Annotated in this window: 73 protein-coding genes (2 of these 73 running past the window's edge); 58 read left to right on the forward strand and 15 right to left on the reverse strand. The window is 42.8% G+C overall.

Annotated elements, in window-relative coordinates; translation table 11 throughout:
* A protein-coding gene (locus PAENI_RS26725; protein WP_188114702.1) for a Ppx/GppA phosphatase family protein crosses the window boundary here: on the forward strand, positions 1-764 show its 3' portion. 766 nt of this gene lie to the left of the window's left edge; 764 of the gene's 1,530 nt are visible here — the last part of the coding sequence; its start codon lies beyond the left edge, outside the window; it ends in the stop codon at positions 762-764.
* Here the strand turns inward: PAENI_RS26725 and ppk1 are convergent.
* Positions 712-2,826 (reverse strand): polyphosphate kinase 1, encoded by a 2,115-nt coding sequence (ppk1, locus tag PAENI_RS26730; RefSeq protein ID WP_149647338.1) that lies wholly within the window; start codon positions 2,824-2,826, stop codon positions 712-714. The two genes, PAENI_RS26725 and ppk1, sit on opposite strands and share 53 nt — an antisense overlap.
* Before the next feature lie 397 nt (positions 2,827-3,223).
* Here ppk1 and PAENI_RS26735 point away from each other — a divergent pair, with 397 nt between their 5' ends.
* Positions 3,224-3,883: a 3D domain-containing protein gene (locus PAENI_RS26735; protein WP_149647339.1), complete on the forward strand. Its 660-nt coding sequence runs from the start codon at positions 3,224-3,226 to the stop codon at positions 3,881-3,883.
* Positions 3,884-4,015: 132 nt separating this feature from the next.
* Here PAENI_RS26735 and PAENI_RS26740 read toward each other — a convergent pair whose 3' ends face one another.
* Positions 4,016-4,897, reverse strand: a complete 882-nt coding sequence (locus tag PAENI_RS26740) for a polysaccharide deacetylase family protein (RefSeq protein ID WP_262495750.1) — start codon at positions 4,895-4,897, stop codon at positions 4,016-4,018.
* Positions 4,898-5,083: 186 nt separating this feature from the next.
* On the opposite strand from PAENI_RS26740, the gene PAENI_RS26745 reads away from it, so the two are divergent.
* The 8 genes from PAENI_RS26745 (at position 5,084) to PAENI_RS26780 (ending at position 11,423) form a co-directional block, all read left to right on the forward strand.
* Positions 5,084-6,118, forward strand: coding sequence for an NADH:flavin oxidoreductase/NADH oxidase (locus PAENI_RS26745; protein WP_149647340.1), 1,035 nt, complete (start codon positions 5,084-5,086; stop codon positions 6,116-6,118).
* A gap of 87 nt (positions 6,119-6,205) precedes the next feature.
* A complete protein-coding gene (locus tag PAENI_RS26750) occupies positions 6,206-6,910 on the forward strand; it encodes a dihydroorotate dehydrogenase electron transfer subunit (protein ID WP_149647341.1) in 705 nt (234 codons plus the stop codon).
* Positions 6,903-7,835 carry a dihydroorotate dehydrogenase gene (locus PAENI_RS26755; protein WP_076283571.1) on the forward strand — a complete coding sequence of 311 codons (933 nt, stop codon included), beginning with the start codon at positions 6,903-6,905 and terminating at the stop codon, positions 7,833-7,835. Before PAENI_RS26750 ends, PAENI_RS26755 begins: the two co-directional genes overlap by 8 nt.
* A 23-nt stretch (positions 7,836-7,858) precedes the next feature.
* Positions 7,859-8,197: a prenylated flavin chaperone LpdD gene (gene lpdD / locus PAENI_RS26760; protein ID WP_081382772.1), complete on the forward strand. Its 339-nt coding sequence runs from the start codon at positions 7,859-7,861 to the stop codon at positions 8,195-8,197.
* Positions 8,198-8,267: 70 nt separating this feature from the next.
* Complete coding sequence (locus PAENI_RS26765; RefSeq protein ID WP_042188756.1) at positions 8,268-8,936, forward strand: PspA/IM30 family protein; 669 nt, start codon at positions 8,268-8,270, stop codon at positions 8,934-8,936.
* 123 nt (positions 8,937-9,059) lie between these two features.
* Complete coding sequence (locus PAENI_RS26770; protein ID WP_094878196.1) at positions 9,060-9,464, forward strand: DUF350 domain-containing protein; 405 nt, start codon at positions 9,060-9,062, stop codon at positions 9,462-9,464.
* A gap of 14 nt (positions 9,465-9,478) precedes the next feature.
* Positions 9,479-9,985, forward strand: a complete 507-nt coding sequence (locus tag PAENI_RS26775) for a DUF4178 domain-containing protein (RefSeq protein ID WP_149647342.1) — start codon at positions 9,479-9,481, stop codon at positions 9,983-9,985.
* A 175-nt stretch (positions 9,986-10,160) separates the two neighbouring features.
* Positions 10,161-11,423 carry a molybdopterin molybdotransferase MoeA gene (locus PAENI_RS26780; protein ID WP_149647343.1) on the forward strand — a complete coding sequence of 421 codons (1,263 nt, stop codon included), beginning with the start codon at positions 10,161-10,163 and terminating at the stop codon, positions 11,421-11,423.
* 229 nt (positions 11,424-11,652) lie between these two features.
* On the opposite strand, the gene xerS is transcribed toward PAENI_RS26780, so the two are convergent.
* Complete coding sequence (xerS, locus tag PAENI_RS26785) at positions 11,653-12,735, reverse strand: tyrosine recombinase XerS (RefSeq protein WP_149647344.1); 1,083 nt, start codon at positions 12,733-12,735, stop codon at positions 11,653-11,655.
* Between the two features lie 164 nt (positions 12,736-12,899).
* On the opposite strand from xerS, the gene PAENI_RS26790 reads away from it, so the two are divergent.
* The 4 genes from PAENI_RS26790 to PAENI_RS26800 all read left to right on the forward strand — a co-directional run bounded on the left by PAENI_RS26790 (position 12,900) and on the right by PAENI_RS26800 (position 15,073).
* Entirely contained in the window at positions 12,900-13,445 is a 546-nt protein-coding gene (locus PAENI_RS26790; RefSeq protein WP_149647345.1) for a GNAT family N-acetyltransferase, read from the forward strand.
* Between the two features lie 184 nt (positions 13,446-13,629).
* Positions 13,630-13,731 (forward strand): sporulation protein YjcZ, encoded by a 102-nt coding sequence (locus PAENI_RS32335; protein WP_197069683.1) that lies wholly within the window; start codon positions 13,630-13,632, stop codon positions 13,729-13,731.
* 184 nt (positions 13,732-13,915) lie between these two features.
* Positions 13,916-14,560, forward strand: a complete 645-nt coding sequence (locus tag PAENI_RS26795; protein WP_223179011.1) for a TetR/AcrR family transcriptional regulator — start codon at positions 13,916-13,918, stop codon at positions 14,558-14,560.
* 33 nt (positions 14,561-14,593) lie between these two features.
* Positions 14,594-15,073, forward strand: coding sequence for a flavodoxin domain-containing protein (locus PAENI_RS26800; protein WP_149647346.1), 480 nt, complete (start codon positions 14,594-14,596; stop codon positions 15,071-15,073).
* A 287-nt stretch (positions 15,074-15,360) separates the two neighbouring features.
* Here the strand turns inward: PAENI_RS26800 and PAENI_RS26805 are convergent, their stop codons facing one another.
* Positions 15,361-16,296 (reverse strand): Gfo/Idh/MocA family protein, encoded by a 936-nt coding sequence (locus tag PAENI_RS26805; protein WP_149647347.1) that lies wholly within the window; start codon positions 16,294-16,296, stop codon positions 15,361-15,363.
* A 111-nt stretch (positions 16,297-16,407) separates the two neighbouring features.
* Between PAENI_RS26805 and PAENI_RS26810 the strand changes: the two genes are divergently transcribed.
* The gene (locus PAENI_RS26810) at positions 16,408-17,364 is read left to right on the forward strand and encodes a helix-turn-helix transcriptional regulator (RefSeq protein ID WP_149647348.1); all 957 of its coding nucleotides are present in this window, start codon (positions 16,408-16,410) and stop codon (positions 17,362-17,364) included.
* Between the two features lie 169 nt (positions 17,365-17,533).
* On the opposite strand, the gene PAENI_RS26815 is transcribed toward PAENI_RS26810, so the two are convergent.
* Positions 17,534-18,769, reverse strand: coding sequence for an MDR family MFS transporter (locus tag PAENI_RS26815; protein ID WP_149647349.1), 1,236 nt, complete (start codon positions 18,767-18,769; stop codon positions 17,534-17,536).
* A 143-nt stretch (positions 18,770-18,912) separates the two neighbouring features.
* Between PAENI_RS26815 and PAENI_RS26820 the strand changes: the two genes are divergently transcribed.
* From PAENI_RS26820 to PAENI_RS26835, 4 genes are all read left to right on the forward strand, one after another.
* Positions 18,913-20,688, forward strand: a complete 1,776-nt coding sequence (locus PAENI_RS26820) for an ABC transporter substrate-binding protein (protein ID WP_149647350.1) — start codon at positions 18,913-18,915, stop codon at positions 20,686-20,688.
* Positions 20,689-20,975: 287 nt separating this feature from the next.
* Positions 20,976-21,899 (forward strand): ketopantoate reductase family protein, encoded by a 924-nt coding sequence (locus PAENI_RS26825; RefSeq protein ID WP_149647351.1) that lies wholly within the window; start codon positions 20,976-20,978, stop codon positions 21,897-21,899.
* Between the two features lie 34 nt (positions 21,900-21,933).
* Positions 21,934-22,347, forward strand: coding sequence for a VOC family protein (locus PAENI_RS26830; protein WP_149647352.1), 414 nt, complete (start codon positions 21,934-21,936; stop codon positions 22,345-22,347).
* A 60-nt stretch (positions 22,348-22,407) separates the two neighbouring features.
* Positions 22,408-22,947, forward strand: a complete 540-nt coding sequence (locus tag PAENI_RS26835; RefSeq protein WP_149647353.1) for an N-acetyltransferase — start codon at positions 22,408-22,410, stop codon at positions 22,945-22,947.
* Positions 22,948-23,103: 156 nt separating this feature from the next.
* Here the strand turns inward: PAENI_RS26835 and PAENI_RS26840 are convergent, their stop codons facing one another.
* Positions 23,104-23,496 carry a hypothetical protein gene (locus tag PAENI_RS26840; protein WP_076283583.1) on the reverse strand — a complete coding sequence of 131 codons (393 nt, stop codon included), beginning with the start codon at positions 23,494-23,496 and terminating at the stop codon, positions 23,104-23,106.
* A 153-nt stretch (positions 23,497-23,649) separates the two neighbouring features.
* Between PAENI_RS26840 and PAENI_RS26845 the strand changes: the two genes are divergently transcribed.
* Entirely contained in the window at positions 23,650-24,588 is a 939-nt protein-coding gene (locus PAENI_RS26845; protein ID WP_316502959.1) for a GNAT family N-acetyltransferase, read from the forward strand.
* 130 nt (positions 24,589-24,718) lie between these two features.
* On the opposite strand, the gene PAENI_RS32050 is transcribed toward PAENI_RS26845, so the two are convergent.
* Positions 24,719-24,895, reverse strand: coding sequence for a hypothetical protein (locus PAENI_RS32050; protein WP_188114703.1), 177 nt, complete (start codon positions 24,893-24,895; stop codon positions 24,719-24,721).
* Positions 24,896-25,132: 237 nt separating this feature from the next.
* Complete coding sequence (locus PAENI_RS26850) at positions 25,133-25,591, reverse strand: Hsp20/alpha crystallin family protein (RefSeq protein WP_149647354.1); 459 nt, start codon at positions 25,589-25,591, stop codon at positions 25,133-25,135.
* Between the two features lie 115 nt (positions 25,592-25,706).
* On the opposite strand from PAENI_RS26850, the gene PAENI_RS26855 reads away from it, so the two are divergent.
* The 5 genes from PAENI_RS26855 to PAENI_RS26875 are packed head-to-tail and all read left to right on the forward strand — an operon-like array spanning position 25,707 to position 27,371.
* A complete protein-coding gene (locus tag PAENI_RS26855) occupies positions 25,707-25,931 on the forward strand; it encodes a spore germination protein (RefSeq protein ID WP_149647545.1) in 225 nt (74 codons plus the stop codon).
* A 12-nt stretch (positions 25,932-25,943) separates the two neighbouring features.
* Entirely contained in the window at positions 25,944-26,165 is a 222-nt protein-coding gene (locus PAENI_RS26860; RefSeq protein WP_149647355.1) for a spore germination protein GerPB, read from the forward strand.
* A gap of 48 nt (positions 26,166-26,213) precedes the next feature.
* Complete coding sequence (gerPC, locus tag PAENI_RS26865; RefSeq protein ID WP_149647356.1) at positions 26,214-26,834, forward strand: spore germination protein GerPC; 621 nt, start codon at positions 26,214-26,216, stop codon at positions 26,832-26,834.
* Positions 26,815-26,991: a spore gernimation protein GerPD gene (locus PAENI_RS26870; protein WP_149647357.1), complete on the forward strand. Its 177-nt coding sequence runs from the start codon at positions 26,815-26,817 to the stop codon at positions 26,989-26,991. The genes gerPC and PAENI_RS26870 overlap by 20 nt, the downstream gene beginning before the upstream one ends.
* 2 nt (positions 26,992-26,993) lie before the next feature.
* A complete protein-coding gene (locus tag PAENI_RS26875) occupies positions 26,994-27,371 on the forward strand; it encodes a spore germination protein GerPE (RefSeq protein ID WP_149647359.1) in 378 nt (125 codons plus the stop codon).
* Between the two features lie 239 nt (positions 27,372-27,610).
* On the opposite strand, the gene PAENI_RS26880 is transcribed toward PAENI_RS26875, so the two are convergent.
* Together PAENI_RS26880 and PAENI_RS26885 are read right to left on the reverse strand one after the other, a co-directional pair.
* On the reverse strand, positions 27,611-28,567 hold the full coding sequence (locus PAENI_RS26880) for an alpha/beta hydrolase (protein WP_149647360.1): 957 nt from the start codon (positions 28,565-28,567) through the stop codon (positions 27,611-27,613).
* A gap of 87 nt (positions 28,568-28,654) precedes the next feature.
* Positions 28,655-29,977, reverse strand: a complete 1,323-nt coding sequence (locus PAENI_RS26885) for an APC family permease (protein ID WP_149647361.1) — start codon at positions 29,975-29,977, stop codon at positions 28,655-28,657.
* Positions 29,978-30,104: 127 nt separating this feature from the next.
* Between PAENI_RS26885 and PAENI_RS26890 the strand changes: the two genes are divergently transcribed.
* Positions 30,105-31,001, forward strand: coding sequence for a LysR family transcriptional regulator (locus PAENI_RS26890; protein WP_149647362.1), 897 nt, complete (start codon positions 30,105-30,107; stop codon positions 30,999-31,001).
* 63 nt (positions 31,002-31,064) lie between these two features.
* Positions 31,065-31,970, forward strand: coding sequence for a tyrosine-type recombinase/integrase (locus tag PAENI_RS26895; protein WP_076283590.1), 906 nt, complete (start codon positions 31,065-31,067; stop codon positions 31,968-31,970).
* A 90-nt stretch (positions 31,971-32,060) separates the two neighbouring features.
* Here PAENI_RS26895 and PAENI_RS26900 read toward each other — a convergent pair whose 3' ends face one another.
* Positions 32,061-32,984, reverse strand: a complete 924-nt coding sequence (locus tag PAENI_RS26900) for an L-lactate dehydrogenase (RefSeq protein WP_042188714.1) — start codon at positions 32,982-32,984, stop codon at positions 32,061-32,063.
* Between the two features lie 172 nt (positions 32,985-33,156).
* Between PAENI_RS26900 and bcaP the strand changes: the two genes are divergently transcribed.
* The 6 genes from bcaP to gerQ all read left to right on the forward strand — a co-directional run bounded on the left by bcaP (position 33,157) and on the right by gerQ (position 38,098).
* A complete protein-coding gene (gene bcaP, locus PAENI_RS26905; RefSeq protein WP_149647363.1) occupies positions 33,157-34,539 on the forward strand; it encodes a branched-chain amino acid transporter BcaP in 1,383 nt (460 codons plus the stop codon).
* A 26-nt stretch (positions 34,540-34,565) separates the two neighbouring features.
* Positions 34,566-35,855, forward strand: a complete 1,290-nt coding sequence (locus PAENI_RS26910) for a WD40/YVTN/BNR-like repeat-containing protein (protein ID WP_149647364.1) — start codon at positions 34,566-34,568, stop codon at positions 35,853-35,855.
* A gap of 241 nt (positions 35,856-36,096) precedes the next feature.
* Positions 36,097-36,273 carry a hypothetical protein gene (locus PAENI_RS32055; RefSeq protein ID WP_179085723.1) on the forward strand — a complete coding sequence of 59 codons (177 nt, stop codon included), beginning with the start codon at positions 36,097-36,099 and terminating at the stop codon, positions 36,271-36,273.
* A 191-nt stretch (positions 36,274-36,464) separates the two neighbouring features.
* Entirely contained in the window at positions 36,465-36,857 is a 393-nt protein-coding gene (locus PAENI_RS26915; protein WP_188114724.1) for a DUF2500 domain-containing protein, read from the forward strand.
* 213 nt (positions 36,858-37,070) lie between these two features.
* The gene (locus PAENI_RS26920) at positions 37,071-37,502 is read left to right on the forward strand and encodes a cell wall hydrolase (RefSeq protein ID WP_076283592.1); all 432 of its coding nucleotides are present in this window, start codon (positions 37,071-37,073) and stop codon (positions 37,500-37,502) included.
* Positions 37,503-37,687: 185 nt separating this feature from the next.
* Entirely contained in the window at positions 37,688-38,098 is a 411-nt protein-coding gene (gene gerQ / locus PAENI_RS26925) for a spore coat protein GerQ (RefSeq protein ID WP_371916527.1), read from the forward strand.
* 241 nt (positions 38,099-38,339) lie between these two features.
* Here the strand turns inward: gerQ and PAENI_RS26930 are convergent, their stop codons facing one another.
* From PAENI_RS26930 to PAENI_RS26940, 3 genes are all read right to left on the reverse strand, one after another.
* Positions 38,340-39,578 carry a tyrosine-type recombinase/integrase gene (locus PAENI_RS26930; RefSeq protein WP_149647366.1) on the reverse strand — a complete coding sequence of 413 codons (1,239 nt, stop codon included), beginning with the start codon at positions 39,576-39,578 and terminating at the stop codon, positions 38,340-38,342.
* Between the two features lie 17 nt (positions 39,579-39,595).
* Positions 39,596-40,450: an ImmA/IrrE family metallo-endopeptidase gene (locus PAENI_RS26935; RefSeq protein ID WP_149647367.1), complete on the reverse strand. Its 855-nt coding sequence runs from the start codon at positions 40,448-40,450 to the stop codon at positions 39,596-39,598.
* A gap of 80 nt (positions 40,451-40,530) precedes the next feature.
* Positions 40,531-40,896: a helix-turn-helix domain-containing protein gene (locus PAENI_RS26940; RefSeq protein WP_076220787.1), complete on the reverse strand. Its 366-nt coding sequence runs from the start codon at positions 40,894-40,896 to the stop codon at positions 40,531-40,533.
* Positions 40,897-41,056: 160 nt separating this feature from the next.
* Here PAENI_RS26940 and PAENI_RS26945 point away from each other — a divergent pair, with 160 nt between their 5' ends.
* The 22 genes from PAENI_RS26945 to PAENI_RS27045 all read left to right on the forward strand — a co-directional run bounded on the left by PAENI_RS26945 (position 41,057) and on the right by PAENI_RS27045 (position 52,782).
* A complete protein-coding gene (locus PAENI_RS26945; protein WP_076310590.1) occupies positions 41,057-41,269 on the forward strand; it encodes a helix-turn-helix transcriptional regulator in 213 nt (70 codons plus the stop codon).
* Positions 41,270-41,287: 18 nt separating this feature from the next.
* A complete protein-coding gene (locus PAENI_RS26950) occupies positions 41,288-41,611 on the forward strand; it encodes a DNA-binding protein (protein ID WP_149647368.1) in 324 nt (107 codons plus the stop codon).
* Positions 41,612-41,740: 129 nt separating this feature from the next.
* Complete coding sequence (locus PAENI_RS26955; protein WP_060622077.1) at positions 41,741-42,256, forward strand: hypothetical protein; 516 nt, start codon at positions 41,741-41,743, stop codon at positions 42,254-42,256.
* Positions 42,257-42,265: 9 nt separating this feature from the next.
* Positions 42,266-42,535: a hypothetical protein gene (locus PAENI_RS26960; RefSeq protein ID WP_149647369.1), complete on the forward strand. Its 270-nt coding sequence runs from the start codon at positions 42,266-42,268 to the stop codon at positions 42,533-42,535.
* Between the two features lie 52 nt (positions 42,536-42,587).
* Positions 42,588-42,839 carry an AbrB/MazE/SpoVT family DNA-binding domain-containing protein gene (locus tag PAENI_RS26965; RefSeq protein ID WP_149647370.1) on the forward strand — a complete coding sequence of 84 codons (252 nt, stop codon included), beginning with the start codon at positions 42,588-42,590 and terminating at the stop codon, positions 42,837-42,839.
* A gap of 121 nt (positions 42,840-42,960) precedes the next feature.
* Positions 42,961-43,197, forward strand: coding sequence for a hypothetical protein (locus tag PAENI_RS26970; protein WP_076221306.1), 237 nt, complete (start codon positions 42,961-42,963; stop codon positions 43,195-43,197).
* A gap of 98 nt (positions 43,198-43,295) precedes the next feature.
* A complete protein-coding gene (locus PAENI_RS26975; RefSeq protein ID WP_149647371.1) occupies positions 43,296-43,556 on the forward strand; it encodes a hypothetical protein in 261 nt (86 codons plus the stop codon).
* On the forward strand, positions 43,553-45,541 hold the full coding sequence (locus PAENI_RS26980; RefSeq protein ID WP_149647372.1) for an AAA family ATPase: 1,989 nt from the start codon (positions 43,553-43,555) through the stop codon (positions 45,539-45,541). The genes PAENI_RS26975 and PAENI_RS26980 overlap by 4 nt, the downstream gene beginning before the upstream one ends.
* Positions 45,542-46,480 (forward strand): recombinase RecT, encoded by a 939-nt coding sequence (locus tag PAENI_RS26985; protein ID WP_149647373.1) that lies wholly within the window; start codon positions 45,542-45,544, stop codon positions 46,478-46,480.
* Entirely contained in the window at positions 46,480-47,187 is a 708-nt protein-coding gene (locus tag PAENI_RS26990) for an MBL fold metallo-hydrolase (RefSeq protein ID WP_149647374.1), read from the forward strand. Before PAENI_RS26985 ends, PAENI_RS26990 begins: the two co-directional genes overlap by 1 nt.
* Complete coding sequence (locus tag PAENI_RS26995) at positions 47,184-47,363, forward strand: hypothetical protein (protein ID WP_149647375.1); 180 nt, start codon at positions 47,184-47,186, stop codon at positions 47,361-47,363. The genes PAENI_RS26990 and PAENI_RS26995 overlap by 4 nt, the downstream gene beginning before the upstream one ends.
* A 69-nt stretch (positions 47,364-47,432) precedes the next feature.
* Positions 47,433-48,371: a hypothetical protein gene (locus PAENI_RS27000; protein ID WP_149647376.1), complete on the forward strand. Its 939-nt coding sequence runs from the start codon at positions 47,433-47,435 to the stop codon at positions 48,369-48,371.
* On the forward strand, positions 48,358-48,702 hold the full coding sequence (locus tag PAENI_RS27005) for a hypothetical protein (protein WP_076138555.1): 345 nt from the start codon (positions 48,358-48,360) through the stop codon (positions 48,700-48,702). The genes PAENI_RS27000 and PAENI_RS27005 overlap by 14 nt, the downstream gene beginning before the upstream one ends.
* Positions 48,695-50,113 (forward strand): replicative DNA helicase, encoded by a 1,419-nt coding sequence (gene dnaB / locus PAENI_RS27010; protein WP_188114726.1) that lies wholly within the window; start codon positions 48,695-48,697, stop codon positions 50,111-50,113. Before PAENI_RS27005 ends, dnaB begins: the two co-directional genes overlap by 8 nt.
* Complete coding sequence (locus PAENI_RS27015) at positions 50,088-50,420, forward strand: hypothetical protein (RefSeq protein WP_149647377.1); 333 nt, start codon at positions 50,088-50,090, stop codon at positions 50,418-50,420. The genes dnaB and PAENI_RS27015 overlap by 26 nt, the downstream gene beginning before the upstream one ends.
* Positions 50,359-50,529, forward strand: coding sequence for a DUF6906 family protein (locus PAENI_RS33110; RefSeq protein WP_410477493.1), 171 nt, complete (start codon positions 50,359-50,361; stop codon positions 50,527-50,529). Before PAENI_RS27015 ends, PAENI_RS33110 begins: the two co-directional genes overlap by 62 nt.
* The gene (locus tag PAENI_RS27020; protein WP_149647378.1) at positions 50,529-50,741 is read left to right on the forward strand and encodes a hypothetical protein; all 213 of its coding nucleotides are present in this window, start codon (positions 50,529-50,531) and stop codon (positions 50,739-50,741) included. Before PAENI_RS33110 ends, PAENI_RS27020 begins: the two co-directional genes overlap by 1 nt.
* Positions 50,713-50,910, forward strand: coding sequence for a hypothetical protein (locus PAENI_RS27025; protein WP_149647379.1), 198 nt, complete (start codon positions 50,713-50,715; stop codon positions 50,908-50,910). Before PAENI_RS27020 ends, PAENI_RS27025 begins: the two co-directional genes overlap by 29 nt.
* Positions 50,861-51,274: a RusA family crossover junction endodeoxyribonuclease gene (locus PAENI_RS27030; protein WP_060622088.1), complete on the forward strand. Its 414-nt coding sequence runs from the start codon at positions 50,861-50,863 to the stop codon at positions 51,272-51,274. Before PAENI_RS27025 ends, PAENI_RS27030 begins: the two co-directional genes overlap by 50 nt.
* A 23-nt stretch (positions 51,275-51,297) precedes the next feature.
* Positions 51,298-52,128, forward strand: a complete 831-nt coding sequence (locus PAENI_RS27035) for a hypothetical protein (RefSeq protein WP_149647380.1) — start codon at positions 51,298-51,300, stop codon at positions 52,126-52,128.
* Between the two features lie 32 nt (positions 52,129-52,160).
* On the forward strand, positions 52,161-52,343 hold the full coding sequence (locus PAENI_RS27040; RefSeq protein ID WP_149647381.1) for an IDEAL domain-containing protein: 183 nt from the start codon (positions 52,161-52,163) through the stop codon (positions 52,341-52,343).
* A gap of 121 nt (positions 52,344-52,464) precedes the next feature.
* Positions 52,465-52,782 (forward strand): DUF5348 domain-containing protein, encoded by a 318-nt coding sequence (locus tag PAENI_RS27045; RefSeq protein ID WP_149647382.1) that lies wholly within the window; start codon positions 52,465-52,467, stop codon positions 52,780-52,782.
* 381 nt (positions 52,783-53,163) lie between these two features.
* Here the strand turns inward: PAENI_RS27045 and PAENI_RS27050 are convergent, their stop codons facing one another.
* A complete protein-coding gene (locus tag PAENI_RS27050; RefSeq protein WP_149647383.1) occupies positions 53,164-54,042 on the reverse strand; it encodes an HNH endonuclease in 879 nt (292 codons plus the stop codon).
* 130 nt (positions 54,043-54,172) lie between these two features.
* Between PAENI_RS27050 and PAENI_RS27055 the strand changes: the two genes are divergently transcribed.
* From PAENI_RS27055 to PAENI_RS27065, 3 genes are all read left to right on the forward strand, one after another.
* Entirely contained in the window at positions 54,173-54,502 is a 330-nt protein-coding gene (locus PAENI_RS27055) for a LexA family protein (protein ID WP_188114704.1), read from the forward strand.
* Positions 54,503-54,590: 88 nt separating this feature from the next.
* Complete coding sequence (locus tag PAENI_RS27060; RefSeq protein ID WP_149647385.1) at positions 54,591-55,058, forward strand: ArpU family phage packaging/lysis transcriptional regulator; 468 nt, start codon at positions 54,591-54,593, stop codon at positions 55,056-55,058.
* A 58-nt stretch (positions 55,059-55,116) separates the two neighbouring features.
* Positions 55,117-55,519, forward strand: partial view of a hypothetical protein gene (locus PAENI_RS27065; protein ID WP_223179012.1) — the start only. 419 nt of this gene lie beyond the right edge of the window; 403 of the gene's 822 nt are visible here — the first part of the coding sequence; the start codon lies at positions 55,117-55,119; the stop codon falls past the right edge of the window.

The raw sequence follows: 55,519 nt of genomic DNA on the forward strand, positions 1-55,519 counted from the left end.
AGCGTAAAGACTTAGATGGGTTGTCTAAGAGTCGAGCAGATATCATCGTATCCGGGTTGATTATTTTCCATACGGTATATCAGTATTTTGGGGCTAGCCAGGCTGTAATCAGCGGGGAGGGGCTCAGGGAAGGTATGCTACATGATCTACTGAAGCCGGAGCAACCGGTGCGAGACAGTGCGCTTGAATACAGTTTAAATACGATTATTCGGTTTGATATTCGTACTTCTAAACGGTATTTAGATCATATTAACAAGCTTGCTCTAAGTCTGTTTGACGCGTTCAAGGATGAGGAGAATAAAGCTGAACATGAGATGTTAATTTATGTATCCATCATGCTACATCGAACAGGGTCTAACATTAACTATTATCAATCTAAACGACACACCCTGTATTGGCTGATGAATTCACCTATTCGCGGGTTGACACACCGCCAGCTTATCCTGTGCGCGATGATTGCCTCGTATAGCACAAAAAGCCGGAAGCAGAAATTGTCCCAGATGTATAAGGACATTTTACTGCCTTCCGACGAAGAGTGGATTCATAAGCTCGGATCGCTTGTACAGCTAAGCATTGCACTAGACAGCACCGAGATCGGGATTGTAAGCGGCCTGAAAGCTAATCTCCACGGCAATACTCTTAATCTGGATCTTGAGGGCGCTTCAGCGCTTCTGATTGGTCTAGAGGACATTGAGAACGCCTTAAAAGCATTTAAGAATGCTTGGGCGGTGAAGGTAAAACTCGATTTTCCTTCCAACGTGTAACATCCATTGCTGCGAACTGGCTCCGGAAAGGGGCCTTTTTGTCGTCTGGTTGCTCGTAATACCCATTAGGCTGTAAGAAGCTGGCCTTCACATTATCTTTAAGGGATAGTTCAAGAATCTTAACGATTTGTTTACGAATATTGCTGTCTCTTACCGGACACATCAGCTCGATCCGTCGGGTTAGGTTTCTAGTCATCCAGTCTGCACTGGATAAATACACCTCAGGCTTCCCGCCATTTTCAAAATAGTAAATTCTTGAATGCTCCAGAAAGCGGTCGACAATACTGCGAACCGTAATGTTTTCGCTCAAGCCTTCAATCCCCGGACGAAGACAACAAACCCCCCGAACGATTAAATCGATAGATACACCGGCCTGTGCGGCACCATATAAATCGTCGATGACTTGTTGATTAGAGAGTGAGTTCATTTTGGCAATGATACGTGCAGGTCTTCCAACTGCAGCATGCTCCGCTTCACGCTTCATCAGCTTTTGTAAGGAAAGGCTCATGTCTGTTGGAGCTACAATGAAGGAATTCCAGTCAAAATCAGCGGAATAGCCAGTCATTTGATTAAACAGCTCGGAAGCATCAAGTCCGATATCACTTTGAGCAGTAAATAGACTTAGGTCCGTGTAGACTTTGGCGGTACTGTCATTGTAATTTCCTGTGCCTACATGCACGTAACGACGTAATTCATGGCCTTCCTGACGGACAATCAAGGTGACTTTGGCATGTGTTTTGAGTCCAACAAGACCATAAACGACATGGCATCCGGATTTTTCAAGTTGGCGAGCCCAAGCGATGTTACGTTCCTCATCAAATCTGGCTTTTAACTCAACAACCACTGTTACCTGTTTTCCGGATTCAGCAGCATTAGCGAGTGCAGTGATCAGAGGAGAGTTTCCGCTCACGCGGTATAAAGTCATCTTAATGGCCATCACTTGTTCGTCCTCTGAGGCTTGAATGATAAAGTCCGTCATCGCATCAAAGGATTCGTAAGGGTGGTAGACCAGAACATCTCGCTCACGTAATACCTCGAAGAAATCCTCGTTCTCTTCAAATTCAGCAGGGTAGACGGGTTCAATGCTTGGATAGTTTAAGTAACTAAAGCCCTTAATACTGCCGGCGAAATTACGAAGGAAACTTAGATCTAGCGGACCTTCAATTTCGAATACGAAATCTTCAATTTCAAACTCAGCTTGCAGCTGTTCCAAGGCATAGGGATGAATTCCTTTTTGTACTTCAAGTCTTGCTGGAACACCGCGGCGACGCTTGCGCAGCTCCTTTTCAATCTCTTCTAGAAGATCCTCGGCCCCTTCTTCGTCGATCGTGAGATCAGAGTTGCGGGTCAAACGAAATTCACTAACGGCAACGGGCTCATAACCACTAAATAAAGTTTGAATGTGATGACGGATGACATCCTCTATAAATACGAACTGCCGTTTCTTACTGTTAGATCGGTGTGGTAGCGGGATACATCTTGGCAGATTAGATGGAATTTGCAGAATAGCAAAAAAAGGCTCTTCTTCAAGGCCATTCTTACGAGTAAGAACTACTGCTAAATAGATAAATTGGCTATGAACGAGTGGAAACGGTCGACTCTGATCTACAGCCATTGGCGTAAGTACAGGATAAATGATATCCCGGTAATATTGTTCTATGGACTGTTCCTGTGCATGAGTGAGATCCTCATAATCCACAAAAACGATACCTTCTTTATGCAAACTCCGTGAAATATCACGGAAAATCCGGTATTGGTCGGCAACAATTTTGGTAACTCGCTTGATGAGACGTTTGTATAGCCCGGAAGGGGTGTAGCCAGTGAAATCTTTTTTAGTATAGCCTGCCCGGATTTGATCTTGAATTCCTGCCACTCGAACGCTTATGAATTCATCAAGGTTGCTTGAGACGATAGCCAGAAATCTAGCCCGTTCCATTAGCGGATTATCAGGGTCTTGAGCTTCTTTCAGCACGCGTCGGTTAAATTCGATCCAGCTCAAATCTCTATTGAGGTAAGCAGTGGCTGGGCTGCTTTGGTTGTTTTTATTCTCTTCTGTATTCATGGGACCTCCAAATATGATTCGTTGTCTATATCTATTCTATTTATCATATTCTATCATTCTACTATTGGATAAAGCATGAAATGTTAACGCTATGTAAAATCTTCGGGAATTTTATATGATAATTTTTAAAAAATGATGTATCTTTTAATGTAGTTTACATAATGAAAAATATGTTAACCACAATCCGAAAAAATGACAATATTGAAACTTGATTTTTCACAATGGTAACAATTACATAAGCACAGGTTACAAAATTGTGATATATTAAGTCCTGTCAGTTTTACAAAAGACTGCAACACATCAAGAAATCACACACGGGATGTACATAAGTACTTAAAATGTACACGAGCGTATACGGAAGTGATACCGTTCACGCCCATCAAATGAGGAGGCAATTATGAAGAACAGATTTAGAACAATTAAAACCCTTGCTGCAATTATGGGAATCAGTGCATTACTGCATGCCGTTCCAGCTCATGCAGACAGCGTTCATATCGCTAAGGATGGCAACACTTTTTATACTTTATCCAAGCAATATAATGTAGGTGTGAATGAATTAATGAAAGCAAACCCAAACGTTGCAGCACTTAACATTTACGAAGGTCTTGAAATTACTATCCCTAGTAAGATGCAGGCTGAGTCCGTAACTACAACTGACAAATCACCAGTGATTACACCAAGTCTGAATGTAAACTCAGAGTCCAAAACAGTTGAAGCATGGGGTAAGTCCTTTAATTATGACAAATCGATTCAAGTCAAAGCTTCAGCTTATTCTTCTGCAAGCAGTGAGAACGGCGGATGGGGTGCAGTAGATTATTTCGGAAATCCTCTCAAGCTTGGTACTATTGCTGTTGATCCAAATGTGATTCCTCTCGGTACCAAAGTATTGGTGACAGGCCATTCACATGATGGATTGCCTAAAGATGCGTTCTTAGCAACGGCAACGGATGTGGGCGGTGCTATAAAAGGCAATCGTATCGATATCTTTATCCCTGGTAGTCAAAGCTTTGTATCATCATTCGGTTATCAATATGTACAATTATACATTGTTAAATAGATAGATAAAAATAGAGAGAATACCTATGAGATATGAAAAGTTCTAAAATAAGGTTACACAGGAAACGGAGGGAGTCCTTAGCGGCTGCCTCCGTTTTTTTTACGTATTATAAAATATATATTTGGGGGTGATTTATTTACTTTTGGACACTTGTAGTAATTGAGGAACGGTAACGAAAGTATAGCCCCGCTTGCGCATAATAGTGATTACTTCAGGTAAAGCCTGAATCGTTCCCTGTAGATGACTACCTGGACCGCCTCCACCGTGCTGAAGAATAATTGCTCCTCTTCCAATATGGGCTAGAATATTATTTCTGACTTGGTTTTTGGAAAGTCCTTTCCAGTCCAATGAATCCACATTCCAATTCACAAGCGTGTAGCCATGGCTTTTTGCCCATTTTAGCTGCTGTTCACTGATATCCCCATAGGGAGGGCGAATTAGTCGTGGTTTATATCCGGCCAAGGTTTGTATAATATCCTCGGTCTTTATAATTTGTGATCGAAAATCATTCATCGCAAGCTTCACAAACTGAGGGTGGTTATACGAGTGATTTCCAATCGCATGTCCTTCTCTAATCATTCTTTTCACCAAAGCTGGATGTTTTTTTGCTCTGCTTCCCACCACAAAGAAGGTTGCTTTGACATTATATTTTTTCAGGATGTTAAGCAATTGGGGGGTAAATCTTGGATCAGGAACATCATCAAAAGTAAGTGCTATGACTTTATTCCGAGGTCCACTAGTCTTAAAAGTCTCTGGGTATTTGTGTAACAGCTGACTTAATGTCAGACCTTTAGTGTTTTTATTGCTGTTAAGTGTCGAACTATTTGTAGCAGCGCTACCTGCTGAAATTGCCGTATCTTCGTCTGAAGCGGGTACACTATGTGTTTGTTCTTGCGGAGTCTTCTGACTCTGTACAGGCGCTGAAGCAACCTCTGAAGAATAGGTTGGGAATAGCATAGTTATGATTGTTCCTAATATTACGAGCAGTTTCTGACCTCTCCGTTGAAAATACATCCCCATCTGCCTCCTTTACTACCTGATCACCGTCATATTCTTAATTGTTATCTCCATAGATGGGTAGATTTATGCTGATAACAATACAGTATTGGTTAAGATTTCTTGAAGGAACCAATGCGTGTATACTAATTAGAGCGGGGAATTCCCGAGTCAATTATAGATTACGGAAGGATGGAGACATGAATGTCTGATTTGTTTGCACCGTATGAATTGAAGGGGTTATCGCTGAAGAATCGTATTGTCATGCCACCTATGTGCCAGTATTCGGTGGATAAAGAGGATGGCATCCCTAATGATTGGCATTATGTTCATTATGTAAGCCGTGCTATTGGCGGTACAGGATTTATTATCATGGAAATGACTGGCGTACATCCAGATGGTAGAATCACTAAACGAGATACAGGAATCTGGAGTGATTCGCAAATTGAAGCTTATCGTAGAATCACGGATGGTGTGCATGCGTATGGATCAAAAATCGCTGTTCAATTAGGACATGCTGGACGAAAAGCTGTGGATGCAGAGCCGCCAGTGGCTCCATCAGCAATTCCTTTTGATGCTAATTTCAAAACGCCACAGGCTCTTTCTAAAAAAGGAATTTCAGAATTAATTGAGGCCTTCCGTGAAGGGGCGCGCAGAGCTATAGAGGCAGGATTTGATACGGTCGAAATTCATGGTGCACATGGTTATTTAATTCACCAATTTCATTCACCGTTGACGAATACCAGAGATGATGAATATGGACAAGATCCTGCGTTGTTCGGAGAACAGGTAGTTAAAGCAGTCCGAGAAGTGGTTCCTGTAGACATGCCATTGATTATGAGAATATCTGCGAAGGAATATGTAAAGGGTGGCTATGATGCTGCATACGCTCTGGATATTTGCCGACGGTATAAGAATGCTGGAGTGGATCTGTTCCATGTTTCTTCTGGAGGAGAAGGTCCTATAGGTTCAAATGGAGGGCTGGGTGCAGGCCCTGCTTATCAAGTGGATCTTGCAGAGTTTATCCGTAGTGAATTACAGGTGCCTGTAATTGCAGTGGGGCGGCTTGAATCCTTTACTGAGGCACAGTCCATCGTCGCGGAAGAACGGGCAGAGCTGATAGCCGTTGGCCGTGGGATGTTGAGCGATCCCTATTGGGCTTTACATGCAGAAGAGGCGCTTGGAAGCGTACGTAATGTACCCAGACCTTATGAACGCGGGATCTGGAAAAAGGGATAGCGCACTTTGAATGTGAAGTTTGTCACAGATTTTATACTCCTTCTAAGGCAATCTTAATAAAGATAAAATTTGAAGGAGCTTGATAACGTGGGGATGGTTTTAAGTAACGATCGGCTAACTGACGGAGTGTACCACCTTAAAGTTGAAACGAATAGCGGCGGTGAAATGGGTCAATTCTACATGTTACGGGCATGGGATGCTTATCCGATCCTTTCCAGACCGTTAAGTATACATGAAGTAAAAGAAGATAGTGTCGAATTTTTATATCACGTAGTGGGGGAAGGCACTGAGATATTTTCACGGTTGAATCCTGGTGACTCAGTGGAGCTTGAAGGGCCTTTTGGCACGGGATTCCCACAGGTCGAAGGCAAGGTTGCACTTATTGGTGGTGGAATCGGAATAGCGCCGCTATATTATTGTGCAAAGCAGCTGCCTAGTTGTGATATCTTTCTAGGTTTTAGTCGGGAAGCTTACCGGACAGAAGCTTTTCGTCCATTAGCAGAACAGCTTACAGTAGATGTAGGCGGATTTATTTTGGATCGTGTGGATTTTAGTCAATATGATCATGTTTTCGTTTGCGGCCCACATCCTATGCTTAAAGCTGCACAGCTTAAAGGCGTAGCGGCCGAAGAGGCAGGAAGCAATACAAAAGTTTATCTCTCTCTAGAGAACCGAATGGCTTGCGGCATTGGTGCCTGTCTTGTTTGTAGTGTTTCTTGTCGTGATGGTCAGCGAAAAGCCTGTGCAGACGGACCCGTGTTCCTTTCTGAGGAGGTGATTTTTCATGACTAAGATGAGTACAACAATTGCAGGCGTTCATTTTAAGAATCCGATTGTAATGGCTTCAGGAACATTCGGCTTTGGTCGTGAATATGGAAAGCTGTATGATGTATCTTTGCTAGGTGGAATCTCAGGGAAAGGGCTCACCCTCCATCCAAAAGCAGGTAACCCTGGCACTCGAGTTTATGAGACAGCCTCTGGCATGCTTAATAGTGTAGGATTGGAGAATCCCGGTGTAGCTGCGTTCTTGGAAAAAGAATGCCCTTATTGGGAAACACTCGATACAGCCCGTTTGGTGAATCTTGGCGGCGGGACGCTTGAGGATTACGTACTTGGAGCAGAAATGATCCAGCGTGATGCAGATCTTCGATCAAGCGCAGGTAAACCAGCTGTTGATATGATTGAGTTGAATATTTCCTGTCCAAATGTAAAAGAGGGCGGAATTGCATTTGGAATCAAGACTTCAGAAGCGCAAAAAGTAGTACAAGCTGTTAGACGTGCCACTAAGCTACCACTTGCGGTAAAGCTGTCTCCAGGTGCTGAGAATATCGTTGAGATGGCGCAAATGTGTGAGGCAGAGGGAGCAGATGCTGTCTCGCTGATCAACACCATTTCCGGGATGAAAATTGATGTGCGACGGAGAAGTAGTGTATTTAATAACTTGTATGCCGGACTGTCCGGACCAGCGATTAAGCCAGTTGCTTTGCGCATGGTGCATCAAGTCGCACAGAACATATCTATTCCAGTAATCGGAATGGGGGGCATTACCACAGCTACTGATATTATTGAATTTATTATGGCAGGTGCTTCGGTAATCCAAGTAGGAACCTACAATTTCATGAATTTGAGGGCAGGTAGCCAGCTTGTTGAAGAACTTGAGCAATTCATGGTTCAAGAGAATATTCAATCCTTGGATGAAATACGTGGCATTATATAAAGTGGAGTAGTGAGGAGATACTATTGACTTCTAACAAGATTAACCCCGAGGATATTGAGCTGACGGCGACGCCCGTTGGACGTGATCTCTTACTCGTAATTAGTGGGGGCGTTCGTCATATTGGAGCGGCAAGTACTGCGTATTTAAATGGAGAGCGGGTGGAAGTGCAGACCTCTGCCGTTCCTCATCATAAAGAGCATACGATAAGCGAAGATATTGCCATTAGGGTAGCTGAGGCTTTAAACAGGACGGTCACAGTGGTTATGGGCATTCATTACGACGATCTCACGAAAGAAGGTATTAAAGAGGTCGTTGAGATCGTAAATAATAAAGTAATTCAATATTTAGCGCAACAAATGTGAAACGGGATTGGCAATTCTGCGTAAAAGATATCAAGTGAGTATTTAAATTATCTTTTGGAGGAATGAAACCATGTCTATATTTAAAAGATTGCGCGATTTAACAATGTCTAACGTGAATGCGATTATCGACAAAGCAGAAGACCCGATTAAGATGACCGATCAGTACATTCGTGATATGACCGAAGATTTGGAAGATGCAGAAAAAGCGGTAGCGGCTCAAATCGCTATTGAGAAGAAGTTCAAGCAGCTGTATGAGGAGCAGGAAGCACTTGTTAACAAACGTACGCAACAGGCACATGCTGCAGCTCAAGCTGGTAATGTTGACCTTGCTCGCCGAGCTCTGGAAGAGAAGAAGGCTGCTGAAGCTAAACTGGTAGAATACAAAGCTAGCTTCGACCAGAACAAAGCATCTGCGGATAATCTTCGCGGCAAACTTGACGAGATGCGTAAGCAGCTCACTCAAATGAAGAACAAACGGGAAACCTTGGTTGCACGTTATAATGCTGCCAAAGCTCAAACTGAAATTAATAAAGCGATGAGCGGTTTCAGCTCTGATTCCGCATCTGCTGGCCTGAAACGTATGGAAGAAAAAATGCTGCAAGCAGAAGCTCAAGCCGAAGCTAGCAACGAGATGAGCTCGGGCAACAAATCACTTGATGATGAGTTCGAGAAGTTGAACAAAGATCAAGCAGTAGAAGATGAATTGGCTGCTCTGATGAAACAATACGAGAAGCAATAACATTTGATCTTAGCCGTTTCACGGCTGATGTTCACAGGCGAAGGGGAGACAGGAATATCGTTTCCTCTTCGCTTTATCTATGCTTATGACAGCATGCAAAATGAATAAGCGGGGGCTATTAGAATGGATTTCCATATCCTGGTGTCCATGGTCGTGTGGACAGTGAGCGGCGCGGTGTTGCTGTTTGTGCTGATGTTCGTAGATTCACTCTTCACTCGATACAATGATTTAGAAGAGTTAAAGGCTGGAAATATGGCAGTTACTACACGTTTTGTAATGAAGCTATTGGCACAGGCATTCATTTTATCATCATCGATAGCTGCTTCTAACAGCCTGCTAGATGCTTTGCTGATCTCGATTGTATCTTTTTTTCTTTTGCTTATTTTGGAAAGAACGGTCCGTCTCCTCTTAGCTAAATGGGGGAATCTGGATCTGGATCATGGTACACAGCTTGGCAAAATCGGGTACGGCTTATTATCAGGCTCACTGCAAATTACGGGAGCTTTAATTATTTCTGCATTTATGTAGGGGGAACGATCAAGTTGAGTATATGGAAACGTATAGGTAATCTTTTCTCCAAACCAGCGGCTCAGGAAGTTCAGAAAAGTATGCTTAATTTGTCTCCCGGAGACATCTGTGAAGTATCGCTCGTTACCTACGAGGTAACCGGCAGGACCCATAATCGTGGACGAAATGCGGTAGTGCTGACATTAAGAGATGGTAGTCAAATTGCCTATTTGCATATTGAGGAGCGGGAACAGCTGCAATATGGTTTATATAAACCTATTGATGGGCGCTTAGATAATCCTGCTGAGGTTCCAACAACACTTGAACTGGACGATTATACATTTTTTCTGGAGGAAGAGTATGATGGATATGTTGCTGCCCTAGGCCAAACCCCTTTTATGAATGGTGGAGAGCAGCATGTATGGCAATATCAGTCAGATGATTCTCGGCTTCTGCGTGTAGAATGGCAACATGGACGGTTCATGCTGTATGAAGGGGAGAAAGTAATTCCTGGTGATGTGAAGGTAATTAGAGCATCCTAGACATGAATCGTAAGAGATGTGATCTTGAGATCGCATCTTTTTTTTGTAATTACGTAGATGAAATCGGTAAAGGATTTAATGTCGTTTCCACCATTCATTTTACTTCAGGATAGCTCATGTTAAAATAGTACCTATTGTACTGCAAAAAACGGACGATTTAGAGCGGAGGTATGGTATGAAGGATCATAAATTTCAGCGCAGAGCGCTTCAAGTAAAAGAGGCACAGGCCAAAATAATCAAATTTGCGAATCCGCTAGAGTCACAGGAGGTCTCATTGAATGAGGTCTGTGGACGTTATTTGGCTGAGGAAGTGATTGCGCCACATTCTTTTCCCGCGTTTAACCGTTCTAGCATGGATGGATATGCAATTATTGCAGCAGATACAAGTCACTGTGTAAATGGACAAGTCGTATGGTTAGAAATGGTGGACAATATTCCATGTGGAGCTGTGGCATCGATAGATATAACTTCGGGAACAGCAGCAAGGATAATGACTGGAGCACAAGTGCCGTCAGGGGCAGATACTGTAGTTATGCTAGAAGTAACGGAGACACGTGAGGAGGAAGGAAAGACTTACGTAGGTATTCGAAAGAAGCAGGAAGCGAAGTCTAATATCACACCGATGGGGCTGGAGTTAAGCTCTGGTGAGCTAGTGCTGCCAGCGGGGCGATTAATCTCTGCGGGGGATATAGCTGTTCTGGCAGCGTTTGGCATACATACAGTGAAAGTCTATCGTCGGCCTAAGGTAGCTATCTTTGCGACAGGCACAGAGCTGCTAGAGGTACATGAACCACTACAGCCTGGCAAAATTCGAAACAGCAACTCACCCATGCTCGAAGCTTTAGTCAAAGAGGCAGGTGGGGAGCCCGTGATGCTGGGATCTATTGTGGATGATCTGGAGTTGGCTAGAAGTAAAGTACAGATGGCGCTGGAAACCTATGATTTTGTAATCACTACGGGTGGAGTATCGGTAGGAGATTATGATATTATGGGCGATTTGGTTCGTGAACAGAGTGGAGATATGTTATTTAATAAAGTGACGATGCGTCCGGGGAGTGTAACCACTGCTGCTGTTAGAGGTGGTAAGCTGCTGTTAGCCCTATCAGGTAATCCAGGTGCTTGTTTCGTTGGTTTTCAATTGTTCGCACGTCCTGTTATCAGATTAATGCAGTGTGCGTCACAGCCGTTCTTACCAGAATGGAGCGCCACACTCGGTTCAGATTATAACAGAGTGAATGACTTTACCCGATTTGTTAGAGCGCGATTAGAGATCCGTGAAGGCAGCCTTTATGCCATTCCAGCAGCGATAGACGAATCTTCCGTGATGGTCACGATCAAGGATAGCGATTGTCTGATTGTTGTTCCACCAGGGGATCGAGGCTTATCTGCGGGTGCTAAAGTGACTATTATCAAGCTTCCGGGAGAAATACGGGGATAGGATAAAGGTAAAATGCTTTTTGACATTAACAATAGGACGGAAATAGCTAATTATCTAATATGCCAACGATATTATTTACAACATTTCAATATATGAAAAATTCACAATTGAAAAGCCAAAAATTCAACATAATGCTAATCTGATCAGTCTTTCTAAAGCATGTAAAAAGAGAGCCGGCCACACCTTTTCCATAAAAATCGGATAGGGTATGGCCGGCTTTTCGCAAAAATTAACTATCCAAACGGCGTTCAATCGCCTCAGACATCGTTTTGTCCGTGAGATGAGCATAGATCTCGGTTGTTTCTGTCGAAGCATGCCCGAGCTGTTCTTTCGTTTTATAAATATCGTTTTGTAGATAATAGTCTGTTGCAAAAGAGTGACGAAGCTTATGTACCGTTAGATAGGGCTTACCAAAGCGTTTTGCATATTTAATAATCATTTCTTGAATGGCTCTTTTGGTCATGCGTTTGCCTTCTTGCCGTCCATTGGGCAAAGCGATAAATAAAGCTTTTTCCCTCTTCGGCGTTTTATAACGGGATTGACGTAGGCTTAAATAAAGAGCTAAATCCTCTTTAGCTTGTTCTCGAAAATAAACAGGGGTTTTGAAGGTTTCATCATTGTTCCCTTTTCGGGTGACATAGATCAGCTTGTTGTTAACATCCAGATCATCCACGTTTAAATTGACTACCTCTGATACACGAAGACCAGAATTCAGAATTAAGCTGGCAATACAAGCATCGCGTTCACGATTTAATTGAAAGGAGTAATAGGCTTGTTTGTTCCCTTCTACATCTCGTCCATATCCTTCGAAAATGTACCCCACGAATTCCAGTAGTTCCTCATCCTCCAGAATCTTGCCCTTTAATTTAGCAGCAGTATCCTTAGGTTTATGCGTTCGTTTAACTTCAACCTTAGCCATAATGTTTCGCTTAAGCAATGGATAGAAGTTCTCGTCCTCAGCGATTTGACTTAAATAATGAAATAAAGAGCGTAATGCGGACAGCTTACGGGACACGGTTACTCGTGTATTGGTTCCCTCAGCTCTGGTAGTGAGGTGTAGGCGGTATCCAACAATACTATCCATATGCAGGGTTTCTAATTCCAGCAGGGTGATCTCTGTATTGGAGCTGGCCTGTGAGAGGCCTTCTGCACGCAGCCATCCAAAAAAGGACTCATAGTCCCGAATATACTCCAGCAGGGTGGAAGGGGATAGATCAGGACGCTTATAGTCAATAAACTGCTGAACGAACCAAGGCATGAGAGGTAGCTTTAGATCCAGTTTTTTACGGTCATCGTTCTTTTGAACGCTCATGTGATTCACCTTTTCCATAGTTTGCATATAATTTCTTCTTTCTATCTTATCATGTTTTGTCCTCCCATGGGCTTTGATCAAAGCTATTTACTAGTGATGAACTTGCTCCTGAAGTAACTAAGTTATATGATGTGTAGTAAACATAAATGGCAGAGGTGCACTAAATGGAACTTGGAATGGAGCTGGTTCCCAAAGAGCGGAAACAGACGATAAGCAAACTAATGCAGTACTATTTATATGATTTCACCCGTTATCTGGAGCTTGATGTAGATCAAGATGGAGTATATCCAGCTTATCCGGGATTAGAATCATTTTGGAGTAGTGGCAACAATAAATTTGCGTATTTGTTCAAAGTAGACGGGAATATTGCCGGATTTGCTTTGGTAGAACGGTTGTTGTATGATCCCGAAGGGCAATTTTACATGACTGAGTTTTTTGTGATGCAAAAATATCGCCGGAGCGGTGTGGGGACCTGGGCCGCGCATAAATTGTTTGATATGTACCCAGGCGACTGGAAGGTGTCACAGGTACGCGCGAATACGCCTGCCCGTAATTTCTGGCATAGAGTGATTGGAGAGTACACAAATGGAGATTTTAAAGAGCGTTTTAATCCGCCTCAAGGAAATCCGAGTCAATACTTCAACACATTAACTAATAATAAGGTTAATAATTGTATAGGTAACAGCGATGATGTAGTCATGAAAAATTAATAGTTATCTTACGATAATTAAGATAAATGCAGAAATGGTTTACATAACAATTGTTATGTAAACCATAATTGAATAACCTAACAGCCTTAACTGGATTGTTGGGTTATTTTTGTTCATTTCACCCAAGCACAGAGTGGGATTTAGCATATCTTATGATGTACTCAATTACAAAGGAGGAGTTAAAATGGGCGAATTCGCAGGAGGATATGGTGGATTTACTTCCACAGGAGCGATTCTGGTTCTGTTTATCCTGTTGGTTATCATCACTAAAACTCTTTGTCTGTAATCCTTTAACATCATGAAGTGTGGTTCCGCCAGTCTATAAGGACTGGCGGTTTTTTATGTCTGGATAGGACGTTAATCGTTGGGAGTTGTATGTGACTTACTATATAGAAAAGAGCGTTATAAATTATATATATTTAACAGTGTTCAATGACTAAACGATGTTCAAATTATAAGGAGACGTCATGATGACTAAAGAACAAAGGCAAATGCGTGAGCGTGAGGAAATGAAGAAAAGAATTTTAGAGGCTGCGGCTTTGTTGATTGCAGAGGAGGGGATTGAAAAGCTTTCTATTCGCAAAATTGCAGAGAAAATCGAGTATTCTCCGGGTATTATTTATCATTACTTTCAGGGTAAAGATGAAATTGTGGTGAGATATTTGCAACAGAAATATACAGATATGGTTGACGGGCTTCAGTCTGTACAACGAAAGGCAGAGCATGAACTGCCACCAGAGATGCTTTTGAGACAATCACTTGAGCAATGGATCAGGATGACCCTTTCCACAAGTGTTGAGTACCGTAATGTTATGCTAAATGATACACCGGCTGTTCTTAGTTACACAGCAGTTCTATTCAAGGGAGCTGGTCAGGAGCGTAAAGCGATAGGTATGCTCTGTCAATGTCTATCTAGGTTCGAATCGAAAGAACAACATATGGAATCTTCGATAGAGCTCACTGCTCAAGTGATGTGGAGTGCTGCGTTCGGATTAATTATGCGTTTGATTGTGGAAAAGGATTTGCCTGAAGATCAGGTTGAAGCACTGATATCTTGTTATTTGGATTCTATGGTTTCAATAGCAACCAGGGAGATACGTGAGCCTTTAACATAGTAGGATGATCAGAGGGTGGAGGGAAGAATCAGAATGAAGACGATTATTATTTATACTTCTAAATATGGATGTACAGAGAAAGCTGCCTATTTATTGAAAAATCAATTGGATGATGAGACTGAAGTAGTTAATTTAATGCATGCTAAAGAGCCTACATTAGAACGGTACGATACTGTCATCTTAGGTGGGTCTATTTATTTTGGGAAAATACAAAAACAAATGACGGAGTTTACTTCAAAATATCAAAATGAACTAGCTAAAAAGCGCGTTGGATTGTTTATTTGTGCAGGAGCGAAGGGGGAGCAAGCCATACAAGAATTGAAATCTTCATTTCCAGAGAAGCTGTATAACCAATCAATTACAAAAGAAGTGTTCGGTGATGAGATTTACGAAGAGAAGATGACTGCATTAGATCGAGTGGTTCTGCGAGTGGTTAAAGGGAAGAATAAGAGTGTAAATGGATTATCCCAAGAGACGATAGAACGGTTTGCACTTGCGCTAAAGAAGCGGTGAACGAGTGTGGAAAATCGATTTCCTGAAATCAGTTAACATAATAATGATTATGTTAACTGATTATTGTTCTAGATACAAATTTCATTAGTTAGGAGAAGGGGGCTTATAAAAAGTATGGATTTTTGATTTTATCGCTATTATTTTCCGCTATTTCATCATATGAAAAATTCACAATAGATTAATCAAAATCCACTACCGTCTCACCCTATACACTACACATCAATAAACAATTCACCTTACCCTACAAACAAAACCCATGAAAAAGGATATAACATCCCTTGATCCATTTATACAAGCTTTTTTTCAATGCAAATAGCTAGTTCTAAAGCTTGTATCGCATGGTCTAACTCAATTATTGATGAACTACCCTCCACTAGACATTGGAGTGCATACTCCAAACTTTTTTCATAGGGATTAGCTGGTTCTAACAAAAGATCTTGTTTACCTACAGCGGTATATTCAATTAATGAGCTTTCAACAGCTCCATTCATGTTGTCACTCTCTTGATAGACAAGCTTGCCTTGTTCAAAATAAGCCTCATAGCCTACGGTAAAAGGATACGAAGCCGGCATTTGTGAAGAAACAACGATCTCTGCGGATACATGAGGTTGTTGAAAAATTGCACGGACTAAGGCTTGATTACTTTTACCACCATCGGATCCCCAAACCGAGTGCGGCTCCATAGACCCCAACATCCAGGTCACAAAATCCAATTCGTGAATCATCAGATTTGTAGCGATAGCGTGTAGGCCAAGGTCACCCCACAAAGGAGGCGTTTCTCTTTTTAAGGTAAGAGATAAGAGTTCTCCGTATTTCTCATTATGAGTCGCTTCGTAAAGATATTTGTACGCAGGATCGAATTTAATAAACTGGTTGACGAGAATTCGCGAATCATACAGTTGTTCAGCTTCCTTCATCGCAAGAGCATCTTCTAAGTTGTAGCAAACCGGTGTCTCACAGAATACATGTTTTCCATGCTTAAGCGCATCGAATGCATACTGCCTATGTAAAAAAGAGGGCAAACAGATATCAATCACATCGATGGTGGAATCAAGCATAATATCGTCAATATTGGTAGTTATCTCAACCCCTAAAGATTGTTTTAGCTCCTGCAGCTTAGCTTCGTTCCGACCAAAGATAATTACTTTGTCTACTCGATCCATTGTCGTCCATAACTGTGAATGATAAGCTCCGAATCCAGTTCCCAATACGCCTATATTCATGTGTATCAGCTCCTTTAATGTAATGAACTAATCATAACCAACTATTGTTGACAACAGCTTGGCAAGAATTATGATGTATACTATAAAAAAAGAAAAACTTGGAGGCTCCCCATGCGCTTGCATCGTTTGATTGCAATTTTATTATTAGTGGAATCAAGAGGGAAGATGAAGGCCAATGACTTAGCTGAAGCCTTGGAAACCTCCGTACGTTCTATCTACAGAGACATTGATGTATTAGCTGAAGCAGGAATACCACTGTTATCCACGCCGGGACCGAATGGTGGCATCTCCTTGATGGAGGGGTATTCTGTTAACCTAAATCAGCTTCATGGGGAAGAGGTAATCAATCTATTTCTAACAGGAATGGGGATTCATACTGGCGGACATACAGATTCCGGATTAAAGCTAAAGACAACCCTCTTGAAATTAGAAAAATCATTACCCGCTTCCTATCAAAATGATATCCAGAAGGCACAAAGACGTTTTTATTTTGATGATACGCCTTGGTGGACAGAACGCTTAGAGATTCCATGTCTGGAATCGATTCGAACTGCTGTTTGGAGATCTCAGAAACTGCAGATTGAGTACCACAAGATTAACGGAGTCATTTCGAGCAGGAAATTACAGCCCTATGGTCTAGTTGTGAAAAAAGAAGAGTGGTATCTTATAGCCTACTGTGAAGAAATCGAACAAATCCGCACGTTTAAATGTGAGCGAATCGCCTCTACACACCTTATAGATGAAGAGTATGCTATCCCTCAGGACTTTTCATTAGAAAGGCACTGGAAGCAGCAGGAGAGGGGATTTAAGCAAGCTTGTAAAGAGGAAGAGATCTACCCAGTATTGATTAGAACGGATAAGAGCCGAGAGGCTTCTATACACGGGCTGGAGATCATGAACAGGGTAGAGGAAGGAGATCAAATAACCCTTACTGTAAATATGTATAGCTATGATAGTGCATGTACGAATATTTGGGGAATACTTGGACAAGGCGAGATTGTGGAACCTTTGGAATTGAGACAATATGTGATAGTACAGGCGAATTTGCTACAGGAGGTTTACAATTAGCATGATTTTTTTGTGAAAAAGGGACCGTTTCGATTGCATGTTCTGCAATGAAACGGTCCCGCTCATTCGTGAATAGGCTTTATTCATTCAATAAGTTTACATAATAATTAATATGTTAACTAATTTGGGATTGCCCCATAATAACCTTTAGATTTAATAAATTAGACTTTTATGTGCTAGCGTCTACGCCAAGAGATAACTTCTCTCTAGCAGTAAGCCTCTTGTGCGCTAAGATTAGAAAAGGAAGACCTATAGCCGTGGTTAAAGCGAGTGGCAGGAAGATCGTAAGGCCATTCTGAGCTCCATAATGATCCAACAACACTCCGCCGAAGATAGGCGCGATTACACTCCCCAAATTGTTAAAGCCAATCGTTCCAAAGTACGTACCCTTCATTTCTGGCTTCGCGATCCGATCAATTAACATATCCATCATCGTAAAGAGCAGTACTTCCCCTATCGTAAATAGTACGACACTAAACATTAGAAGGGCTACACCTTCAGCAAAACCTACTAAGAGAAGACTAATAGCAACGCAGATATTTCCGAGAATCAATGGAACAATGGGTGAGAATTTGCTTGCAGTACGTACGATAGGATACTGTACCACGAGCACTGTAATGGCATTGAGTGACAACATATAGGAGAATAATTGTCCACCATTTGTGAAATGGGTGTTCATTGCTAAATATTGCGCCATAGTTGAACCAAAATGTCCGTATCCAAGTACACAAAAGATTGTACCAAGTAGAACTGGCAAGAATACACGGTCTCTACCGGTTGTTGCCAAGGCTTCAAGTAAACGTGGTGGTTCAGCTTGCGTATGACTCTGCATGGTTGAACGATGCAATTTAAATTGGATGAATAGTACAAGTCCATATGCAACATATACAATACCAGCGATCATAAAAGGAAACGTTGATTCGGCAGAACCGAGCTGTACTCCAATAATCGGACCAAAGACAACACCAAGATTAATCGCAGCGTATCTAAGATTGAATACAAGCAGCTTACTTTCAGCAGGGGTAATGTCGGATAAAAGTGCCCGTGATGTGGGCTCAAACACGGATCTGCATAAACCGTTCAGGGTGTTGACCAGGAAGAATACCCACAGATGTTGTGCAACAGAGAATCCGAAGAATACTGCTGCCCAGCCAAATACGGAGATTAACATGACAATTTTGCGGCCTACAATATCCGAGATATATCCTCCGTAGAAGCTGGCCATTACCCCCGCCAGAGAGCTGACGGCTACCGTAATCCCCGTTTGTGTGGGGGTGGCTCCAAGAACTTGGGTTAAATAGATGGATAAGAACGGAATGCTCATTGAAGTTACCAAACGTCCGAACATAGTACCGACGATGATAGTCCAAGCTAGTGGGTGAATATGCCTAAGATGCTGGTTCATAATTGAAAAGGTCTCCTAATCTGATAGCTATAATTTAGTACTGCATATTCATTAACGATATATGTATAATTATAATGATAAAAGGGGGAAGTAAAAGTGTAAGAATTACTTACAGTGTTTCACCTTTAAAGGAGTGAACGATCGTGGACCATATTAGTAATCATTTTTTATGTTTAGCAATAGCCATCCCATCCTCAATAGATATAGGGGAAGCTAATCCTGTGACGATAGATAGACTAGCTTCGATTCTGTGCTGCACTCCGCGTAATGTAAAGTTTATTCTGCGAAAACTTGAAGAGCAGGGTTTTATACACTGGCAGCCTGGAAGAGGACGTGGAAATATCTCGCAGCTAACTTTTCTTCGAACGATTGAAGAGGTGCTGGAGGACAACTTTCAGGAACTGATTAATAAGGGGAAGATTAAGGAAGCTATAGAGTTATTAAGTCGTGGTCAGGTTAGCGACACATTAAAGGAACGGTTATTAATGGTGTTAAATAAGCAGATGGGCTTCCGTAGTGAAACGGAGTCGACATCAGGATTGGATGTCTTGCGAATTACACGAAACCGGCATATGGAAGTGCTGGATCCAGCTTATGTATATACCGCGTTTGAATCCTATTTACTCGGACAAATTTATAGCACATTAGTTACCTATGATGCGGCAAGTGATACCTTTCTTCCCGGATTGGCGCATATGTGGGAAGCCAATGAAGATTATACTAGTTATATTTTTTATCTACGGAAAGGTGTGCGATTCCATCACGGCAGGACTATGACCTCTAGAGACGTAAAAGAGACATTTCAACGACTTATAGATTTGAACAGTCCTGCGTTGAGCTTGTACAAAGATATTGAACGAGTAGAGCTTGAAGGAGATCACAGGATCAGGTTTGAGCTGTCTCGTCCGAATCTCTTTTTTCTCCATATGTTCAGTTGTATTCATATGTCGATTCTTCCTCATGACGTAGATATTGTAAATGAAGTGAGTGGAACAGGGCCCTATCGTTTACTAGATCTTAATGAAGATGTGCTAGTCCTCGCGGCATTTGACTATTATTACGGTATACGCCCGCTACTAGATCGTGTAGAAATCTGGTATTTGCCAGAACAAGCTTCAAATGAACGATTGTATGAACTTCCTGAATCTGCTCAGGAAGGTTTGTTACCTAATATCATCTGTAACCACAGTATTGACTACCCTGCCTTGGGATGCCGATATCTCTTGTTCAATTTCCATAAAGACGGAATTCATCAACACCAACTATTCCGGCAGGCTATACGAATCCTTTACAGCCGAGAAGCCTTAATTAAGGAGTTAGGAGGGAATCGTAGTACCCCTGCTGATAGCTTTTTACCTTGGGAGAGCAGTAAGAGAAGTATTATTGAGCCTACCTTTGGCCACGCGAGAGAGCTTCTAGTGGCAAGTGGCTACCAGGGGGAAACCTTAAGTTTAGCTATAAAGGATAAAAAAGAAGATCGCGAAGAAGCCCTGTGGCTTCAAGCACGAGCAGCTTCAGTAGGACTGCATATTGAGCTGTATTTATTCAACGAGTTTAACTCAGCAGATATAAAGAACACCTCCGAAATCCTCCTTGCTGAAGAGGTTCTTGAAGATGATTGGCAGTGGGGAATGGTTAACTACTTTAATAATAAACTTAATTATCTTTTTTCTCTGCTGAGAGATGAACAGATCTTGTTATTCTCTGATGTACTTACCGATTTCACGCAATCGCCAAAGGAAGAAAGAATTAAGTTGCTGGATCAGGCAGAAGGTGTGCTTAGGGACAACTATTGGGTGTTATATGGTTGTCATATGAATAAAAAAGCGCAGCTAAATCAAAGCTTGTTTGGACTTCACACCAGTTCATTCGGATTTCTGGATATCTCAAAACTGTGGATCAAAACTACTAGCCTTTAAGGAGAGTTACCTAAATATGCTTGTACAGGAATGTTTTCTTTTGCTATACTTTCCAGGGAGGCTGTATCGATAAATCATCGAATGGTGCTCTAATAGGTTTTAATAAATGAATAGTAATTAACTTGTAGCCATGGAGGTGAACTCGTTGGATTTTGCTCAGATCCGTAAGGACCGAGACAAAAGAACGGTCGATACTTGACTCTTTTTTTGCCTTTCGGACCTGTTTAGCAGATAGCTAAAAGGTCTTTTTGTTTGTTTAAATTAAGGGAAAAGAAGGGGAGATTATTATGCGTTTTCTTATCGTGGGTGCAGGAGCTATAGGTGGATATTTCGGGGGTCGTCTAGTTCAAAAAGGAGAAGATGTTACTTTTCTCGTCCGAAATGCCAAACAGATTCAGTTAGAAGCGGACGGTTTGATTGTAAAAAGTGTTCATGGGGATTTTCAGACTTCTGTACGAACGATTTCTAATAGGGAAGCAGTAAAGCCCTTCGACTGCATTATTATAGCGGTCAAGGCATACCATTTGCCTCAGGTGATGAATGACATTGAACCCTACGTCGGTGAACATACACTGATCCTCCCGCTCCTCAATGGTTATGATCAATTTAGCATTTTGCAGAAGCGTTTTGGCCCAGAACATGTACTGGGTGGTCTTTGTTATATAGAAACAACTCTAGATTCAGCAGGTACTATCGTTCAAAGCAGTTCGTTCCATAGTATTGTGTTTGGTGAATGGGCAGGTGGTGAGTCAGAACGAACACAGTTGCTTCTGAGTCATTTGGATCATGCTGGATTCACAGTGACATTAAGTTCTGACATTCAGCGCGAAGTGTGGCAGAAATATATATTTGTAGCTAGTCTAAGTGGGATTACCACTTTAATGGATAGCTCTGTTGGGCCTATTTTTGCTTCCCCAAAAGCACGTGCAATCTATGAGCAGCTTCTTCAAGAGATTGTTAGCTTGGCTCAAAATGCTGGAATGCCTGTGGAACCGGAAAATAAAGCTTCCACGATGCAAAAGATGCTTTCTGTGTTACCTGAATTTACTTCATCCATGCATCGGGATATGCATAAGCAACTACCTGTAGAAGCGGACCATCTGCATGGGGCACTTCTGGCTATGGCTGTTCCGGGTCAAGGCGCGTATCCGGTTCTCGAAACCGTGTATGCCCGTTTGAAAGTATACGAAAGCGTTAATGATAGGAAATGATCTACTTTAAATCACAATAAGGAGCTGGACAATTATGAAGGAAACGAATCAAAAGATCATGACTTTTCTAATGTTCGAAGGTAAGGCAGAAGAAGCTATGAATTTCTATACGTCCTTGTTTGATGATTCCGAAGTTATTAGCATTAAGCGATATGGAGCGAATGAAGCAGGACCTGAAGGGAGTGTAATGCAAGCTTCCTTTTCTATGCATGGACAAGTATTTATGTGTATAGATAGTTATGTTCAGCACGGGTTTACCTTTACTCCAGCGATATCCTTATATGTAAATTGCGAGAGTGAAGCTGAAATTGATCGGGTCTACGAATCAATAGCGCAAGGTGGACAGGTCCTAATGCCTCTTGGAAGCTATCCGTTTAGTCCGAAATTTGGCTGGGTAGCGGATAGATTTGGCGTGACTTGGCAATTAAATTTTTCGGGGAATGCGTAGCAAGAAAACTTTGAAGAAGGCCCATATCAGGAATGCCCGGTATTTGAAAGTGATCAATTGATGTATAGATTGGTTCAAGAGGAAGACGCTGAGGACCTACTGGAATGTTATTCAGACGCTGCTTCTATCCCGCTCTTCAATAGCGATAACTGTAATAACGATTTTAACTTTCAAACGATAGAAGAGATGAGTGGCTGTATACGATTCTGGCTGGATGAATATGCAGGGCATGGTTACGTTCGATTTAGTATTTTAGAGAAAAATAGTGATAAAGCTGTTGGTACTGTTGAATTTTTTGCGAGAAATGAGAGCGTTGAAGGGGTAGGACTGATTGGTGTTCTAAGGCTTGATCTGATCTCGAGATTGGAGAATGAAGGAGTTCTTACAGAGATCCTCTCTATGATTGAGAAGGAGTTCTATGATTGTTTTAGGGTTGATGCGATGATTACCAAGGCCATTCCGACCGCTGAGCAAAGAATCAGCGCACTATTAAATAGTGGTTATTCAAAAATTGTGGGCAACGCACTGGTGTCTTTCAACGACTATTATATGATCTCGAGGGCTGCAGTTCAGGAGTATAATCGCAAGCTGCATAAATGAAAAGAGGAGGTGAACCTAATAGGGTTTACCTCCTCTTTTTTTGAAAATATAAGGATAAAGTATAAGTTTCACAATATACTTTATCCTTATATTTTTACGAGAAACGGTTATCGTCTTAAAAAGACGACACTATCGTTTCTTCTTAGAAGAACGGATTTAATTACATTGCTGAACAACAGTTGTGCCCTCATTAGTAATCGTGACAGTTGAATAACCAGATAGATACTCTGTATAACCGCATACAGTTTCTTGGGTGGATTGTCCTTTTGCGTTAGTATACTTAAGGTATATAGAACCTTCACCACTTAAGCTCAGTGTAGGTTTGAACCTTTTCGTTTCACCTTTCTTGATGGGACTTGTAAATAATTCCTTGGAATCCGTATGGATTAAACCTATTTCAATAGAGCTAATATCATCATCCGACTGATTATCTACAGTGAGCAAGAAACTCTTAAATGGACTCAGAATATTGGATATCGTACTGATCCCGAAAGCTATCACAATACCCATTGAAAATATAGCAATACCTATAAAAAATCGTCTCTTCATCATGCAGTCCCCCTATGTAAGTAAGACAGGGTTCATTCGAATAATGTTACGGTATATAAGAATTAATTATAACTATTCATTAACAAGTGAAATTGGAAGAGATGTGCTACCCTTAATGTATGCCAAAATTTATATATGAAAAGGGGTTTTGTTTTGACAAAATCTACGATTCTTTCATCAGAAGGAATAACGATTCGTCATTTTGAACAAGGGGACATGCCATTACTGGGTGAGTTATATAACTCGGTTACTTCGCGGGGAAATGCTGTTTTTTGGTGGGTTGGTGATGAGGAAAACTGGGAGAATGTGTACTGCGCCTTTGAAAATGAAAAAATGGTTGCCAAAGGTCAAGTAGAGATCATAAATATTGTGCCGCCTGGGCGTTCAAAGGAAAGCAGACATTCGATCTATTTGAATTTGAAAACAATACCTGAAAGAGAAGAAGACTACGATTTATTAGAGAGCCTGTATCAAACGCTCCTCTTGAGAGCACTTGAATTGAAGGAAACTTTATCAACAGCGTACAAAACGACGCTATGTGTCGGGAATAACGCATCGGAGATCGCAAATACGCAATTTTTTGAAAAAGAAAAGGGCTTCTGTCAATACAATAGCTTATTTAAAATGAATCATACTCTCGATAATTCCTACACCGTACCAGAACTGAAAAAGGAATTTGAATTTGCAACTTGGATGATGGAGACGCCACAAGAAGAAGATCTTTATTTAGAATTGGAAGCAGAGGTTTGGCCAGAAACCCCACTCGGGAAAGAACGGCTATCTCAGTTTAAGCAAAATCCGCTTTGGAACTCTATGGTTGTTCGAGAAGGGGAGCGGGTTATAGGCAGCTTGATGGTATGGCAGGAAGAGAAAAGTGGGTATATTGAAAATGTTTTTGTACTAGAGCCGTGGAGAAGATTTGGAATTGCTAGGTACATGCTTTCTCAAGCGTTAAACTATTTCAGAACACATGGACTTGAAGAAGCTTATTTAATGGTGTTAACAGATAATGATTCTGCATTGCATCTTTATGAATCTGTCGGATTCAGTTTATCGAGTGAGGAAAGACGGTATCGTATAGAACTCCTATAGTTTTTGAAGTGGAGGATTACTAAGCAAAGTGTGATTCAGTTTCATCGAGGTTCGATGACAGGATTGCACTTTTTTAGTAATCCGTTCGCCTTGTAATAAATGATGACAGGAAATCCTCGAACAAATTTGTTCATTTACTGTTAGTTACTTGTTTACCCTCGCATTTCTTACACACGTTAACCTTTTCGCCAGAAAGTCCCTTTCCGATGTACAAAAGCTTAATACGAGTGCTGCCGCAGATCAGGCATGTTCCTCTGCCTCGGGATGGCATACGCCAGAGTGCTTTGCCACGCTTGTTTTTGGACATAAATAGCCCACCTTTGCGATTGATACCCTATCTTATGAGCGAGGGAACCTTAAAGTTCGGAGAATGAAGCTTATAAATCCCTTTGTGATTGCAGACAAAATTAAGGATAAAAAGGGCAAAAAACGCCCTAAAAAAACAGCGTATAACTTAAATTATACGCTGTTTTAGTTTTAAGACGTTTTTTTGAGGAGAGATCGCCACTTGGACGAGCAAAAAGGAGGGATTTTAAGGATTTTTTTATAAATAACGGATGTCGATATCTCTAAATTTACCTGCTGACATTTTCGGCATTCTGAATTGCAATGAGCCTTGTTTATAAGTGCCTCTGCTCTGATCCGGATTGACTGGAATGGGGAGTGGGATGATCTCGCTATGATCTTTTCTAATACCGCTTAATTTGATTTGTGTTCGGTTGATTTGTGCCCAAATACTTTCGGGGTGAATTCCACTTGGAATACGGATTTTAGTGATCAAATAATTATGTGTGTCCAGATGCTCAAATTGCAGACTTGAGGTTTCGTTCGTAAATGACGAAGAGGTCGCTGCAGTAGCTTCTTTGATTATTTTTTCAACATAGCCATCGATCTGGCTTGGATCCAGCTTCCATTGCTCTTCAAGTGACTTTAAGGATAACTTTTTCTTAAAAAAGGGATCTTCGTTCATCCAATCTAAAGGGTTCGATTTATTCGGACTCATGAACGCTGAACCTCCTTCATTTTTTATCCATTGTATGGGCGTATGACTTATTCAGTGACATCTGGGCGAATATCTACATAGAATAGGTTATCATTCCGAAAGGAGGAGTGGTTTGGTGGTTTCAATCATCGGCAACATTAAAATCAACAGTGTGGGCCCTAGTTCCACAGTCTTAGTAGGAAATACGGCATCTGTTATCTTGAGCAGTAACTCTAAAATCTATGCCGGTGCCAACTCCTTCCCCATAGGTGATTCCTTTGGTACGATTATTACGAATAACCAGGCTAGCAGTACTAATACAATGGATTCGGATGTGGTGGATCAAGTATCGCCTCCTTAAGGGTGGGTTTATATGAATATTACGGTATATCAGTGCGTATCGGTCAATAATCTAAAAATTGGTACGATCTCAAATTCATCGGTCCTTCAGATCGGCACATCCGGACGAATTAATACCTTGTCTCATAGTTATCAGACTGGTGACGTTCCAAAGTCTCCTCCAGCGCCAACACCAGTGGTAAGTGATTCACCTCTTGTACCCTTGCCCCCACCAACTGAACTATATACCCGCTAGAATTAGGCTCCTATACTTCGCATACAATAAACCATAGGAGGGGGTTGTATGCACCCGTATTATGTTCAGCAAGTCTTTAATGCACTAAGAGTACAAGCAGAAAAGATTCAACTGCTAGAGAAACAACTCCAAGATTTAAAAGGGGACGTAGATAGCATAAAGAATAATAAAACTGCAAGTATAGGTCCTATAAATTATCATTTTGAACAATTGAAAATCGAGAAGCTGGAAGGCACTTTAAATATAGGCATTACACCAAATGAGGGAAATAATCTGGATGAAGCGATGATCAATGGTAAGACTATTGGGGAGCAAGAGGGGGGGACACCTTCTGCATCTGCATTATCGGATAAAATCCGTCCAGAGATTCTGAAGTATGTGCAAGAGGAAGTTCCTTTTCAATTTTCACGCTTAGAAAAAGAGCAGAACTTAAGTATTGATGAGCAGTATATCCAAATGGTAACCCAGGATCTGCTGAATCAGATGGATGGCCGGATTAACGAGTATGTAAGCCAGCTTCCTGCCGCTGAAGAAGGGCGTGGATACACAGAAGAGGAAAGTGCTTCTATTGTTGAACAAATCAAACGAGATATTGTTACGGCGGTAGAACGGCATTTGGAAATAAACATAACTGGAAGGCGGGAGCCGCATGAAAGTAACCGTGATTAACAGAGAAATAAATGTAAACGCGGTAAAAGTGTTTTCGATATCAGGTTCTTCGGTATTTTTAGTAGGGGATACTCATACGATTAATTGTTCTTCGGCGTTTGACAGCGTGATAGAATATACTCCAAGTGCTCCGGATCAAGTCAAAAAAGGCAGTTAACAATGCACAACTCGCGTATACAAGATGTATACATTAATAATCTGTCTGACAGTTCGATTTTCTTATGTGGATCTGTAGAGCGGATTCAGTCCAAATTCGTGGGCAGTAAAGAAAATTACCTATATAACATACAAGAGATTAATAGCAATAATAGAGAGGCTTTACGCTTAGACATCCCTCTTGCGACCTGGTCGAACCAAGTGAATGATGATGTTGAGATTTTAAATGATTCTGAGGAATCAAGCATTAATATTAAATTTATTAAAATCTTATCGATTGGCTCTGGAACGACCTTACAGATTGGAAATGGTGGCTCAGTTCATCTGGAGAGTCGAACCAGTGAGTTCAAGCGAGAAATAGCTTCAGAAGATGAGGGGTAATTTGGCATATTTGTTGAAACTTATTTTATAAAAATATAATAGTTTACATAATCATTATTATGTAAACTATTATAAGGTACTGTCCTATAAGAAAGTACTTTTCACAATTAAGGGAGTTTCGAGCTACGAAAAGGAGGGCCATCAAAGGTATTCTGCTATAGAAATAGAATTAAACTTATAATTAGAGAAAGCCTGCAAATGTGCAGGCTTTCTCTAATTTGGTGAACGGAGATATTTATTTAGAAGCCTTCGCGAAGCCATGTCGTCGCCAGCTTGATGGCGGCTTTTTTGGCATTGGTTTCAGCTAAAGGATTTAGCATCACGAAATCATGTATGATTCCTTGAAAACGAACTGCCGTGACTGTGACTCCAGCTTCACGTAATTTGGCGGCATAAGCTTCACCTTCATCACGTAGAACATCTGCTTCACCCGTTATGACTAGTGCTTCGGGTAGATCGCGTAACTGATCTACACTAGCTCGAAGCGGGGAGGCTGTGATCTGCTTCCGCTCCTCAGGGTCAGTTGTATATTGATCCCAGAACCATTTCATTCCATCACGTTGCAAGAAGTATCCTTCTGCGAACTCATTATAAGATTCGGTATCAAAGGAGGCATCCGTTACCGGATAGAACAAAAGTTGTTTCCCTATCTTCGGACCACTGCGTTCTTTAGCCATAAGCGTAATGGCGGCTGCCATATTTCCACCGACACTATCACCGCCTATGGATAGCTTGTTAGCATCAAGTGCATGTTCACTACCCTGTGCAGCGATCCATTTCAGAACAGCATAGATTTCTTCAATTGCTGTAGGATATTTAGCTTCTGGAGAGAGGCTGTAATTTGGAAAAACAATAGCGGCCTCCGCTCCAACAGCTAGTTCACGGATCAAGCGGTCATGGGTATGCGCATTACCAAACACCCAGCCAGCACCATGAATGTAAAGGATCACTGGCAACGACGTGGAAGAGGAGCTAGGGGGCCGAACAATTCTTATGGAAACATTACCATTAGGTCCTCCTGGCACCATAAGATCTTCAATTTCGACTTCAGGTTTATATATCTCACTGGATTGTACAGTATCTACCGTTTCACGGCCTTTTTCTGGTCCAAGATCAGGAAGGAACGGAGGTTTGGAATTATCATCGGCAAATTTCTGCGCTGCTGGCTCAAGAATAATCTTTGGTTGATTTGGCATGATGTATCGTCTCCTTTGTCTGGTCATAGTATAGTTTACCCTCTTCATTCCATAACCATCTAAACGAATACTGAAACGATATGAGTCTTACAATGCTTTTTGTTGATCCTCACCAATTTCATTTTTTAAATCCCTTATTCCGGCAACCGTTTGTTTATGTTTGATACGGAAGATCAAAATAAACATCAAAGTAATAAGTAACGGATAGCCTATTGCCCAGCCTGTAAAAGGAAACACGGCAGCGGTAGCTAGAAAAGAGATCCAGCTAATCGTTACGCCTAATCTACTTCCCTTAAGTAGGCGTATCCCCGCAGCACAGCCTCCGATATAAGTCAGGATAAATGTCGCATTTGGAAACTGGATCAAAGTAGTGATAGATATCAATCCGCTGCTGTACAGTGACATGACCGTTACAAAACAGAGGAGCAGGAAAGCTATCCCACCGATAGGGGTATGATATGGTTTGGATAGTCTCCCCATCCATTGCGGTGCGTAGCCCTGACGTGATAACGCATAAGCCACACGCGAGGCAGCACCGGCATAAGCGATAATGGTGGCGGTACAGATGAAGAGACCTGTAAGTCCTGCGATAAATCCTCCCCAGCGTCCAAGGGGCTGGCTGATGATCCAGACAAGTGAAGTACTCGACCCACCTTTAAGGTAGCTTTGTGTGCCAACCGTTGCTAAAGCGGATAAGAAATATAGAACACCTACAATAATAGCAGCGATGGTCACACCTTTAACTGCAGCACGTTGTGGATCTTTGAACTCCTCAGAGAGATGTGAGACAGCTTCCCAACCAATAAAACACCAAAATAGGATTGCTGCAGCCTGTCCAATGCTCATCCATCCGTGTGGGGCAAAGGGAGTGAAGTGTTCAACCTCCATTCGAGGAAGCGCAGTAGCAAAGGAGAAGACGAGAACAGCTACAATCGCAATCACTACAGCAATTTGTACCTTTCCCGCCACTTGCATACCAATCCAGTTTGTAATTAGCCCAATGGCCAACATCACCGCAGCGATAGTAATTCTCGCAGGTTCATCCCAGCCCATTGCGGCTGTCATATAACCAGCTCCGGTCAGCGCAGCGACAGGCGCACCAATCGGAACAGACATTAGAAAAAACCAGCCCACTAAAGATCCGGCTTTAGGTCCGAAAGCAAGGGTAACGAAGTGGGACACGCCTCCTGCGTTAGGAAATTTGGCAGAGAGCAAGCCCATCGATAAGGCCATTGGCAAAATCAACAGCGTCATAAATCCCCATGCCAGCAATGAAGCGGGACCAGCCATTTCTGCAGCCAGTCCGGGAACGATTAAGACTCCCGAGCCCAATACAGCGCCAATATAAAGAGCTATGGCTTGCGGCATGCCGATGTTTCTTCGTAAAGTGGTTGAACTTGAATCTTTCATGATTTTTAATCCTGCTTTCATTGTCTTTTGTTATAGAGTAGCAGATAATAGATCCATTGGAAAAACAGATTTTTTGAATAGTATCCATTCGAAATTCCGATGGGTAACTATTATTCAGGGGGCACGTATGGAATCACGTCATCTTTTTACCTTTATAGTCGTAGTGGAGACGGGTAGCTTCACACGAGCTGCACAGAAGCTTGATTATGCACAATCCAGTATTACCGCACAGATCCAAGCGTTAGAGACTGAAATAGGTCAGCCTTTATTTGATCGGATCAGTAAAAAGATCATCCTAACCGATGCAGGCCGCCGTCTGCTCCCATTCGCTCAAGAGATCTCCAGAATGCACTCTCTAGCGCAAGATGCTCTTCGCTCCGAGAGTGAGCTAACAGGGTCTTTACGCATTGGCGCACCTGAATCTCTGGCTGCTTTTCGCTTACCAGGCATTATCAAGGAGTTTCGCGTGAAATATCCAAAGGTCCAAATTCTTCTGAAGCCTGGGGCCTGCTGGGAGCTAACGGATTTAGTTCGATCCGGTGAATTGGATTTGGCCTTCCTACTGCAACCAGAGACGGAAGATAAAGATCTGAATATAGAAACACTGGTGCATGAACAAATGACCCTGATCGCTCCGCCGGATCATCCCTTATTGAGTCTTCCAGTGGTAGAACCGTTTCATCTTAAGGGAGAAACGATATTGCATACGGAAACTGGTTGTAGCTACCGTACTTTATTTGAACATCATTTAAACAGACACGGGGTATTTCCGGACCCTACGTTAGAGTTTTGGAGTATTGAGGCGATCAAGCAATGTGTAATGGCGGGTCTAGGCATCGCTTTTATTCCAATGATTACAGTGAGCAATGAATTAGCGGAAGGGAAGTTAGCTAGGCTGAATTGGAATGATGAATCGCAGCGTGTGGCTACTCAAATAGCTTATCATCATAAGAAATGGAAATCTCCTGTTCTAACAGAGTTTTTAAAAGCTGTGCTAAAGCATGCTGAAAAATGGAGCAGCTAAGTTTAATTCTTGTAGCTATTCTATGGTACAATAGATTGTCGAAAACAAGGGAGGCTCGAAGCCATGAATGAGTGGAGTGAAGACTACGAAGAGGGGCTTGAGGCTTTTTTAATCTGGATGAAGGATGCCGGTTACACTCCCTATACGCAGAAATCCTATTTAGTGGATGTAAAACAGTTTTTAGAAAGTCTGAATGGTAAAAAGCTAGAGTCCGTAAAGAAGCTACATGTTATTTCTTTTCTTACGTCAGTGCGTGAACGTGGTGTAAGTGATGCTACCCGTAACCGGAAGCATGCCTCAATTAACTGTTTTTTTAAGGCATTAATTGAGCTGGAATTGCTTCTAACCAATCCTGCAGCTGGGATTAAGAAATCTAAAACTGAGATCAATCGCGAACCGGTCTACTTAGATGAAGGTGATCTGGGGCGATTTTTGTCTTCTATAGATGGGAAATACAAAGGACGTAATTTAGCAGTCTTTTTACTGATGTCCTATATGGGGCTTCGGGTGGGGGAAGTCCACACGCTTAATTTAAGTGATTATAATGTAGAAAGACATTCCCTTCGAGTGTTCGGTAAGGGACGTAAATGGCGTAATGTACCGATTCCAGAGGATGTGGTACCTTTTCTCGATCTGGCAATAGAAGAACGATTAAATCCTTGGCGCAGTAAAGAGGAAGCTATGTTCATTTCACAAAAAGGACGCAGGCTGTCCATACGTGGCATTCAGCAAATCGCTGCGGACACCTTCGATCGTTTCCAAAGGGATGTGCCTGCTGCACAACGACGACCCTATTCCAGCCATAAGCTACGACATTCCTTCGCTACCATGCTGCTACGAAAAGGTGCGGATCTGAGGACGGTTCAGGAGCTACTGGGGCACTCTTCCATTCAGACAACAACGGTTTACACGCATATCACGAGCCGTGAGAAGGAAGAAGCCATGTCGAAATTGCAAGTCCAGATTTGATTGAATTCAAAGTGCAATTCTTTTCGTGAAAAAGGGGCTATCCCCGGCCATGTATCATGACAACAGGGAGAGCCCCATGTATTCATTTGCTTATAGTTCTAGCTTAGCTATCTCAGCTTTAAGCTTCTCGGCCGATTTCTGGAATAGAGCTCGTTCTGTCTCATTTAATGGAAGATCTAGTACTTCTCGTACACCGGACCGATCTACGACGCAAGGGGCGCCAAGGTAGACATCCGAAACTCCGTTATAATTATTCAATAAAGTAGATACGTTCAATACAGAGCCTTCATTATGAAGAATGGACACTACAATACGATCTAGTGCTAATGCTATTGCGTAAGAGGTTGAGCCTTTGGCATCAATAATTTCATAAGCGGCATTCTTAGTATCCTGGAATATTTCATCTTGTTCTGCTTCGTCAAAACCGAGATCAATCCCGGCAACATTTGCTAGACTCCAAACAGGAAGTTCCGAGTCTCCATGTTCCCCGATAATCTGACCATGAATACTGCGTGGATCAATTTCTTTGTGGCGTCCAATCAGGTAGCGAAAACGTGCACTATCCAGCACCGTTCCGGAACCGATGACTCTTCTGCGATCAAAACCGCTTATTTTCAAAGTGGCATATGACAAAATATCTACAGGATTAGTTGCAATAAGTAGTATCGCATGTTGATTATATTTGGTGATCTTTTGAACGATATCTTTGAAAATTGAAATGTTTTTGCGGAGAAGATCTATCCGGGTTTCACCTGGTTTTTGTGATGCACCGGCAGTTACAATGATGATATCCGCTTCCCGGCAATCTTCATATGTACCAGCCCATAGCTTCACACCACCAACAAAGGGCATGCCGTGATTCATATCCAATGCTTCTCCAAGGGCTTTCTTTTGATTAACGTCAATAAGTACGAGCTCAGGCATACGTCTCCGTAGCAGTAATGTATAGGCTGTTGTTGTACCAACTGCTCCAGTACCAATGACTACGACACGATTGGGTTTCGGGGGGGCCATGATTCCATCTCCTCAGTAATTAAAATTTTTAGCTTTTAATCTTGTCCATCATAATCGCTAACGATATTGTTTTCAAGCAGGTCTTATTTAATGCATTACCCCATTTTGGGCATACTTAATAGAAATTCTCTAATCAATTTGACAACAAGACTAGACAGGAGAGAATGTAAGAATGGATTTATTTCGCAAAAAACCGCTAATCGCACCTTCAAACTCGGGTGCAACCAAGTTGAACAAAACACTTGGTGCGCTGGATCTAACCATGCTAGGTGTAGGAGCGATTATTGGTACTGGTATTTTTGTAATGACAGGAGTAGCGGCAGCAGAACACGCTGGTCCTGGCCTTGTCATTTCATTCCTGTTAGCCGCGTTTGCCTGCGTACTGTCAGCCCTTTGTTATTCAGAGTTTGCATCGACCATCCCGGTCTCCGGAAGTGCCTATGCTTATAGTTATGTAGCTTTTGGAGAATTACTCGCTTGGATTTTAGGCTGGGACCTTGTGTTAGAGTATGGCGTTGCAGCAGCTGCAGTAAGCAGTGGATGGTCAGGCTATTTGCAGGGACTTTTAGAGGGCTTTGGTATCCATATTCCTACAGCACTATCCGGGGCGTATAATGCGCAAGCAGGTACCATTATTAATTTACCAGCAGTAATAATCATTTTACTAATTTCCTACTTACTAACACGGGGAACTAAAGAGACTGCTCGTTTTAATGCGATTATGGTCGTTATCAAAATAGCTGTGGTGCTTTTGTTTATCGTAACTGGATTTTTCTATGTTAAACCAGAGAACTGGACTCCATTTCTACCCTTTGGCTATCAAGGTGTTGTAAACGGTGCGGCAACTGTCTTCTTTGCCTATATAGGTTTTGATGCGTTATCGACTGCTGCAGAAGAAGTAAAGCAACCACAGCGCGATTTGCCTATAGGGATTATTTCATCCCTTGCTATATGTTCTGTATTGTATATCCTAGTTTCACTTGTATTAACAGGTATTATACCGTATACGGATCTCAATGTTAGTGATCCCGTTTCTTATGCGCTTCGTGTTGTAAATCAAGATATGATAGCGGGTCTAATCTCTGTTGGAGCTATTGCGGGAATGACCACCGTACTGCTCGTAATGCTGTTCGGTCAAACCCGACTGTTATTCGCAATCTCACGTGATGGCCTTTTACCACGAGGATTGTCTAAGATCAATGCTAAAACACAGACACCTATTCGTAGTACGTGGATGGTTGGGATCATTATAGCTGTATTAACGGGCTTTATTCCTTTGGATCGATTGGCTAACTTAACAAGCATTGGAACACTGTTTGCCTTCTTTGTCGTTTCTTTGGGGGTAATTGCCCTGCGTGTTATTCATCCCAATATGAAAAGAGGGTTCAGAGTACCCTGGGTACCCTTCATTCCATTGCTAAGTGCGGCAACATGCGGATATTTGATGTATAATCTAGGAAGTGAGACATGGATTGGGTTTCTGATTTGGACGAGTCTTGGACTTCTGATCTATTTTCTATACGGCTACCGTAATAGTAAGTTAAATCATAAATAAGATTCCAATTGAGAGGAGAGAGGGCATTGACATCTAGAACCGCTGGATTGAAAACTCTAAGAATGTTTATGATGCTATTTTTTTTAGCGTGGATAGTCTCAGCATGTTCTTCACCACCACCGGAGCCTTCTCCACAGCCACAACCTACAGAAGCACCGGAAGAAGGACAGACGATTACTCTGATTACAACACCAAGTAACAATACTAACAAAGAGAGTGGCCCGAAATATCAGGTTCAAACTCGAATTACGGGTTTTCATCTGCTTAGTGAGACAGAGGGCATGGTATGGGGTGTAACAAAAAATGAACTTCGTTTGTACGTTACCCATAATAACGGGGCGACCTGGGCTAATATTTCTCCTGCACCCAATGTGCAGTTCCTGTCCACACCTGTCTATGGAAAAGGCATCTTTTTTACTGACTCTAACCATGGTTGGATTATAAGAAGTGCATTTGGTACGACAGAGAATATAGTGCTACGAACCACAGATGGAGGAAAAAGCTGGAAAATCTCTTCGTTAGGTGATGATAATAATGTATCTTCCGTTTATTTCAATTCACCAACTCAGGGATGGCTAATGACCTCTGCGAACGCTACTCCAAATAAGGAAAGCAAGGCGATTTATTCAACGTCAGACGGTGGGGCCACATGGGAAGAAGTGATGCAGAATGAACAGTATAATCCGAACCTTCCCAATCATTCGATCCCGTTCACAGGTGTAAGTACTGGAATGATCTTCAAGAGTCGTGTAGAAGGATTTGTGACTTTGCAGACCGGTGCCCTTCCTAAGATCTTTATAACTAAGGACGGTGGTCAGAGTTGGAATCCAGGACAGTCTTTTCTGGTAAATGAACAACTGGAAAGCTGTGACAGAGTCATTACTGGCAAACCAGAGTTCTTCGATGCTAGTAAGACTAATGGTTGGATGTCTGTGGGCTGCCAAAATGATAAAAATAAGACGATTACTTACCACGGTTACTTTACCGCTAATGGTGGAGATAACTGGAAATTTACACCCTTTGAATTAAAGAGTCCAACCGGAGGGAATCATCAGAGCGCTCCGACGTTTCTGAATTCGCAAGTTGGTTGGGCCATTATTGGTGATACTCTTTACCATACCGTTAACCAAGGGAAAACTTGGCTCCCTCTTAAGGAGAGCAGTGTTCTGCAGTCTAAGCTTGAGGAATATCCTGAGACGATTAAGATGGAGTTTATTTCCACAGAGGTGGGATGGCTTTTACTTGAGAAAAAAGAACAAAAACGCTCGCTCCTCTTACAAACTACAAATGGTGGGATTAGTTGGCGTGTGATGTAAAGTGAAGTGAAGCTGTTTCAAAAGTAGAGGATAATACTTTTGAAACAGCTTTTTTTGAATAAGAATGAACTTCTAAATCAATATGTTTTTGATTGATTGAATATAAGGAAAAAACTTAATTAAAATTTTCTTTATAGATGTGAAAAAAATCACATGACATTTAAATGATCGTGTGATATATTTAACACATAGAACAAGTTCAAATTTTCACAAACTTAACTTTCGAATAGGAGAGATTACAATGAAAACTTTTGAAACAGATTATATGACAAGAAACCTGCTGCAACTTTGCTACAACTGTGATGACGCTCACCTGTGTGAAACGGAAGAACAATGCAGAGCATGCTGGGCAGACAATGGTATGTTAGATGTTGAGACTGACGAAACGAAGCAATTGCTAGACCTCGTTCATGCTTAATCTGATCACTCAAAATTATGATTAAAGACCACTCGATTTCTTGATTTCTAAGAAAACGAAGTGGTCTTTTTGCATGAAGTCTTACTAATTTAATGCTTTCTGGACTAGAAGAGGCATATACATGTACAGAAGTGCCTGAAGCTAAGTTAAGGGTTGAATTAATGGGTATGAAGGGGGAAAATGTCATGGGAATGGGCCCGGATCTTTCATGGATGTTTGATTTCTCTGGAACAGTGATGCCAATATTTCTCATTGTAATGGTTGGTATTCTTGCATTATCAGCAGGCAGGGGTTTGCTTCAATGGAGCCGGAACAATAGCTCGCCCATGCTAACCATCCCTGCCCGTATCGTCAGCAAGCGGAGTGAAATAAGGCAGCAGCAGGTTCAAGAAGATAATGGTTCAAGTCGTACAAGTACAACCTACTACTTAACGTACGAATTGAATGGGGGCAGTCGAATTGAATTTAAAGTAGATGGCCATGAATATGGAATGAGTGCAGAAGGTGATAAAGGCATGCTTACCTATCAAGGAACCAGATATCACGGATTTGAGCGACAACCACAATACTCCACAGCGGAGTAGTCATTAGCTATACATTCATTCTTAAACCATTCTTCTGTTCCATTCAACGGAGCAGAGGGATGGTTTTTATTTGCGGACTATTTAGCAACTAAACGGAATGCAAATGGCTTTAAAATTAGGTTGGAACTGTCACCTCTTGGGCTAATGCACATACAATACACCATGCAGTTAAGAACGAGGTTGTTAACGAAGCAACCCCAAGGAGGAGACAGCGTGGCCGTCATCAAAACGAACTCGGAAGATGTGAAGGTGCTAGCGCGGTTGATGAGAGCGGAAGCTGAGGAAGATGGAGATCTCGGTATGCTTATGGTCGGCAATGTTGGTGTCAACCGGATTCTTGGCAATTGCCTTGATTTTTTGAACATTCGTAATGTGAATGACATGGTCTATCAAAGTCCAGGAGGATTCGAAGCCCCGCAGAAAAGCTACTTCTATCAACGAGCAAGAGAAGCAGACATCCGTCTTGCTAAACGTGCAATTGCAGGTGAAAGAACATGGCCAGCGACCAATGCTTTATGGTTCTTCCGTCCTGTAGGAGATTGCCCTCCAACCTGGTATAACCAACAAAACACAGGCCGCTTTAAAGCTCATTGCTTCTTTACTCCGACTGGAGAAGATTGCCCGGCTGTATTTATTGGTAATTAACAGGGTAACTGTGTAAAAGAGAATTACTCATTATTATGAGTAATTCTCTCAGTAAGCTAGTGTAAAAGTTCTTTTGTGTCCAAAGGGAGCAGCTGCTCCGATAAACATTTAGGAGGTTTCATTAAATGATCGTTCAACCATACCGTCCCGTCACTTATACTATTGGTAGTGTTTCTTCTTCAGGTATGCAAATGCCAATGTCTACAGGAATGCAAGGAATGCAAGGAATGCAAGGCATGGGTAGCATGCCGCCACAAGTTAGCAGTGGAAGTCCGATGACACCAGGAGGGGTTGTAGTTCAAAACCCACCTCAACAGTTTGAACAATCGTATATCGAAAATATTTTCAGACTGAATTTAGGCAAAGTAGGTACATTTTATTTTACTTATGAAAATAACAAAGAGTGGAATGCCAAAGTTTACAAGGGTGTGCTGGAAGCTGCGGGCCGTGACCACATTATTATTAGTGACCCAGTAACTGGTCAACGTACTGTATTACTTATGATTTATTTTGATTATGCTACATTTGATGAGCCCCTTACTTACCAGTACCCTGGAGTGATCGGTAATCCTCCTACAACAAGAAACTGTCGCTAATCAAGTCCTTATATTTCTGGATGAACCCCAACACTTAACGGTGAGGGGGTTTTCTTTATACATACTGAAATTTTGGAATAATAAGGGGAATAAAGACCCATTTTTTTTCGAAAGGACACGCATGCTTGCGGTTTGCCCCAATATATTAATATAATAAATTGTATAAGACTCAAAAAACCTTGATATATCAGTGTTTACTAGGGATTTTGAGTCTTTTTTTTATCTTGAAATCACATAAAAATCACATTCTCGGCAGATCCTTGGGAGTTAATATGTTTTGGAAGTGGATTTTTAGTTTGTCACTACTGCTCTGCATCATTCGTTCTGTCACATGGGTATAAATCTTGAGTGTGGTTTTTGCATCATCGTGACCTACACGCTTCATAATCGTTTTGAGATCAATCTGAGAGCCAGAGGCTATACTTGCTTCGATTAGCATCGTGATGTGCGTGTGTCGAAATATATGAGGAGTTGCGTGCTTCTTGATGTTTGTTAATTTCATTAGCCGAGCCATGCGGTTAACTAACTTCCAATTTGTAAAAGGTGTTCCGTTGTTATTGGTCAAAATAAACTGAGTCTCTACAAAGTCATCGTGGAGCTCCTTGTATCTTTTATGTCGAGAGGACTGTGTTACCTTTAACCGCTTAAACATCTCAACGATGAATTCATCCACATCAAAGGTCCGGACGGATCCGGTAGTCTTTGGAGGTGTTAATTGGTATGCGCCACTTCCACCCTGAGGAAAGTGAAGAGTTTTATAAATATGAACGTCATGAGTTTCGAAGTTGAAATCAGGCCACTCTAAAGCACAAAATTCTCCTGGTCGCACTCCGCTAAACAGCAAAAAATAAAACGTCTCTAGATCATCACCTAAACCGTGATTTTGTAGTACTTCCAGAAATTCTTCAATTTCACTTCTTTCCAGAAATTTTTCTTCCAGTGCGTTGTTTTTAGCTTCTAAAACTGTCTGTTGTTTTTTAGGCATTTTTATGTTTTGACAAGGGTTATCAATGCGTAAATTTTCTTTGATGATCCATTTGAATATTAAATTTGCTGTTGAGTGATAACGATAGATGGAGTTTATCTCATATCCTTCTGAAAACAAATTGTTGAGCATTTTTTGATGTTGGTTATGTGTTATTTTATCGATATTAGCGCCACCATAATATTTGTTCAGTAAATTAATGTCGGACACATGAGCTTCCACAGTTTTTCCTTTAACTCCGCTAGTAATAATATAATCTTGTAGCCATTCTTGAGCAGCCTCATTGAATTTCATTTTTTTGGCTCGCTTTGTATCGGTTCCACCCTTCATACGATCCACAACTGCCTGAGCTGCGGCGATGGCTTCCTTCTGAGTATCACGTACCCTCGGTACCTGTTGGCGCTTGCCTGTGACCGGATCAGGAGGACCCTCCATGACACACTTCCACTTGTAGCCTTGTTTGTTCTTTGCAGGTATTTTAAATACGCTGGCCATGAGTAGGTCCTCCTAAATTAAAAATTAATAGCATCTTCTAAAGCTTCTATGGTTAGAAACAATTTGTTTGCGTTTTGTCCAAGTCGAGAAGCAATTCGCTCCATGTCGATCATTACGTATCCAGAACGGCTCGGAGGGATTAAAAGATCACTTGAACGAACAACAGCGCTATTCCGATTAGAGTTTGGATGGACATCCACGCTTTTAAAGGTTCCATTAACCTCGATGTAGAGTGGCTGATCCCACTTAAAACCTCCACGTTGTTCAATGATAAGCGTGTGGGGTCTAGATAAATCGTCAAGCCCGTAAACACCTCGTATGATTGGCTCAGGAGTTGTCGTGTATGGTAAAGTGTTTTCCTTGGCCACAGCAGTATATGTAAAAGCCGTCATGAATTCAGCGCTAGCAATACGCTCGCGAATCTGTTTCAGACGCAACAGTGCGAATTCTGGAGGAACCTGAAATACGGTTGCAACTATACCTGCCGCTTCTTCTTCGAAAGCAGGGAGCTGCAATTTTTCAAGCATGAAAAAGGGGATGGCTGCGTAAAGACTGAATCGTTCGGCATCAGCTTCTTGCATCTGCTGGAAAAGCTCCGAAATTTGACGCTGATCCCCAACATGGCGGAGCACGTGTCCAAGCTCGTGGAAGAATGTTTTATGCTGTACATCGCGTTCATCCTGTTGGTTGATAACAATTACACATAATTCATTATCAGAAAAAGATTTAACGCTTTTGAAATGCACTTCAACATTAAAAGCTTCAGAAATTCGTTCTATAGTCAAATCGTTTGGTACCAATATAGCCCTGGAGAGGTAGTGATTTTCAATAGTTTGTTCCAACGGGGTTTTGAAGTATTTGGATAAGTTCATGTTAAATCCTCCAATTAGCGTACATATGTTCTATTTTGTATGTAAAAGAAAAGCCATTGCTGGCTATGTGTAAAACCTCTTTATTTCTGCTCTTTATTTGCTTTATCTAAAGCTCTTTGTCGTGCCTCTCTGATTTCCTTTATAAAATCATCAGCCGCTTTAAATTCCTCTTCTGTCCAGTCATTTGGCCCACCGTAGAAAGTAAGGTTGCTCTCAGGCTTCTTGCGTATATTTGATCTTCCACTTAAGAAATCAGTGTCACAATCAAATGTGTCAGCTATTTTATTCAATGTATCTACTGGTGGTAATTTTGTTCCATTTTCATAAGCAGTGTAGGTTACCCTAGCAACACCAATAAGATCTGCAACAAATTCTTGAGTCCATTTTTGATCCTGTTTCTTTAAGGCCTCTCGTTCACCTTTTATTCGTTTCCCTACTATTTCCATGTACACAACCCCAACTATACAAGATAAGACTATTATAATGTTCCTAAAAGAAACTTGATATAAATGTTCTTAAAAGAAACATTTATGTTTGACATGTTTCTTAAAGTAACATATAATCAAGTTATAAAGTTACTTAAAGGAACAATGGAGGTGATGCTGGATGAGGAGTTGGTTGAAAGAACTTCGTGAGACATTAGGTAAAACTCATGAGCAGGTAGCTGATGAAGCAGGTATATCGCGGAGTTACTATACAAATATTGAAGTCGGTACTAAAACTCCTGCTGTTCCCGCTGCAAAAGCTATTGCTAGTGTTCTTAAATTTCCATGGGAAAATTTTTTTGAAGACGAAAGTTCCTTAAAGGAACATATTTGAATCAAGGAGGTGATCTAAATGTCCATAGTTGTGATGGACAGCGATGACTTAGAACGGTTGCTTGAAAAGGTTGTATCTCGAGCAATTGAAGTTTACGCAGTACAAATCCCGACTTCACTACCGCCAGTGCTTAGCATTAAGCAGTTCATGGAACTTCTGGACATTAGCAGACCAACAGCCACTGAGGTTATGAGACGTCCAGACTTTCCAGTGAATCGTGAGTTTGGTAATCCACGGATACCGACAGCTATGTTACTTCGGTGGATCGATGAACACACCGAGTGGATCGATAATAACGCTGGTGAAGATTTCAAAGCTAAACGCAGACATGCAATCGGATAAAGAAAACCCGCCGAGCTTTATCGGCAGCGGCGGGCAGGGATTGCGGTAAGGGGAATCGCTTAACAACATCATACATCAGGCCTCTGTCCGATAGCATCCCATAAAACGGACAAAGGAGTTGAAATCTAGTTGGCAATCGGACAATTTGGAACTGCACTACAAGACGTATTGAAACGTGCTGGTGATAACCGGCATATTGCTGGAAAAGTAGCTAATGTCGATGCTTCTCAAATCGGGAAAATCGTTAAAGGAACGCGTAAAGCTTCTAGGCCAGTCATGAAGGCAGCGGTTGAGCACTACGATGATGGACAGCTTTTCTTGGCAGCAGTAGCAGATGTTTCTGGGGGAGCCTTCTCACCTTGGCTGGATAATGTGGATCTGCATAGAGCAAGCGTCCTAATAAAAACTGTCGAGGAGATGAAGGAAGTACTTGTGGCATCGGGACAAGCACCAATCAGCAAAACTAATGAACAAATAACGGATGCAGAGCGACATCAAATAAAACGACTGCTTATGGAAACGGTGGAAGCTATCACGGCCCTGACTCATCTGGCTGCAGTGCTATGTAAAGAGTATTCCTTTAGTTGGTTGGGAACTTGGAAGGAGCATCGAGCTGAGCTAAAAGTTAAAAAATATTTGAAATGAGGGAGCGCTTTGGAAAGAGAACAATTGGTTGCTGAGGCAAGAGAAGCGGGTAAGCATGCAGCTCATAACCTGCAGATGATCCGGAAGAATCCGGATGTGATTCTACCAGGAAGGATTGAGGATGTTGAAGACTATCTGAATAATATGATCCGCATCGCTGAAGTAGAAATGAAAAATGACCGCCTGGCAGGGCAGTCACTTGGTTTGAAATCTCGGTTAGAGAATCTCTTGATGTCCATTCTAAACCCGAAGCGTGAAAAGCACAAGGTTACCCTTTGAGATTCAAATGCATTAATAAACTCTAAAAAATAATCTTACGGAGGCTAATAATATGAAATCAACTGGAATTGTACGTAAATTGGACGAGCTTGGACGGATCGTTATCCCTATTGAATTACGTCGCACTATGAATTTGGAGATCAAAGACCCTGTAGAGATCTTTGTTGACGACGACAAGATCATCTTCCGCAAGTATGCACCCGGCTGTGCGATCACTGGTAGCCAGGAAGATTTGGTTCCTTTTGAAGGGAAACTATACAGCCGCTCAGTTATTCAGCAAATGGCAGCAGCAGCAAAGATTTAAGAAGGACAGGCACGGGCTTCGGCCCCTGTCTTGGAATGTCGGACCTTAGAAATAACCTTTCCTCCGTCCGGGATTCCAAGATGCGGCTGACGCATCAAGTACATATGAAAGGAGGCAGCTTATGCAAATCATTCAAAAGTTAACAGTGGTTAGTAATCCTACACGAGTATTTGAAGTTGGAACCGAGATTGATAGCCATGAAGTAATTGAGATTAAGCAGGTTGGTTCTGAGTATGAGGACCATGTTCATTCGGAGTATGTCGTTCTAGACGAAGATGGCCACATGATAGCCAGTGTCGAGAATGCTCCTGTAATCGTGGATTACAAGCAAATTGCTGAACACGACAACGAAAAATAGCCCACTGGCATGGGCTATCTCAGTTCTTTGAAAATCAAATTTTCTTGCCCCCACTATATCATGCTGGGGGCGCACTACACAAGAGGGGGAGTTCATCCATGCGTGGAACGCACACATTTCTATTACATGAGGAAACCGTTGACATAATCATCGATGCGGAGACCTACTTTAATCCTCCGGTTCTAAATATCCAGCAAGGCGGGGAATCCATTCAGCATCATTTTAGCAATGAGCAATTGGCTGAGCTGGAATACAAAATCCGGACTTATTTGGATGGTATCCGCTATCCAGAGACACCTGATCAACAAATGATCTTACATGCTGAATGTAATGCAGCAATCGAGGAGGAGATCGCTTGAAGCGTATTGTTCTGGAGCGCTTGACGCTCCGTAATTTTAAAGGAATTAAGGAATTCAATGTTCCGGCTGCTGGCCGGGATATTGACATTTTCGGCGATAATGCCACAGGAAAGACCACGATATTCGACGGTTTCCTATGGCTTCTGTTCGGCAAAGACAGTGAGAATCGTACAGAACAGAAATTCGAGATCAAAGAGCTGAATATTGTCGGCATGGTTCAACATCACAAGCTTGAGCATGAAATTGAAGGCACTCTCCTGGTAGATGGCCACCGCCGGATTTTCCGTCGGGTATACGCCGAGAAGTGGACAAAGAAGCGTGGCGCACCGGTTGAGAGCTTCGAGGGCCACACTACTACTTATAATGTCGACGGCGTCCCACTCAACATGCGGGAGTTCCAGACTGAGGTCGACTCCATCATCAAGGAAGATTTGTTCAGGCTGCTAACCAGCCCTTCATATTTCAATGAAGTGTTGAAGAAAGAGGATCGACGCAAGGTGCTGCTGGAGGTTTCCGGTGATCTGACAGATGACGAAGTCATTCACAGTAACAAGGAGCTGGCCGGGCTTCCTACAATCTTGGTTGGTCGTGAAATGGAAGCTCATAAGAAAGTCATTACTGCTCGTAGTGCAGCTATTAACAAGGAAATTAAGGAGCTGCCGGTCCGCATCAGCGAGGTTCAGCGGCAGATGCCGGATGCGACTGATCTTGATGAAGAGCTACTAAAGGAAGATGTTGCACTTTTGCGTAGTCGAATCGAGTCCCGAGAGGCAGAGGTGTCTCGCATTCTCTCCGGTGGTGAGGTTTCTGTGAAGGAGAAGCGCCTGCGCGAAGTTGAGGCAGAGCAGATCGATATTAAATCCCGGCTCCAATCATCGGTGCTGAATAAGATGGCTGAGAAGCGGAACGCTGTCAACCTGAAGCATGCGAAGCTCGACCAGTACCGTCGAAACATCGAAGATAAACAGCAGCGGATTAAACAGTATGAACGTTTGGCTGCTGGGCGTCGTCAGGAAGCCGACCGACTCCGAGCAGATTTTAATGCTCTTAAAGAAGAGGTCTTCGAACATCATCATGATGCAAACTGCCCGACTTGCGGACAGACTCTTCCGGATGAGCAGATTAAGGTGGCACATGAAAAGGCGGAGGCAGATTTTAATCTGCGTCTGGCAGAGCGGAAAGCCCACATTAATGCGGATGGGAAGGCTGCTGTTGCCGAAGCTGAAAAATTTGAGCAGGAAGTCAAGCGGCTCCAGGTCGACATTGAAGAGCTGAACAACGCCCTGGCAACCTTACAAACGGAGATCAGTGCGGCAGAATCCGAGCTGACTGAACTGCGCGCGGGTGTCAAGGACCCAGCAGCAGATCCAGAGTATGCCGGCAAGATTGCCGAGGCGACTCGGCTTCAGCAGGAAATTGTAACTTTGCGGCAATCCAGTCAATCGGCGGCTGCGGGCGTCCGGGAAGAGATCGGCCGGCTGCGGCTGGAAGTCGAGGATATGGAACGTGACATAGCCAAGTTCGACGGCGTTCAGCGCGGGCAGCAACGTGTCGCCGAGTTGGAGCAGCAGGAGAGTAGCCTGGCCGCCGAATATGAGCGTCTGCAGCACGAACTGTTCTTGTGCGAAGAGTTCACCCGCACGAAGGTTAATCTGCTCGATGCCAAGATCAACAGTAAATTCAAGTTGGCGCGGTTCAGACTCTTCGAAGAGCAGGTCAACGGAGGGTTGAAGGAAGTCTGCGACACGCTTTACAAGGGGGTTCCGTATGAAGGCGGCCTGAACAACGCCGCTCGAATCAATGTCGGCTTGGACATCATTAACACACTCAGCCAGCATTATGGCGTTTCAGCTCCGGTCATCATCGACAATGCTGAGGCGGTTACCAAGCTTATTTATACGGATGCGCAAGTGATCCGACTGGTAGTCAGCGAGAAAGACAAGAAGCTCCGCATTGAGACGGCAGCCATACAGGAGGCGATTTAGTTGAGCACACTTGCAATTGTTAAGCGCGACACAGTTGATGTGGTTGCGGAGAAGGTCCGGCAGTTTCAGGAACGTGGAGAGATTCACTTCCCCGCAAATTACAGTCCGGAGAATGCCATGAAATCAGCGTGGCTTCTCCTTCAAACTGTTCAGGATAAAAATTATAAGCCAGCTCTTGAAACTTGCTCGAAGGACAGTATTGCTAACTCTTTGCTGGATATGGTTGTTCAGGGTCTGAATCCAGCTAAGAAACAAGGTTACTTCATCGTGTACGGTACAAAGCTCACATTCCAGCGGAGTTACTTTGGGACGATGGCAGTCACAAAAAATGTTACAGGAGCTTCTGACATCGATGCTCAGATCATCTACCAGGATGATGAATTTGAATTCGAAATTGTTCGCAGTCGTAAGAAAATCACTAAGCATAAATCAGCGTTTAAAAACATCGATGATAGCAAGATTATTGGAGCATACTGCACGATCTATTGGGAAGACGGTAATGAGTACACCGAGATTATGACCATGAGTGAGATTCGTCAATCATGGAAGAAGTCGAAGCAAGGACCCGACAAGGAGAACAGCACACATAATGAATTCCCTGGTGAGATGGCAAAGCGTACTGTCATTAATCGAGCATGCAAGGCTTATATGAATACCTCCGATGATAGCAGCTTGATCATGAAACATTTCAAGGCGCAGGATGAAATGATTGCTGAAGCTGAGGTGGAAGCAGAGATTGCAGAACATGCGAACAGAGAGATTATTGATATCACACCGGAAGCAGCAGTAGATAAAAAGACTACTGAAGCTCCAACAGCAGAGAAGTCAAAAACTACTGAGACCAAACGACAACCGACTGGAAATAAGGCTCAAGCTGGTAATGATCCTAACAATTTTGCTGATGATGTCCCTCCTCTTGATCAAGAGATGCAGTTCTGATGATCGACATCCAGTGCCTCGGCTCCAGCAGCGCCGGTAACGCCTACCGAATATCGGACGGCAACACCGTGCTTCTGTTGGAAGCCGGTTTTCCTTATAAGTCGATACAGCGGGCGCTTAATTTTAGAATGTCTGACATTGCAGGTTGCCTTATTACTCATGAGCACCTAGATCATAGCAAGGCTGCTCCTGACATTATGCGGACAGGCATTAACATTTACACCAGCGCAGGCACGGCAACTGCTAGAGGGTTAACAGGACATCGCCTGAAGGTCATAAAGGCGTTGGAACAGTTCACGATTGGTACTTGGACAATTCTACCGTTTGATATTCAGCACGATGTCGAGGAGCCGCTAGGCTTCCTGCTAGCCAATACAGCGGGAGATAAGCTGGTCTTTCTGACTGATACCTACTATTGCCGGCATCGCTTCAAAGGCCTGACTCACATCATGGTGGAGTGCAATTATTCCTTAGATATCGTTAACAAGCGGGTGGCTGCGGGTCACTTGCATCCTGCTCAAAAGAAACGGCTGCTTCTTTCTCACTTCGGATTGGAGAATGTGAAAGAATTCTTGAAAGCCAATGATACCCGTAATGTTGAGGAGATTTGGTTACTGCATCTGTCTGACGGTAATAGTGACACAGATCGCTTTAAGAGAGAGATTCAGGAGACTACCGGAGCTCTTGTTAGGGTGGCAGATCGATGATCAAAGATAAACCTATGATGCAGAGCATGATGGGGGAGCGGATCTGGAAGTTGATGAAGGTAGATCAAGAAGAGTTTAAACGGGAAACTCGAGAATACTTCGCTCGAGCTTGTCCAGGCTGGACGGTGAAGCGGGTGAAATATCCGATTGTTTACCTCCAAGATGATAGAAATTGATATGAATGATTTATAGGGGATGATTTAATGCCCGAAGGCAGTTACCCGTTTCCAACATACTCAGGGCTTTTGGAGCCGCAACATTACAAACAAATAGGCACAGCGATATGGCTTTTCCTGTGGTGTATCAGCTCCACGACAGCGGAGAAGGAGAAAGAGGGAACTGTCTGGGGTATCGTCCTCGGGAACAAGCCTATCCGGATTAATGAGCTTGAAGCGACATTCGAAGTCAGTAATCGGACTATCCGTTCTTGGATAAAAACGCTCGAAGATTATGGTTACATCCGAGTGACAAGAGCACCTTATGGACTCATTTTCAGTGTTAGAAACTCTAAAAAGTATCAAAACAGATCGGCAGTAAATTTCCACTCTGACACTGGAGATAGGCAGAAAGTTGCCACTCTGGAAGATAGAGATCGGCAGAATGTTGCCGATCACGCGGCAGAAAACTGCCGATCTAATAAAGATATTACAAAGATATTGATTGATAGATGGATTAATGGCTTATCGGAAGACGATCAAAAAGAGTTGAGTTCAAGGTCCGGGGTTCTGTCGTCCGCTGTGGGTGCCGTCTCCACAGGCCAAATAGACCTTGATAAACCGACAATCGAGCAGCGCATGCTCCATATTGAGAATTACTTCAGACAGCAGAAGGGGAGCATCAATCCTGTTTCGGCTGATTGGGAGCATGTGCGTGAAGTTGCGAACGAGGCCATTCCGCTGGATCTCGTATACTTTTTTATCGATCTGGCAATCGCTCGGCACAAACTATCACGGAGGAGACCGTCGGATGTGATCCGGACGTTCAAGTATTGCAAGACCGTGATTTTTGGCTGCTGGGATGAATTGTCCTCATTTCTTGAGCGGTACCTAACTCCCCCTGCATCTTCAAAGCAGGGAACAGTCGCCCTGGGAGCCTCAAGAGAGCGTCGGAAAAGCCAGCGGCAACAGGAAATCGACGAGCTTGAACAGTTCATCGAGGAGGAGAAGAAGCGTGGAAGTGGTTGAAGTTGCTCAGCTTTACCGAGAGATCAAGAAGCATTTCCCGTTTTTTGATGCTTCTGTCGAAAAGGTGAAAGCAGATTATAAATATCTCAAAGATTTTCCGGTGGAAACAGCCCAAGAGAATATTGATCGCTATATTCTGACTGAAACGGTAGAGCCGAAAATTGCAAATATTCGTGGCCGCCTGGGCGATTTGCAAGATAGCCAGCGCAGCAAGGAAGCTGCTGCAGAACATTTCGCCAATCTTGATGAATGGGTGTCTAGTCATAAACCACCTCCTGAAGGTTACTGGGAAACAGTAATGCGGAAGCTTCGAGGTGAAACGAATGCTTGATCGTGAGGTTTTTTTAGTAGCAGCAGGAATTGAAATGCCAGTTGACCTTCAAGCCGAGCAAGCGGTACTAGGTGCATCCTTGATAGACCAGTCGGCTTATGAAGCTTCGGCAGATATATTGCAAGGTGGGGAATTTAGCGACGAAGGACATGCACGGATATACAGAGCGATGCGTCGTCTCAGCAATGCGGAACAGCCTATTGATTTAATCAGCCTGACTTCACAATTGCAGGACAGCGAGGAAATCGACAAGGTTGGTGGGGTTAGTTACCTGTCGAAGTTGGCTCATGCAGTGCCGACAACAGCGAACGCAGCCTACTATGTTGAGCGAGTACAGGAGATGTTCCTTCGTCGTCAAGCGATTGATACGGCCCTAGATCTGCTTCGCAATGCTGGGGAGGAGCAGGATGTTAAAGGGTTCGTTGCAATGGCTGAGACTGCTGTATCTAAACTCTCAGACCAGACGTTTCCAGTACGTGAGTTTATTGGGATCAAAGATGCATTGATGCAGGTCTGGGAAGAGGCAGAGCAGCGGTACAACGTCCGTGATATAAACCGCGGAATCACAGGGATTGAGTCTGGGTTTACTGATCTCGATAAGATGACTGCCGGATTCCAGAAAAACGACTTAATTATCGTAGCGGCACGGCCATCGGTCGGTAAAACGGCTTTTGCACTGAACATTGCTCAAAATGTCGGAGTACGAGCGAAGGAGACCGTCGCTATCTTCAGTTTGGAGATGAGTGCCGCGCAGCTTGTACAAAGAATGATCTGTGCTGAAGCTCAGATCGATGCCAGTCGTATGCGAACAGGGAAGTTTGAAGGTGATGATTGGGAACGCATGGCGATGGCTGTTGGATTATTGTCGGAGGCGGATATTCACATTGACGATACCCCTGGTATAACGGTGAATGAGATTCGTGCCAAGTGCCGGAGGTTGAAGAAAGAAGGCAAGCTGGGAATGATCGTGATCGATTACCTGCAGCTCATCCAGGGTAGAGGGCGCAGCGGTGCGAACCGGCAGGAAGAGGTATCACAGATTAGCCGAACCTTGAAGCAAATAGCCCGGGAACTTGAAGTGCCAGTTATCGCCTTATCCCAACTCAGCCGAGGTGTTGAGCAGCGACAGGACAAGCGTCCAATGATGAGTGACCTTCGCGAATCGGGAGCAATTGAACAGGATGCAGACATTGTAGCGTTCCTTTATCGCGACGATTATTACGACAAAGAAACTGAGAAAAAGAACATCATTGAAATCATTATTGCCAAGCAGCGTAACGGCCCGGTGGGGACCGTCGAACTTGTCTTCATGAAGAATTTCAATAAATTTGCTAATTACGAATATGTGCATGAGGGAAAAACGCCGGCAGGGAATGCGAAGAACATTGAGAAGCGCAAATGGGCGCAGTAAAGGAGCCAATATGGAAGAGCAATTTTACGGGTTTTGCTTCCCGGAACCGGGCGGCTGGCATACACCTTCGGTGACACTGAACACTCCGGAGGAAGTTTATCGCTATACACAGCTTCACGGTAAGGCAGGGATGTTCCGCGAGGTACGGGTGACAGATGGCGGTGATTCTATCGTCGTACAGATGATTGACGGCCAGTATGTGTGGCCTGAAGAGTGGAAGCAGCTGAATAAGGGGGATGGAGAAGATGAAGCAGGGAAAACGGCCGACGCGACGTCAGAAGGAAACGATCCGGGCCAGTCGGCTTAATCCGGATAATTGGTTGGTTGAACGGGAGACGCCTTCGGAACTGGTATTGATCCCTAAGATCAGTGTCGAAGGGAAGACGAAGAAGCGGACGATCCGCAAGGGTGCCTGATGAGTGGGCGGAATTACTGGCACGTGTATAACCAGATGCGTCGTCATTATATAGATAACGGAGTTGTTCAGGGACGTGCGGATCTGCTAGCTGAGTATTCTGATATGGATCCAACGGAAGTGGATGAGGGTATTGCTGAGTTTGAGTTAGCAATCGGTATACGAATGAGGGGAGTAGATCTTAATGGTTGCAAAGAAGCGCAAGCCAATTGATCCGTTCTTCCAGCAACAAAATTACTTTATGGTTGTGGATGAGACTGGAGCGGTGGCAGGTATGGTGTACGTGCTTGATACAGCGATGATGCCGGTTAAGCAACGAGGAGGGAAACGCAATGATTCAGTTTACGGTTTACGGAGAACCGGTCGCCCAGGGCCGGCCTAAATTTAGCACTGCCGGTGGATTTCCAAGAGCCTATGATCCCGCCAAATCAAGAGACTATAAGGATTACGTTCGATTGGCTGCAAGTGAGTATGCGCCAGCAGCGCTGCTGGAAGGACCTCTCGGAATTGCGGTTACTGCCTTCCGCTCTACACCTAAGAGCTTTAGTCAGAAAAAAGCAGCAGCTGCAGAGCGTGGTGATATACTCCCAGTGACTAAGCCTGATGCGGACAACTATCTGAAGGGTGTTAAGGATGCGCTGAAGGGCATCATCTGGAAGGATGATAGCCAGGTAGTGGACGCATTCGTAAGGAAACGGTACAGCGCACGACCACGCATTGAAGTGAAGATCAAGCAACTCCAATAAAAAACCGAAGGGGAATGATTCGAATGATGAAGGATCACGCGAAATTCACAGGAGAAATTGCTAAGGGCATAAAAATTGGAGAGTCCAGTGTAGAGGTGAAACTACTAATTCCACTGAAGGCAGCACTGCCGCACTTGCTCTTCCTGAGCAGTAATCAAGGGGAAGAAGTTAACGTATTCCTTGGCGACCCACAGGCTGCCTTTGATTTCTGCGAAGAAGATGAGGTTTATCGTGAGGTTACAGGCCGCCGTGTCACCACTGATGCTTCTGGTGTCGTTATGAGCACAGATAAGATTGGTGAAGAAGATCCAGATCAGGCTGACCTTTTTGAACAGCAAGAGGGGGTTATGGACGGTGAACAGAAGAATGATGATATTGAGATTGTTGAGCCGGATGCGGAAGAAGACACTAATGGCGTTCAATCATCTGAAGAAGATATTAATGATGGCGGTTCTGATGAGCAGTCAGAGGGTGCAGAACTCGAACCGGATTGGATGAATGATGGAGCTGGAACTGACAGCCAAGATTACGAGGGTGATCCTATTGAATCAGGAGAACAAGAAAAAGTCGAGAACGGTGGAAGCTCTGATCTACGTGAAGCTTCTGTAGATGAGACAAGTAAGGAAGACCTGGACGCCTTTATCCTTGCTGAACGTCCAATCTTTCCTGAAGTCGAATATGAAGGACAACCTATCCCGTTCCCTGTTCTTCTAGAGAAACGCATTAATGAAGATAAAACCTGGCGTGAAATCGCTAATGAAAATGGCATGACCAGTGGGCAATTGTCAACAAGATGGACGGCATATCGCAAGCTGGCGGCAAAGAAAATGAAGGATGGAGGAGGAGCAGCGTAAGCTGCTTTTCTCTTACCTAGGGAGGTGTCGCTTTGATCTTCGCGGTTTATGCACTCGCAATTGATAAATATATCGAAGTTGTGTGGGAAACGGCAGTGCGGAAACATCGGATTGCAGAGCTTCGGACACTGATCGACCAAGCACTAGATGAGCGAGATGAAGAGAACTTTCATCGGTATTCGACGGAGTTAAAAAGATTAAGGAAAGGGGAGTGAAGAAATGAAAAACCTAATACAGGTGGAGCTAGAGAAGCTGGAACCGCAAATTAAGTGGGTTACAAATATGATCAATGAAGCTGAAAATGAGGGGGGATACAACTAGGGGAATCCTCAAGAGATGTATCTACGCAGTATGTATTACAAGATTGGTGACAAGCTGAACGATGTTCGCCACATCATCCGGCAAGTCACATCCCCGGTTATAGAAGAGGGCATTGTTCGTAAGAATTCAAGTGTGCGATATGAGCTGCCAAGTGGCGACTATTTTACCTCTGGATCTACTATTGAATATTTCTTTACCTACTCGGATGGAGAAAGCCGCTGGATTTATTCACGAATAGAACACATTGGCGAAGATTATTACATTGTAGATAATTCAAACATCCAGTTGGAAGGTCTGTTGGTACGGGTGAATCAGTTGCCGACCTGGGAGTAAATTAAAGAACGGATGGAGTAAATCCCATCCGTTCAGTCTTCAGTAAGTTTAAAGTCAACAAGATGCCTGCAGTTCGGACATTTCGTAGTCAATTTGTAGCTCTTCTTATCGTTGATAGTCAAAATTGAAATTAATTGTATGGCGAGTCCTGGTAGTGAGAGCCCTGCAAGTACAAGAGTGATTCTATTAATTATTACTGTGTTTATAAGGACTTTTTCATCAAAGAAGGCTAGAAATATCAAAAAACCTAGCAAAGCAAGTAGTCCTAATATTGAAAAAATAAATACTAATGAATATACAATTTTAGCCCAACGTTTTATTTTAAACGTCATTATATCACCTCTATAATACTACGGAAATTTAAGGTAATCGTTTCTATTACTACTTGTCCCATTCTGTAACACGCCATTTAAGCGCATCGGTGTGGGGGAGGTTTTCCAAATGGTTCAGGTTGAGGCGGGTGATGCTTAGAGCCGTAGTAGTGTATTTTGAGCTCATCTCTATAGCTGTTGTCTCAGGGTTAAACATAAAGAGACCGGAGTCGTAAGCCAGGTGATGATTCCCACATAGCACTAAACCATTTCGAGGATCATCTGAACCATTGTTTTTTTTAGGAATAATGTGTGCCGCCTGCAGAAGCTCCGGTACATTGTTATCACACACGGCACAGTATGGACCATAGCGCTTAAACACGTGGAACTTGAATCTAGGTTGTCCGGGGCGGCTCTTAACATTGGTAACCTTTGATTCAGGCTCTGAATCTATAGCAATGAAAGGTTCCTCATCGATGTTTCTATCAACGTTAGTTTCAAATAAATCTTGCGGATTAAATAAGACCAAAAATGTTTTGGTTAGATCATCCCAGGAAACGATTTTACCAAGTTGTACTTTTCGTTTTGTTCCTATGTAAGAGATTACGAAGATTGGAACACCTAACTCTGCTGCATTTTTAGCAGATAGTATCTCATTAAAGTCGGTTACGCCTATACGAGATGTTTGAGGATAGTGATAGATAATTTCGGTCTCAGACAAGTCATCATCGTAATGACTACCTGTATGAAGCAAAGAGACAGCTATCCCAGCGTCATTGGAGGTATACTTCTTAGTTTCTTTTGCATCACGGTAGATACCGGCTTGACCAGCGAAGAAATTCAACTGACGGAGGACTTGGGGATCAACACTATTGGGATTTGATACTTTGAGAAGCGCCTCCCACATGGAAGAGCGTCTCGCAATTTCTAAGTTTACGGGTTCGGTCATTCAGTTCACCTGCTTATAAGTAGTTCATATAGTATTGGACATTCCATCGTTCGATTCCTTCCGACAGAAAGTGAGTAATAAGGAGAATTTGGAAAAACGAAGTTTATTTAAGGAAGAGAGGGTGTTAGTTGTGGCAAATAAGCCTTTAACGAATCGCCAAAGCGAGACGCTAAAACTTATAAAGTCCTTCATCGATCATAAGGGCTATGCTCCTTCAGTTTATGAGGTGGCAGATCTCCTGAAGATAAAGTCGCGCTCTTCTGCGCATTCATTAGTAAAGCAATTAGTAGATAAAGGGTACTTAGTGAAGACGGATAATGAAGTCCGGACGTTACGAGTGGTTGGGCAGAAAATTAGCGATTCGCAACAGCCACAGGAAGACTTAAGGGAGCAAAATTGGAGGCTACTGCTGGAGAATGTGGAGTTGCGGAAGAAGCTTAAACAGCTTGGAAAATACTAAGATATACAAAGACCCCCATATCCTTGGTCGGGGCGGGGGTCCAATCTCTTACCTTCATTCAAATTATACCACGAGTGAGGGGATTATCTTGGGGAAAAGCGACAAATTAGCAATCCAACTGGCTTTTGACATCCTCCCGATCGACGAAAAAGAGACCCGTCGCCGGGTGGAGGAGTATTTGGAAACGGTTCGTGTTTACCGACAGATCGGGTTCGTCCGGCGCCAGGCGGCACTCACAGCCAGCCCAGAGCCACGGTACCATGGATCAACCAATGCAATTAGTCGAACGACAGAGAATATAGCGGTATGGAATACGGATAGGGAAATAGAGCAGGAGCGACAATCGAAACTACTGGATCTGGTAATGGGGAGGCTTAAGAAAGCTGAACGCGAAATTATACAGCTACGATACCTAGAGTATGAAGATGAATATGATTCTATTCTGTGCGGAGAGTTGGGGATGAGTGAGCGGAAGTATCGGAGGGTGAAATCAAGAGCGATATATATTTTAGCTTGTGCTCTTGGATTAGAAGTGTTAATCGAGGATAAACAGTAGAAAGGAAAGGTGAATAGAACGTCGAAATAAGTAGAAGTAAATAGAAATATACTAGGAGGTGTTACTTCTGATTAACGAAGACTTCTTTAACTCATATATACTTCAACTAAATGATATTGAGATGTTTTCTCAAATAGTTGACATAGGATCAACTGTTTCTTACAGTACCCGCAATAAGATAATCCATGGAATGGGTATCAACGAGGACCGAGATCTTCCAGAAAAAATGTTGTATTTAGGTAACTTTGTTGAAGTTCAAGAAAAAAAGGGCTTCCCGTTTTTGTATAATCTCTTGTCAATTCGAATCTGGACTTTGTTAGAAGCGTTTGTCGATGAGTTTTTGATAAAGTTAATACTCGAAGAAGAAAACCTTAGGTCGATTAAAGAAATTGAAAAACTCAAAGGAGAGCTATTAAACTTTATTTATAAATCCAGATATGAGCAAGCTGACTTTATACTTG

Source organism: Paenibacillus sp. B2(2019) (assembly GCF_008370385.1).
In the GTDB taxonomy this organism is placed as follows: Bacteria; Bacillota; Bacilli; order Paenibacillales; family Paenibacillaceae; genus Paenibacillus_AQ.

Coding starts and splice junctions, on each gene's coding strand:
- ppk1 (WP_149647338.1), bottom strand. CDS start 2,826: ATGAATACAGAAGAGAATAAAAACAACCAAAGCAGCCCAGCCACTGCT.
- PAENI_RS26735 (WP_149647339.1), top strand. CDS start 3,224: ATGAAGAACAGATTTAGAACAATTAAAACCCTTGCTGCAATTATGGGA.
- PAENI_RS26740 (WP_262495750.1), bottom strand. CDS start 4,897: ATGTATTTTCAACGGAGAGGTCAGAAACTGCTCGTAATATTAGGAACA.
- PAENI_RS26745 (WP_149647340.1), top strand. CDS start 5,084: ATGTCTGATTTGTTTGCACCGTATGAATTGAAGGGGTTATCGCTGAAG.
- PAENI_RS26755 (WP_076283571.1), top strand. CDS start 6,903: ATGACTAAGATGAGTACAACAATTGCAGGCGTTCATTTTAAGAATCCG.
- PAENI_RS26765 (WP_042188756.1), top strand. CDS start 8,268: ATGTCTATATTTAAAAGATTGCGCGATTTAACAATGTCTAACGTGAAT.
- PAENI_RS26770 (WP_094878196.1), top strand. CDS start 9,060: ATGGATTTCCATATCCTGGTGTCCATGGTCGTGTGGACAGTGAGCGGC.
- PAENI_RS26780 (WP_149647343.1), top strand. CDS start 10,161: ATGAAGGATCATAAATTTCAGCGCAGAGCGCTTCAAGTAAAAGAGGCA.
- xerS (WP_149647344.1), bottom strand. CDS start 12,735: ATGAGCGTTCAAAAGAACGATGACCGTAAAAAACTGGATCTAAAGCTA.
- PAENI_RS26790 (WP_149647345.1), top strand. CDS start 12,900: ATGGAACTTGGAATGGAGCTGGTTCCCAAAGAGCGGAAACAGACGATA.
- PAENI_RS32335 (WP_197069683.1), top strand. CDS start 13,630: ATGGGCGAATTCGCAGGAGGATATGGTGGATTTACTTCCACAGGAGCG.
- PAENI_RS26795 (WP_223179011.1), top strand. CDS start 13,916: ATGACTAAAGAACAAAGGCAAATGCGTGAGCGTGAGGAAATGAAGAAA.
- PAENI_RS26800 (WP_149647346.1), top strand. CDS start 14,594: ATGAAGACGATTATTATTTATACTTCTAAATATGGATGTACAGAGAAA.
- PAENI_RS26805 (WP_149647347.1), bottom strand. CDS start 16,296: ATGAATATAGGCGTATTGGGAACTGGATTCGGAGCTTATCATTCACAG.
- PAENI_RS26810 (WP_149647348.1), top strand. CDS start 16,408: ATGCGCTTGCATCGTTTGATTGCAATTTTATTATTAGTGGAATCAAGA.
- PAENI_RS26815 (WP_149647349.1), bottom strand. CDS start 18,769: ATGAACCAGCATCTTAGGCATATTCACCCACTAGCTTGGACTATCATC.
- PAENI_RS26825 (WP_149647351.1), top strand. CDS start 20,976: ATGCGTTTTCTTATCGTGGGTGCAGGAGCTATAGGTGGATATTTCGGG.
- PAENI_RS26830 (WP_149647352.1), top strand. CDS start 21,934: ATGAAGGAAACGAATCAAAAGATCATGACTTTTCTAATGTTCGAAGGT.
- PAENI_RS26835 (WP_149647353.1), top strand. CDS start 22,408: ATGTATAGATTGGTTCAAGAGGAAGACGCTGAGGACCTACTGGAATGT.
- PAENI_RS26840 (WP_076283583.1), bottom strand. CDS start 23,496: ATGAAGAGACGATTTTTTATAGGTATTGCTATATTTTCAATGGGTATT.
- PAENI_RS32050 (WP_188114703.1), bottom strand. CDS start 24,895: ATGTCCAAAAACAAGCGTGGCAAAGCACTCTGGCGTATGCCATCCCGA.
- PAENI_RS26850 (WP_149647354.1), bottom strand. CDS start 25,591: ATGAGTCCGAATAAATCGAACCCTTTAGATTGGATGAACGAAGATCCC.
- PAENI_RS26860 (WP_149647355.1), top strand. CDS start 25,944: ATGAATATTACGGTATATCAGTGCGTATCGGTCAATAATCTAAAAATT.
- gerPC (WP_149647356.1), top strand. CDS start 26,214: ATGCACCCGTATTATGTTCAGCAAGTCTTTAATGCACTAAGAGTACAA.
- PAENI_RS26870 (WP_149647357.1), top strand. CDS start 26,815: ATGAAAGTAACCGTGATTAACAGAGAAATAAATGTAAACGCGGTAAAA.
- PAENI_RS26875 (WP_149647359.1), top strand. CDS start 26,994: ATGCACAACTCGCGTATACAAGATGTATACATTAATAATCTGTCTGAC.
- PAENI_RS26880 (WP_149647360.1), bottom strand. CDS start 28,567: ATGCCAAATCAACCAAAGATTATTCTTGAGCCAGCAGCGCAGAAATTT.
- PAENI_RS26885 (WP_149647361.1), bottom strand. CDS start 29,977: ATGAAAGATTCAAGTTCAACCACTTTACGAAGAAACATCGGCATGCCG.
- PAENI_RS26890 (WP_149647362.1), top strand. CDS start 30,105: ATGGAATCACGTCATCTTTTTACCTTTATAGTCGTAGTGGAGACGGGT.
- PAENI_RS26895 (WP_076283590.1), top strand. CDS start 31,065: ATGAATGAGTGGAGTGAAGACTACGAAGAGGGGCTTGAGGCTTTTTTA.
- PAENI_RS26900 (WP_042188714.1), bottom strand. CDS start 32,984: ATGGCCCCCCCGAAACCCAATCGTGTCGTAGTCATTGGTACTGGAGCA.
- bcaP (WP_149647363.1), top strand. CDS start 33,157: ATGGATTTATTTCGCAAAAAACCGCTAATCGCACCTTCAAACTCGGGT.
- PAENI_RS32055 (WP_179085723.1), top strand. CDS start 36,097: ATGAAAACTTTTGAAACAGATTATATGACAAGAAACCTGCTGCAACTT.
- PAENI_RS26915 (WP_188114724.1), top strand. CDS start 36,465: ATGGGCCCGGATCTTTCATGGATGTTTGATTTCTCTGGAACAGTGATG.
- gerQ (WP_371916527.1), top strand. CDS start 37,688: ATGCAAATGCCAATGTCTACAGGAATGCAAGGAATGCAAGGAATGCAA.
- PAENI_RS26930 (WP_149647366.1), bottom strand. CDS start 39,578: ATGGCCAGCGTATTTAAAATACCTGCAAAGAACAAACAAGGCTACAAG.
- PAENI_RS26935 (WP_149647367.1), bottom strand. CDS start 40,450: ATGAACTTATCCAAATACTTCAAAACCCCGTTGGAACAAACTATTGAA.
- PAENI_RS26940 (WP_076220787.1), bottom strand. CDS start 40,896: ATGGAAATAGTAGGGAAACGAATAAAAGGTGAACGAGAGGCCTTAAAG.
- PAENI_RS26945 (WP_076310590.1), top strand. CDS start 41,057: ATGAGGAGTTGGTTGAAAGAACTTCGTGAGACATTAGGTAAAACTCAT.
- PAENI_RS26950 (WP_149647368.1), top strand. CDS start 41,288: ATGTCCATAGTTGTGATGGACAGCGATGACTTAGAACGGTTGCTTGAA.
- PAENI_RS26965 (WP_149647370.1), top strand. CDS start 42,588: ATGAAATCAACTGGAATTGTACGTAAATTGGACGAGCTTGGACGGATC.
- PAENI_RS26970 (WP_076221306.1), top strand. CDS start 42,961: ATGCAAATCATTCAAAAGTTAACAGTGGTTAGTAATCCTACACGAGTA.
- PAENI_RS26975 (WP_149647371.1), top strand. CDS start 43,296: ATGCGTGGAACGCACACATTTCTATTACATGAGGAAACCGTTGACATA.
- PAENI_RS26990 (WP_149647374.1), top strand. CDS start 46,480: ATGATCGACATCCAGTGCCTCGGCTCCAGCAGCGCCGGTAACGCCTAC.
- PAENI_RS26995 (WP_149647375.1), top strand. CDS start 47,184: ATGATCAAAGATAAACCTATGATGCAGAGCATGATGGGGGAGCGGATC.
- dnaB (WP_188114726.1), top strand. CDS start 48,695: ATGCTTGATCGTGAGGTTTTTTTAGTAGCAGCAGGAATTGAAATGCCA.
- PAENI_RS33110 (WP_410477493.1), top strand. CDS start 50,359: ATGAAGCAGGGAAAACGGCCGACGCGACGTCAGAAGGAAACGATCCGG.
- PAENI_RS27020 (WP_149647378.1), top strand. CDS start 50,529: ATGAGTGGGCGGAATTACTGGCACGTGTATAACCAGATGCGTCGTCAT.
- PAENI_RS27025 (WP_149647379.1), top strand. CDS start 50,713: ATGGTTGCAAAGAAGCGCAAGCCAATTGATCCGTTCTTCCAGCAACAA.
- PAENI_RS27030 (WP_060622088.1), top strand. CDS start 50,861: ATGATTCAGTTTACGGTTTACGGAGAACCGGTCGCCCAGGGCCGGCCT.
- PAENI_RS27035 (WP_149647380.1), top strand. CDS start 51,298: ATGATGAAGGATCACGCGAAATTCACAGGAGAAATTGCTAAGGGCATA.
- PAENI_RS27045 (WP_149647382.1), top strand. CDS start 52,465: ATGTATCTACGCAGTATGTATTACAAGATTGGTGACAAGCTGAACGAT.
- PAENI_RS27050 (WP_149647383.1), bottom strand. CDS start 54,042: ATGACCGAACCCGTAAACTTAGAAATTGCGAGACGCTCTTCCATGTGG.